The sequence below is a fragment of the Rhodococcus sp. WWJCD1 genome (genome assembly GCF_002258735.1).
GTDB lineage: Bacteria > Actinomycetota > Actinomycetes > Mycobacteriales > Mycobacteriaceae > Rhodococcoides.
This window is the reverse complement of the sequence record NZ_NOXY01000031.1, coordinates 1-57,389: the sequence shown is the minus strand read 5'-3', so window position 1 is coordinate 57,389 and position 57,389 is coordinate 1. Positions and strand designations below refer to the sequence as shown.

The window sequence follows — 57,389 nt, the reverse complement described above, 5'->3', positions numbered from 1 at the left end:
TGCACGTCATTGCGGCCTACGTCGAGGGGGACCGCGACGCCCGCGACATTGCTCCACGACTGCGGGACGTTCTCCGCGAGATGGCAGACTGGCTCGAACTCGAACGAGTGGTGGTGGGGGAGCGCGGCGACCTCGTGGCAGCGTTGCGCTGAATTCTGCCGACGTGCGCGTTCTGCCGAAGTGCACGTCGGCAGGATCGGTGCCACTATTTCCACTGTGACTTCGCGCCGGACCGATACCGCCACCGAACTTCCACCCCAGGTCGTCGTGCTGTTCGGGGCGACAGGAGACCTGGCCAAGCGAAAACTCCTGTCCGGAATGATGCACCTGGCATTGTCGGAGCTCGCACCGAACATCCGCGTCGTCGGCACATCGCTCGAAGAGATGTCGACCGACGAATTCCGCGCTCTCGCTCGCGAATCGATCAACACCCACTCGAGTCGCAAAGTGGGCGACGAGCAATGGAGTCGTTTTGCCTCGCGACTGACCTACGTGTCGCAGAAGGCAGGACCGGCGGCGCTGGGAGAGGCTGTGGCCGAGGCCGAGATCGAACTGGGAGGAAGCGCCAAACGGCTGCACTACCTGTCCGTTCCACCGAGAGCTGCACTCGCAGTGGTCGATACGCTCGCATCGGCAGATCTGGTGAAGCGTTCCCGGATCATCATGGAGAAGCCGTTCGGCACCGACCTCGAGAGCGCGATCGCCTTGAATGCACGGGTGCACGAAACGTTCGACGAGGACCAGATCTTTCGGATCGACCACTTTCTCGGGAAGGAACCGGCGCAGAACATCCTGGCGTTTCGTTTCGCCAACGGGTTGTTCGAGCCGATCTGGAACCGCAACTTCATCGATCACGTGCAGATCGACATACCGGAGAAGCTCGCCCTCGACGGTCGAGCAGGGTTCTACGAGTCCACCGGCGCGTACAAGGACATGGTGGTCACCCATCTCTTCCAGGTCCTGGCCTTCATGGCGATGGAACCGCCGACGGCACTCGAGCCCCGCGCGATCAGTGAAGAGAAGAACAAGGTCTTCCGATCGATGGTGCCGCTGGACCCGAAAAGCGTTGTGAGAGGGCAGTATACGGGATATCGATCGGAGGAAGGCGTAGCGCCCGATTCCGACACGGACACGTTCGTGGCACTCAAATGCGAAATCGACAACTGGCGCTGGGCCGGTGTGCCGTTCTACCTCCGTAGCGGGAAACGTCTCGCCGAAGGCCAACGCATCATCTCGATAGCGTTCCGCGAGCCACCGAAGAGCATGTTCCCTGCCGGGTCCGGGGTCGGCGCTCAAGGCCCGGATCATCTGACCTTCGACCTGGCGGACGCATCCAAGGTTTCGCTGTCGTTCTACGGCAAGCGGCCCGGGCCCGGGATGCGCCTGGACAAACTCAGCATGCAGTTCGCCATTCACGAAACCGAACGCGCCGGCGACGTACTCGAGGCCTACGAGCGGTTGATCCTCGACGCCATGTACGGAGACCACACACTCTTCACCACTGCCGAGGGCATCGAACGACTGTGGCAGGTATCGGAGCCGTTGCTGGCGGATCCACCTCCGGTGCGCCTGTACTCGCCGGGATCGTGGGGCCCCAACGCAATTCATCAACTCATCGCGCCGCACGCCTGGCGGCTCCCGTTCGAGCGGGAGTGGCGCGAGAAGAAGTAGCGCCCCTCAGTTGTTCCAGCCGCGATCCTTGCGCATCTGATCACGCAGAGCGCCCTGAACCGCTTGCGACAACCACGAATTGAGAGATACACCGCTGTTGTTGGCGGCATCCTCGGCGCGTTCCTTGATCTGTTCGACCAGCCGAAGCGTCACTCGTCGTACTTCGCCGGAGACGTCGTCCATCGTCGGGTAGTCCTCGGCTTCGGGTGCGTCGGTTACGCCCATGTCCACAATCGGGATGTCGCGTCGTACATCGGCGTGCGCCCGGGGGCCGTCGAGGCGGACGGTGACGGTGTGACCGTCCAGTTCGTTCGACACCTCGGCCGCGAAATCCGACAGCGCGGTGAGCAACATCAATCTGGCCGAGGCCTCCGCGGTCTTTCCGAGTGCCTCCGCCGTCTGCCGGGTGTGTTCGTCTCCCAGGGCGGCAGCCGCAAGAAGATCGGTGCGTAGCGACTCGGTGTACTTGTCCAATTCCATGACGCCAGTGTGACGTCATTGGTGACGTCAGTCAAGGCGCTACAGTGGCGTCGTTCGATCCGTGATGACGTCACGCGTCGCCGAATGCGGTGGTCCGCACTTAGTGTTGTGCGGTGTCATCAGAAATCGAACGTAGAGCGGTGCCCCGAACGGTCGCGTTGAAAGTGCAACTCGTTGCTCGGACCGAATTCGTCCCCCCGGCCGACATCCCGTGGGACACCGACGCGGACGGCGGACAGGCTCTGGTCGAGTTCGCCGGACGTGCGTGCTACCAAAGTTGGTCCAAACCCAATCCCCGGACCGCCACCAATGCGTCGTACCTGCGCCATCTGCTCGACGTGGGGCACCTCTCGGTGCTCGAGCACGCGAGCGTGAGCTTCTACATCACCGGTATCTCCCGGTCGTGCACACACGAGCTCATTCGCCACCGGCACTTCTCCTACTCGCAGCTCTCGCAGCGTTTCGTTCCCGAGCACGACGCCAATGTCGTTCTGCCGCCCGCGATCGAGGGGGACCCCGAGCTCGAAGCACTGTTCGCGACCGCGACGGAGGCCAGTCGCGCGGCGTACACCGAGCTGCTCGGTGCCCTGGAGGGCAAGTTGGAGTCGGTCACCAATGCCGCGTTGCGCGGCAAGCAGGCGCGGCAGGCAGCGAGATCGGTACTGCCGAACGCGACCGAGACACGCGTGGTGGTGAGCGGAAACTACCGCGCATGGCGTCATTTCGTGTCGATGCGTGCCTCGGAGCATGCGGACGTCGAAATTCGCCGCGTCGCCGTCGAATGTCTGCGTAAGCTCGTGTCAGTGGCTCCGGACGTGTTCGGTGACTTCGAGATCTCGACGTTGCCGGACGGTACGGAAGTGGCCCGCAGCCCGTTCGTGACCGAGGTGTAGCGGCAAGGTTCGGATCGGGTCGGAACCGGGTACACCAGCCTGGGTGTCAGCGGAGAGTCCCGCTGCGCGAGAGTGGGCAAAGCACCGGGTAATCTGCTGCCATGACCTACGGTGACGCCGCTCCTTCCGTTGCGCCTGTGTTCGGTACGGTGCTCACCGCCATGGTGACCCCGTTCACGGCGGACGGTAAGTTGGATATCGACGCAGGCGTTCGGCTGGCACATCACCTCGTCGAGCAGGGCAACGATGGACTGGTTCTGGCCGGCACGACGGGCGAATCGCCCACCACCACCGAGAACGAGAAGCTCGAGCTGTTGCGCGCCGTGATCGCCGCGGTGGGTCATCGAGCTCGCATCATCGCTGGAGCCGGGAGCAACGACACAGCGCACAGTGTGGAATTGGCCCGCGATGCCGCTCGTGCGGGTGCGCACGGTCTCCTCGTCGTCACCCCGTATTACTCGCGGCCTCCTCAGGCCGGGTTGTACGCCCACTTCACCGCGGTCGCGAACGCAACCGACCTGCCCGTGATGCTCTACGACATCCCTCCCCGCTCCGTCGTGCCCATCGAGACCGAGACATTGCGCCGACTCGCCGAGCACCCCCGGATTCTCGCGGTCAAGGACGCCAAGGGAGATCTGAACGCAGGCGCGGAACTGATCGCCTCGACAGGCCTGCAGTTTTATTCCGGCGACGATCCACTGAACCTTCCCTGGCTCTCGGTCGGGGCGACGGGCTTCGTCAGTGTCATCGGCCACCTCGTTCCCGCTCGCCTCCGCGAACTGCACACCGCCTTCATGATGGGTGACATCGCGCGGGCGCAGGCGATCAACGTCAGCCTCATCCCGGTCATTCGCTCGGTCGCACGCCTCGGCGGCGTCAGCGCCTCGAAGGCCGGCCTCCGCCTCATCGGAATCGATGTCGGCGAACCACGACTTCCCCAGGTGCCACCGAGCATCGATCACATCGAATTGCTCGCAGCAGAGCTGCGGGCGGCAGGAGTTCTTGTATGACACGACCTAACCGATCGCGCGGACGCGCAACCCGAAACGCCGGACCGCCGTCCGAGCGGCCGGCCCCCACACAGGGCCGGCCGTCAGGTGCCCGGCAGGGCAAGCCGATGGTGCAGAACTCGGCGCGCACTCAGCGTCCCGACACGCGCCGCGAGTTCGATCCGACGCAACGCCTCGGAACTCCGCCCAAGGCACCGTTCAAGGGCCTGCGTGTGGTTGCGCTGGGTGGCATCGGCGAAATCGGTCGCAACATGACGGTGTTCGAGCACCAGGGCAAGATGCTGATCATCGACTGCGGCGTGCTCTTTCCCGAGGACCAGCAGCCGGGTGTCGACCTGATCCTGCCCGACTTCCGGCACATCGAGAATCGCATGGCCGACGTCGAGGCAGTGGTCCTGACGCACGGTCACGAGGACCACATCGGAGCTGTCCCGTTCCTGCTTCGTCTGCGCCCTGACCTGCCAGTCGTCGGATCCAAGTTCACCCTCGCGCTCGTCGCGGCCAAGTGCCGTGAGCATCGGTTGCGTCCGAACCTAGTCGAGGTGATCGAGGGTCAGCACACGCAGCACGGCCCGTTCGACTGCGAGTACTTCGCGGTGAATCACTCGATCCCCGACGCACTGGCCATTGCCATCAGGACCGATGCCGGTCTGGTGCTGCACACGGGTGACATCAAGCTCGATCAGCTGCCGCTCGACGGTCGCCTGACCGACCTGGCCGGCTTCTCGCGGCTCGGCGACGAGGGCGTCGACCTGTTTCTGGTCGACTCCACCAATGCCGAGGTACCCGGATTCGTCACCCCCGAGCGTGAGATCGGTGGCGTGCTCGACACCGTCATCGGCAAGGCGAAGCAGCGCGTCATCGTCGCGTCGTTCGCCAGTCACGTGCACCGCATCCAGCAGGTCATCGACGTCGCCGAGCGGTACAACCGTCGCGTCGCGTTCGTCGGACGCTCGATGGTGCGCAACATGCAGATCGCCCAGGATCTGGGCTATCTGCGGGTGCCCGACAGCCTCGAGGTCAATGTCGACACTGCCGCAACACTTCCCGACGACCGGTTGGTGCTCATCTCCACCGGCTCGCAGGGCGAGCCGCTGTCGGCGCTGTCCCGGATGGCTCGGGGCGAGCACCGTCAGATCAACGTCAAGGCCAACGATCTCGTGGTGCTGGCGTCCTCGCTCATCCCCGGCAACGAGAACTCTGTGTTCGCTGTGGTCAACGGCCTCGCCAAGCGTGGTGCCACCGTCGTGACGCAGCAGAACGCGAAGGTTCACGTCTCGGGCCACGCCTCGGCGGGTGAGCTGCTGTACCTCTACAACGCGGTACGGCCCACCAATGCCATGCCGGTGCACGGCGAGTGGCGTCATCTGCGCGCCAATGCGGCGCTGGCCAAGGCGACGGGTGTACCCGAGGACCGCGTGGTGCTGGCCGAGGACGGCGTGGTGGTCGACATGGTCGACGGGCTCGCCGAGATCGTCGGGCAGGTTCCGGTCGGTCACGTGTACGTCGACGGCCTCTCGGTCGGTGACGTCGGCGATTCGACGCTGTCGGATCGTCTCGTACTGGGCGAGGGCGGCTTCATCGCGATCAGCGTTGCCGTCGATTCGGCCACCGGCCGTGCTGTGACCGCACCCGAGGTGTCCGGTCGCGGTTTCTCCGACGATCCGGCCGCACTCAAGGAAGCCGGTCAACTCGTCGAGTCGGAGTTGCAGCGTCTGGCGTCCGACGGCGTGTCCGATACGCACCGCATCGCGCAGGCCGTGCGCCGTGTCGTCGGTCGGTGGGTAGCGGACAAGTACCGGCGCAAGCCGATGATCGTTCCGACGATCATCGCGGTCAAGCCGCAAACGCAGTCCTAGGGATCAGACGAGCAGTCGCCATACGCCGATGAGGCCGAGGACGACGATGGCACCGCGTAGGGCCGCCGGCGACAGCCGGCGGCCGTACCGGGCTCCGACGGCACCGCCGATCAGCGATCCGACGGCGATCAGACCGGCGGCCTGCCAACTGATGTCGTCGAATCGAAAGATCGTGAAAGCAACTGCGGCAACGATGTTCACCACGAGCGACAGCAAGTTCTTGGCTGCATTCATCCGCTGCATCGTCTCGGGGAGCAGGGCTCCCATAACGCCGATGAGCAGAATTCCCTGTGCTGCAGTGAAATAGCCGCCGTAGACGCCGACCAGCAGAGTGCCGATGGTGACCAGTGCCATTCGGCCGCGACCGATCTGGTTCGCCGCCTTACCCGCCGCCTCCGACCGCCGTTTGGCCCAGGCTTGGATTTTCGGTTGTGCGACAACGAGAATCAGCGCACCGATGAGCAAAACCGGAACCACAGAGGCGAATACTTTTTCCGGTAGGTGCAGCAGCAGCCATGCTCCACCGAGCGCTCCGACGAAAGACGCGGGCAATTGCCAGCGCAGTCGATGCCACTGTCCGCGCAGTTCTCGGCGATACCCCCACGTGCCCGAGACGCTTCCCGCCACCAATCCGATGGCGTTGGACATCGTGGCGACCACCGGGGGATACCCGAACGCGACCAGAGTCGGAAACGTGATCAACGTTCCGGATCCGACGACGGCATTGATCGCACCGGCACCGAGGCCGGCGAGCAGGATGACGAGAATTTCCGATACCGGCACTGTTGGGAGGTTACCCAGACAAAGGATGGGATCCCGCGGCAGGATGCCGCTGGTTCCGTCTGGCCGTAGCCTGGAGCGCGTGAGCCTTGCCCAGGACGAACGTTCCCAACTTGTTCAGACCCTTCTCGACGTGGGTCCCGACGCGCCGACGCTGTGCGGTGAATGGACTGCGGCCGATCTGGCCGCCCACCTCGTCGTCCGTGAACGACGGCTCGACGCGTCGCCGGGCATCCTCCTGCCCCCGCTCGCCGGATACACGGAGCGGGTTCAGCGTTCCGTCGCGAATCGACCGTTCGCGGCCGTGGTCGAGGACGTTCGCACCGGTCCGCCGATGTGGTCGCCGTTCGCTCTGCTGGATCCGCTGATCAACCTCGGCGAGATGTTCGTCCACCACGAAGATCTGCGCCGTGCCACCGGGAGCTGGACGCGACGAAATCTTCCGGTTGCGGTGGAGAAGCGTCTGTGGCCGCAGGTTCGATTCATCGGACGAGCAGGGCACCGCTCGGCACCGATTCCGGTGCACGCTCGCACTCCGGACGGCCGTGCTGCCACGTTCAAGGGGGGCTCCGGCGCCGGTGTGACGGTGGTGGGGGAGCCGTCCGAACTACTTCTCTACGCGTTCGGTCGAGACCAGCTGGAGGTCGAGTTCGAGGGTTCGGCGGGCGACGTCGCTGCAGTGAAAGCGCTCGATCTGAGCTTCTGACGCACATCCTGTCCGCTGTTACTGGTGTTGCGGATGGTTTCGACGGGGCTGTTGCGACTAGCCTGGGTGCATGGCAGGAAAGACCAGCACCTCCACCGCCAGGGCCGGATCCAGCGGATCCGGATCTTCGCGCGCGTCCGGCACCGCTCGTAAGTCCGGCACCGGTCGCACGGCGCGCACCGTCACGACGCCGAAGAAGCCCACCGCGCCGCGCAACCCGGCGACCACTCGGGCGAGCGCGTCGTCTCGCGGTAAGGGACCTGCGAGAGGAGCATCGTCACGGCGTCCGCCCACCAAGAAGAAGTCACGCGGTGCGCTCGACGCGATCGGCCGCGGAATCGCGTCCACATGGTCGATGGCGGCACGAGGTGTCGGTGCCACGACCAGGACGGTCGGTAAGGCCGCCGACATCGAGCACGGACACCGCCGGGACGGAATCGCTCTGGGGCTGATCGCCGTCAGCGTCGTTGTTGCCGCGAGCGTGTGGTTCAGTGCCGGGGGACCCGTCGGTGAATGGATCGAGGTGGGTATCCGCGCCGTCATCGGTGAGGCCGGTTATGTTGCGCCCGTTCTCGGTATCGGCATCGCGGTCGTTCTGATGCGGTCCGAACCCCGTCCAGAGGTGCGGCCTCGGCTGGTTCTCGGCTCGATTCTTCTCGGCCTCCCGATCCTCGGCCTGTGGCACATGGCCGCCGGCTCGCCGACCGACGCCTCAGGCCGGTCCGAGGGTGCGGGCTTCGTCGGGTATGTGGCGGGCGGTCCGATCGCCGATGGCCTCACCGTCTGGTTGGCCGTGCCCCTGCTTCTGCTTGCCGGCCTGTTCGGAGTGCTGCTGCTCACCGGTACCACCGTGCGCGACGTACCGGACCGCATGCGTGCGCTGTTCGGCACCGACAGTCGTGGCGACGAATACGAGGACTACGACCCGGCCGACTTCGGGTCCGAATTCGGAGACGAGGGCTATGGCGACTACGACTCCAACTTCGATGCCGACGGCTATCCGGTCCACGGCGGCGCAGACCCGTACGACAACTATCCGACCGAGGAGTACATCCCGGTCGCGAAGCCGCCGCGCGCCCGTAAGACCCCGACCCCGGAGGCCGCCACCGAGGTGATCACGCCTGCAGCTGCCGCAGTGCCGGTACCCGACGCGCCTCCCGCGCCTGCCCGACCGAAGCCCAAGCCGATCGTCAAGGCGGCCGAACCGAAGCAGGCAGCCGAGGACGACAAGATCGTCGTCGATCGCGTCGTCGATGGGGATTACACGCTGCCGTCGTTGTCGCTGCTCATCGACGGCGACCCGCCCAAGACGCGGAGCCAGGCCAACGACGCCATGATCGAGGCCATCTCGGAGGTGCTCGAGCAGTTCAAGATCGACGCCGCGGTCACCGGATTCACGCGGGGCCCGACGGTTACCCGCTACGAAGTCGAACTCGGACCGGGTGTGAAGGTCGAGAAGATCACCGCGCTCGCCCGCAACATCGCGTACGCGGTCGCGACCGACAACGTACGTCTGCTCGCACCGATCCCCGGCAAATCCGCGGTCGGTATCGAGGTACCGAACTCGGACCGTGAGATGGTGCGACTGGCCGACGTGTTGACCGCGCCGTCGACGCGTAAGGATCACCATCCGCTGGTGATCGGCCTCGGCAAGGACATCGAAGGCGATTTCGTCAGTGCCAACCTCGCGAAGATGCCTCACTTGCTGGTGGCCGGATCCACCGGTTCCGGTAAGTCGAGCTTCGTGAACTCGATGCTGGTGTCATTGCTCGCGCGGGCGACGCCGGACGAGGTTCGGATGATCCTGATCGACCCGAAGATGGTGGAGCTGACGCCGTACGAGGGCATTCCGCACCTCATCACCCCGATCATCACGCAGCCCAAGAAAGCTGCCGCAGCGCTGGCCTGGCTCGTCGAGGAGATGGAGCAGCGCTACCAGGACATGCAGATCAACAAGGTCCGCCACATCGACGACTTCAACAAGAAGGTCCGTTCGGGCGAGATCACCGCACCCCTGGGCAGTGAACGCGTCTACCGGCCCTACCCGTACATCCTCGCGATCGTCGACGAGCTCGCCGACCTGATGATGACCGCCCCGCGCGACGTCGAGGAAGCGATCGTGCGGATCACGCAGAAGGCCCGCGCCGCCGGTATCCACCTGGTGCTCGCCACCCAGCGACCCTCGGTCGACGTCGTGACCGGTCTGATCAAGACGAACGTCCCGTCGCGTCTTGCCTTCGCGACATCGTCGTTGACGGACTCCCGAGTCATCCTGGACCAACCGGGTGCCGAGAAGCTGATCGGTATGGGCGACGCACTGTTCCTGCCGATGGGTGCTGGCAAACCGACACGTCTGCAGGGTGCGTTCATCACCGACGAGGAAATCGCGGCGGTCGTCGACTTCGCCAAGAACCAGGCCGAGCCGGAGTACAACGACACCGTCACCGCAGCGAAGGTCTCGGACAAGAAGGATGTCGACCCCGATATCGGCGACGACCTCGACGTGCTGTTGCAGGCGGTCGAACTCGTCGTGACCAGCCAGTTCGGTTCGACGTCGATGCTGCAGCGCAAACTACGCGTCGGCTTCGCCAAGGCCGGGCGCTTGATGGACCTGATGGAGAACCGCGGAGTGGTGGGACCGAGCGAGGGATCGAAGGCTCGCGAAGTGCTCGTCAAACCGGACGAGCTCGACGGTCTGCTGTGGTCGATCAAGGGTGGCGACCCGGACGAGCAGCCGGCTTCGGACGAGTTCTGACGGTTCCGAGGGGCTCCCGAGCCGGGTGAATGGACCACTGCAGCCGTCTGGGCCGTGCAGTGGTCCATTCACGTGGGCCGAGTGAGCAGGGCGATCAGGACGTGAAAGTGCCCATGACCGGAGTCCATTCGTCGAACGTTGCCGACTCGATCAGGTTCTCGATCGCGAACGGATCCTGCGCGAAGAGTGTTTCGACGGTCGCGGCGTCCGGCCCTTCGACCAGCAACAGTGCCCCGCTGCCGTCGGCGTAGGGGCCACTCGAGACCAGCGTCTTCTGTTCGAGCAGTTCGGCCAGCCAAGCACGGTGGGCTGCGCGATGGGTGTCGCGGCCGTCCGTGGTGGTGGGGGAGTAGGTGTAGCTGACGGCGATGAGGGGCATTGCGCTCTCTTCCGGATTCGGGGGTTGTCCGGAGAATTCTGTCAGAGGGACAGCAGCATTCGAGTGTTGCCCAGAGTGTTCGGCTTGACGTAGCTCAGGTCCAGGAATTCCGCCACGCCGGTGTCGTACGACCGGCACATCTCCGCGTAGACCTCGGCGGTGACGGGGGTTCCGTCGATTTCGGCGAATCCGTGCCGAGAGAAGAAGTCCACCTCGAACGTCAACACGAACACTTTCTGCAACGCCAGATCACGTGCGACCTCGACGAGTTTGGCGACGATGAGATGGCCGGCACCGTGTCCTTTCGCAGCGGGATCGACTGCCACTGTTCGTACCTCGCCGAGATCGGCCCAGAGCACATGCAGTGCCCCGCACCCGATGACCTCGCCGTCACGTTCGGCGACCCAGAATTCCTGTACGGCTTCGTAGAGCGTGACGAGGTTCTTCTCGAGCAGAATCCGGCCGGCGTAGATATCGATCAGGCGCTTGATCTCGGGAATGTCCGAGGTCCTGGCACGACGCACGGTGAGGGTGCCGACGTGTGCGGAGTGGCGGTCCATGGTCTCGGAATGTGCGTCGGATTCGGGATTTGCGGTGTCGCGACTCGCCCGATTCGGCCCAGAAGTCATGGGGTGAACAGTAGTCAGTACCGCAACCGATAAACTTTTCGTGTGTCGTTCAGTGAGCTGTGTCCCCGTCTCGGCGGGTGGACGCTGCGCGAGGGTGGACCTACCGCCGGATTCGACACTGTCGGCTCGCGAGTTCGACGATGACCGAGCCCGTTGCGCCTGATCAGGGCGTCCCGTCGAGTAGTGGTGGGGCAAACGGTCGTGCCCCGGTCAGCGGTGTCTCCCGCGCCGTGAGTGGTGCGCGCAGCACGGATTTGCCACATGGCAACGCAGCCCCCGGTGGGACCGACGAGGTGCCGTTGCTCAACATCGCCAACATCTTGACGGTTCTTCGAATCGCGCTGGTGCCGGTGTTCCTCGCGGCGTTGTTCGTCGGTGACGGCCACGACACCACCTGGCGCCTGACAGCCACCGCGGTCTTCGCTGTTGCCGCCATCACCGATCGGATCGACGGCCAGGTGGCACGCAAGTACGGTCTGGTCACCGATTTCGGAAAGATGGCAGACCCCATCGCAGACAAGGCTCTGATCGGTGCCGCGCTCGTCGGTCTGTCGATGTTGGGCGATCTGTCCTGGTGGGTGACCGTGATCATCGGGGTGCGGGAAATCGGCATCACTGCGGTGCGCTTCGCAGTCATCCGGCACGGCGTGATCCCCGCCGGTCGCGGCGGAAAGGTCAAAACTCTGGTGCAGACATTCGCCATCGGGGTGTACCTGTGCCCGCTGCCGAGTGCGGTCGATCCGGTCGCGATGGTGCTGATGGCTCTCGCGGTTCTGCTGACCGTCTACACCGGTATCGATTACGTGGTGCAGGCCGTTCGGCTGCGCCGAGGAGTGTCCGCCTCGTGAACGCGTCGGCGGGTTACAGTCTTGGCAAACGTGTCGGAGGTGCTTCGGCGCGTGTTGGAGTGAACGGGCATATAGGGTCGGGAACCAATCGGACCGACTGGGACGTTGAACATCATGACGGCTCCGGACCAACGAGATATGAACGTTGTCGTCTCGACGGCTCGGCCGTCGGCACGGACACCAACGAGGAGGAGCGAGATGGCGCTGCTACTGCGTGAAGCACTCGGCGACAGTCTGCGGCGTACTCGCGTCGCACAGAGCCGAACCCTGCGTGAAGTCTCGAATACTGCACGCGTGAGCCTGGGGTATCTCTCTGAGGTGGAACGTGGCCGTAAGGAGGCGTCGAGCGAACTGCTCGCCGCGATCTGCGATGCCCTCGCCGTCCCGCTCTCGGATGTCATGAGCGATGTCAGCGTGACACTGTCCGACGCGTCCATCGCGGCCGCTCGACTCGACGAGGCGGCCGTCGCCACTCGCATCGACGGCGATACCCGTGTCGTGATTCCCGCACCTGCTGCCAGAGCTCTCGCTGCCGCCTAAGATCGGAAAAGTACTCCGTTTCCACTCCTGACCCAGACCAGACACCCGACTTTTTCAGCACGGACAGGTTCGTTCCGGTCACTGCGAGAGCAGCCGACCCGTACGCGGCCACCGCGGCGCAACAGATGGAGGCAGGACCACCCCATGGCTAATCCTTTCGTCAAGGCCTGGAAATACATGATGGCGCTCTTCAATTCCAAGATCGACGAGAAGGCCGACCCCAAGGTTCAGATTCAGCAGGCGATCGAAGATGCGCAGCGGCAGCATCAGGCTCTGTCCCAGCAAGCTGCGTCCGTCATCGGTAATCAGCGTCAGCTCGAGATGAAGCTCAGCCGGCAGCTGGACGAGGTCGAGAAGCTCAACGCGAACGCTCGGCAGGCAGTCACGCTGGCAGATCAGGCCGCCACAGCGGGCGATATCGAGAAGGCCACGCAGTACACCAATGCTGCCGAGGCGTTCGCCGCTCAGCTGGTGACCGCCGAGCAGAGTGTCGAGGACCTCAAGGTTCTGCACGATCAGTCATTGCAGGCTGCTACTCAGGCCAAGAAGGCCGTCGAGCAGAACGCAATGGCACTGCAGTCCAAGGTCGCCGAACGCACCAAGCTGCTCAGCCAGCTCGAGCAGGCGAAGATGCAGGAGAAGGTCAGCGAATCGCTGCGCTCGATGGACAGCACGCTGTCCGCTCCCGGTAACACTCCGAGCCTGGACGCTGTTCGCGACAAGATCGAGCGCCGCTACGCCGATGCTCTCGGTTCGGCCGAGTTGGCTCAGAACACTGTCTCGGGTCGCATGCTCGAGGTCCAGCAGGCTTCGGTGCAGATGGCGGGCCACAGCCGGCTCGAGCAAATTCGCGCGTCCATGGCCGGCGACTCGCTGCCGTCCGGCGATTCTGCTGCTGCCAAGCCGTCGATCGCCAAGTCCCCGAACGCAACGCCCGAGCCTCCGGCCCAGGCGTGATCGTCCGGACGAACACGCCTGTCGACTGACACCACTCTCGGCATGGGTAGGAAAGAACACGAATCGGGCCGGTCGCGTAAGCGGCCGGCCGTTTCGCTCGATCGGGACTCCATCACCGCGGCGGTAGCGGAGTCGGGCGCGGTGGTGCGGTCTCTGGCGGAGTCGGCGCGCAGTGTCGGTACGTCCGTGTTCGATGCTGCCGGACGTCGAAAAGACCCTCGGGCCAAGCATCTGAAGAAGATTCGTCGAGCCAGACGACGAGGAATCCGGTTCGGAGCCGCCTCCAGCACGACGGCAGCGGGAACTGCAGGACTGGCTGTGCTGTCTGCACCGGAGTGGTCGCTGTTCGTCGGCGGCGGAGGTGCCGCGCTCATGGCCGTTCCGGCTGTGTTCGCGGTCACCCGGCTCCGCCGGCTGCGATCCCAGCCCGTACCCGTAGGGATACCGGCCAGGCGCACGCTGCCTCAGCGCGGATCTGCCGCATACGAACCGATGGAGCGGCTGGCGGGAGCCGAGAAGAGTCTGTTCGAGCTGTTGGGGATTCTGGCGAGATCCGAGACGATCGGGACCGACGAGGTGGAAGAGACGATCGGTGTGGCCTCGGACGCTGCCCAGGGCCTCGAGGGTGTTGCCGTCGACATCGCCGCTCTGGAACGAGCAGGGGCAGCCAGCTTCGCCACACGTGAACATCTGCGTAACGGAATAGATTCGGCTGCAGCCGACCTCGCGGCCGGCGTCGATCAGTACGAACAACTGGTCGCGGCCGCTGCACGCATGACCGGGCCGGCTGCATTCACATCGACGACGGTTGTGGGCGTCCACCGCCGCGAGCTCGAGTCGGCCACCGACCGATTGCAAGGATGGGCCGAGGCACTCACCGAGATCGATCGGATTCGGGCGCGGCACCGCTGACACAATTCAGGGTTCACCCCGATGTGCTCGGAGCGCACCGATGTCAAGATCGACGTACGCGACACGACACGGTGCGCGTCGATACGGTTGGAGTTCCACATGTTCTGGAAAGTACTCGGATTCATCGTCCTGATCTGGATCGCACTCGCGCTACTCGGCACCATCATCAAGGGTGTGTTCTGGCTGGTTGTGGCCGGTGCGATCGTCTTGGGACTGGTGTGGCTGTACAAAGCGATCTCCTCGAACGACGACCATCCTTCGCTCAAGTTCTGACTCGTCCGTCCCTCACCCTCCCGACGAGCGATTCCGGGCCACGAACACCCGTAGAGCACCCGGTACGGTCTGCACTGTGACCGGAAGATCGCCGACGCGTTCACCGTCCGCGTATGCGACGATTCCCTCGCACCTGAGGGTGACCCGCTCCGACGTGTAGGTGTCGACCTCGGGGAGATCGATGTGCGTTCCCCGGTAGAGGGTAGGCGACATCCTGAGAAGTCGAGTTCGGCTGACTCCCCGCACGACGGTGATGTCGAGCAGTCCGTCGTCCACTCGAGCCGCGGGGCATATCTCCATCCCGCCGCCGTAACAGCTGCCGTTTCCGACGGCGACCAGCGTGGCGTCGACTCGAAGTTCGGCATCGTCCAATTCCATGACGTACGAGAGCTTTTCGAGCGTGGCCAACTGCAGAATCATGGCCGCGTTGTAGCGCAGAGGACCGCCGAACCATCGAAGCCGACCGGCTCTCTCGGTGACCAGGGAATCGAAACCACTGGACAAGACTGTTGCAAACCACCGGTCACCCACTCGACCCAAATCGATCGTTCGCGTGAGATCGTCGGCGACGACGTCGGCTGCCCGGACTGCATCGCCCCGAGGTATCCCCAGAACGCGGGCCAGATCGTTTCCGGTCCCCGCAGGTATCAGACCCATCGGGGTGTCGGTGCCGGCGAGTACCTGTATCACGAGATTGATAAGCCCGTCGCCGCCGACCGCGACCACGGCGTCCGTTCCGCTGTCGACGGCTCTGTTCAACAATGCCAACGCGTCTCCCGGGGTGCGGCCTTCGATGGCCGTGACGTGAATTTCGCGTTCGCGGAGTCGTGCCACGGCACGCCGACCGGTATGCGCTGCGCGCCCACCACCGGCCGTCGGATTGGTCAGCACTGTCACCGATCGGGTCATGGTCGTCCGGATTCGTCGGTCACGTCGATCAGCTTGCCAGGGTTGACGATTGCCGTGTCGGTGACCGGCGCTATTCCCCGTCGACTGTCTTCGGCGTAGATTGCCGATTCATGCTCTCGCCGAATCGAGGACCGAATGCGACCGAAGCCGTGAGGTACAGTAACGAAATTACTTGATCCGGCCCGTGGTACAGATCTTCGGCCCATAGTGTGAAGGGAGGCACGTGACCGAGCGACCGGTGTCGAGTCCTGCCTCGTCTCAGTTCACGCATCCGTGCGAGACGGATGCGCCCGAGAAGTCGATCGAAGACTCCGTCCTCGATGCGGCCCGATCGTGCATCCTCGAGCATGGAGTCAGGCGCACCACCCTGGCCGAGATCGCCCGACGAGCCGAGGTCAGCAGACCTACTGTCTACCGGAGATGGACGGATACCCGGGCAGTGGTGTCCAGCCTGCTCACCCGCGAGATCAGCGCACTCATTCCGAGCTTCGACGCGACCGCGTCCGGTCGAGAGCAGATCGTGACCGCTGTGGGCGAGGCTGCCGATCGGATCCGAATCCACCCGCTGTTCGTGAAAATTCTGCGTTCCGATTCCGATGTGCTCGCTACCTACATCCTGCATCGTCTCGGTACCAGTCAGTCGTTGATCATCGATACTCTGACGTCGTTGGTGGTTGTGGGACAACGTGATTCATCGATTCGTCCCGGGGACCCCACAGCGTTGGCCACGATGTTGCTGCTGATGGTGCAGTCGGCTGTTCAGTCCGCCGAGATGGTGTCCGAGCGCATCCCCGGTGCCGAGGTGATGCACCAGATGGCGTACGCGGTCGATGCCTATCTGCGTCCCCGGAGCGCGTGACGGGATTTCGCTGACCTGCGGTGACCTCGACACGCGTCGAGCTCGTGGAGTCGGGTGTGGCACGCTGGTCCGGTGCGAGTTGCAGTGGTGGCCGGGCCCGATCCGGGGCATGCGTTTCCGGCCATTGCCCTGTCTCTGTTGTTTCGTCGGGCCGGTGACGAACCGGTCCTGTTCACCGGAAGTCGTTGGGTGCCCGACGCCCGTGCGCTCGGGCTGCGGGCATTCCCGTTGGGCGGACTGGCACCGCGACCGGAGGACGACGATCTGGACGCCGGACAGCGTATCCACTCTCGCGCGGCGTTCGTCTCCACCGAATTGTTGCCCGACCTCGAGCGGGAGAACGTCGACCTCGTGGTGTCCGACATCCTGACCGCAGGAGGCGGCATGGCTGCCGAACGGCTCGGTACACCCTGGGTCGAGCTCTCGCCCCATCCTCTGTATTCACCCTCGAAAGGGTTGCCGCCCATCGGAAGTGGTCTGGCTCCCGGCACCGGTCTTCGTGGCAGGCTGCGCGATACCGTGATGCGTGCTCTGACGGCACGCTCGATTGCGCAGGGGCGGACTCAACGCTCCCTTGCCAGGACGAGTATCGGGCTCCCGCCCCGGGATCCGGGCCCGAGTGCTCGTCTGATTGCCACCATTCCCGCGTTGGAGGTGGAGCGTCCCGACTGGCCCGGGGACGCGCACGTGATCGGTCCGTTGCTGTGGGAGCCGACCGACGATCTGCTCGAGCTGCCGGACGGCGAATCCCCTTTGGTGATGGTCGCCCCGTCGACGGCGTTCACCGGTGCCGAGGGAATGCTCGAGATGGCGCTGAAAGGGTTGGACGGCACCGGGGTTCGGGTCGTGGCGTCGGTTCTCGACGGGGTCCCCGATGTACTGCCGAACTGGGCGAATGCGGGCCTCGGTCGGCAGGACGAGCTTCTGCGTCACGCCGATGTGGTGGTGTGCGGTGGTGGTCATGGCATGTTGGCCAAAGCTCTCATTCACGGAGTTCCGGTGGTGACCGTGCCCGGTGGCGGTGATCAGTGGGAACTGGCGAATCGGGCCGCGCGGCAGGGGAGCGCCGTGATCGTGCGACCCCCTACGGCAACGTCCATCGCCGGCGCGGTGGCCGACGTTCTCGCCGATCCGCGATTTGCCAGGGCTGCCGCCGTGGCGGCGGCAGGCGCGAAGTCCGTCGAAGATCCGGTGACGGTATGCCACGAGGTCCTCGCTCGGAACGCGCGAGGGACGGGACGTTAGGGTTGACGATGTGCGTCTGACCGAATTTCGTGAACTGCTCACCGAGGAGTTCGGCTCCGTTCGAGGCAATTCCCTGTTGACCGATCATGTGCTGTCCGGGATCGGACGAACCGGGGCTCAGGCCATCGAGGAGGGCGTCGACCCGAGGGAAGTGTGGCGCTCGATCTGCTACGAGTTCGACGTTCCCAGAGAACGCTGGTAGCGCTCCGCGGATCGGATCGAGTTTGCTCGGCGTGTCGAACGTCGTGGTAGTTGACTCGAACACGTGTTCCCCTATGCTGGTGTCAACGGTTGCTGAGCGGTCCAGAGAAACTTCTTGTCGGTACCCCGTTCTAGCGTTACCGACGACAAAGCTGATCGACACGACACAGCTGAACGACACGACACAGGGAGCTCACGATGGCTGCATACGATCGCGACAAAGCGCTCGATCTCGCACTCGCGCAGATCGACAAGAACTTCGGCAAGGGTTCGGTGATGCGCCTCGGTGACGAGGTCCGCCAGCCCATTGCCGTCATCCCCACAGGATCGATCGCGCTCGATGTGGCACTCGGCATCGGAGGGTTGCCGCGTGGTCGTGTCATCGAGGTCTACGGCCCGGAGTCCTCGGGTAAGACCACCGTTGCCTTGCACGCGGTGGCCAGTGCTCAGCGGGCCGGCGGAATCGCTGCCTTCATCGACGCGGAGCACGCACTGGATCCGGACTACGCGAAGAAGCTCGGTGTCGACACCGATGCTCTGCTGGTCTCGCAGCCCGATACCGGCGAGCAAGCCCTCGAAATCGCCGACATGCTGATCCGTTCGGGCGCACTCGATATCCTCGTGATCGACTCGGTGGCCGCACTCGTGCCGCGCGCCGAGATCGAAGGCGAGATGGGCGACAGTCACGTGGGTCTTCAGGCTCGCCTGATGAGCCAGGCGCTGCGCAAGATCACCGGCGCGATGAGCAATTCCGGCACCACCGTCATCTTCATCAACCAGTTGCGCGAGAAGATCGGCGTCATGTTCGGCTCTCCCGAAACCACCACCGGTGGTAAGGCATTGAAGTTCTACGCCTCGGTTCGACTCGACATCCGCCGCATCGAGACCCTGAAGGACGGAACCGACGCCATCGGTAACCGCACTCGGGTCAAGGTCGTCAAGAACAAGGTCGCGCCGCCGTTCAAGCAGGCCGAGTTCGACATCATCTACGGCAAGGGCATCAGCCGCGAGGGCTCGTTGATCGACATGGGCGTCGAGCACGGCTTCATTCGTAAGTCGGGTTCGTGGTTCACCTACGAGGGCGATCAGCTCGGCCAGGGCAAGGAGAACGCCCGCAAGTTCATGCTCGAGAACCCCGACGTGCGGGACGAGATCGAGAAGAAGATCATGGAGAAGCTGCAGATCGGCGCGGACGTCACCGCAGAGGAGCCCGCAGTCGCTCCGGTCGACTTCTAACCTGTTGTCGCTGTGCAGCAGCGAGACGAGGGTGGCGGCACCGAGGCGCAGGCGAAGGATGTCTGCCTTCGGTTGCTGACCGACCGAGCGCGTAGCAGGCACGAACTCGAAGCGAATCTTGCGAAGAAGGGCTTCACTGCCGAGATCACGGCCGCAGTTCTCGACCGACTCGAGAAGGCAAAGCTTGTCGACGACGAGTCCTTCGCGCAGCAATGGGTCCAATCCCGGCACAAATATTCGGGCAAGGGCAAACGCGCGCTGAGCATGGAGCTCCGAACCAAGGGCGTCAGCAACGAGCTCGCTGTGAGCGCATTGGATCTGATCGACGCCGACGACGAGCGCCAGCGTGCAGGTGAACTGGTACGCAAGCGATTCCGCACCCTGAGGCTGCCCGATTCGAGTGGTCCGGATGCCCGTGTGGAGCGTGACAAGGTAGTCCGCAAGCTGGTCGGTATGCTCGCTCGCCGCGGATACTCGCAAGGAATGGCATTTGCGGTGGTCAAAGAAGAACTCGACCGCGCAGGTGCAGACACCGAAGACTTCGACGGCCCCGACTCGATGTGATCGTCCACCTCGAGACGGTGCCGTCGAGAAACAGTAAGGCCCGCAACACCATCGGTGTTGCGGGCCTTACTTGTCCAGGATTACCGAATGTTTCAGTCGATCCGAGGTCAGGCTGCCTGACCGCCGTCGAGAGCAGGAACGACGGCAGTCGCCCCCGCCTTGCGCTTACGAGAACGCAGACGACGTTCGACCACGGTGGCCAGCTTCGTCAGCGCCGAGTTGATGATGATCATGATGACAGCCACGATCACCAACGACGGCAGATAATTGCTGTAGAACGCGCCCACCTGCTGTCCCGAACGGACGACCTCGACGTACCCGATGACGTAACCGAGCGCCGAGTCCTTCAGTGCCACCACCATCTGCGAAATGATCGCCGGAAGCATGGCAGTGACGGCCTGGGGGAGCAGAACCAGCAACATGACCTGGCTCTTGCGCATGCCCAAAGCCGACGCGGCTTCGCGTTGACCCTTCGGTAGCGAATTGACACCGGCGCGCACGATTTCGGCAATGACCGAACCGTTGTACAGAGTCAGGCCTGTGACCACGGCAGCCAAGGCAAGATACTTGACCTTGAAGACCTCGTAGTCGGCGTACACCGCGTACAGGAAGATCATCAGGATCAGTACGGGAACTGCGCGGAAGACCTCGACGAATGCGCCACTGATCACCCGTACCACCCGGTGATCGGAGAGCCTGCCGATACCTAGGGCCGCACCGAGGACGAGCGCGAACACGATCGACAGCGCTGCCGCCACCAGAGTGCCCTGAATGCCGGGTATGAGATACGTGGTCCACGTGGTCGATTCGAGGAACGGATCCCACTTCTCGGCGGTCAGCTGACCTTTGGAGTCGAGTGCCCGGTAGATCAGGAACGCGAGGCCCAACGAGACGATCGCGACGACGACAGTCAGAATTCGGTAGCGCAGTACCGCTTTCGGACCCGGAACGTCGTACAGAACTGCTACTGCATCACTCATCATGACACCGCCAATCGCTTGCTGATGTAGCCGAACAGCAACCCGGTCGGGAGCGTCAGGATCATGAAGCCGAGGGCGAAGATGCCGCCGACGACGAAGATCGCGGCTTCGTTCTCGATCATGTTCTTCATCAGGAACGACGCCTCCGCGACGCCGATGACCGAGGCGATGGTCGTGTTCTTCGTCAGTGCGATCACGACACTGCCGAGAGGTCCGACCACGGCTCGGAATGCCTGTGGGAGAACGACGATGGAGATGTTCTGGGTGAACGTCATTCCCAGTGATCGGCCCGCTTCTGCCTGACCGACCGGGACAGTGTTGATTCCCGAGCGTAGAGACTCGGCCACGAACGACGCGGTGTAGACACTCAGACCGAGGATCGCCAAGCGAAAGTTGTTGTCGTCGAGGAATGTCGACGACGACTCCGACGCGAGGGAGACACCCATGGTCTGGTAGAGGCCGAACGAGGTGAACAGAATGATCAGGGTCAACGGGGTGTTACGAAAAATGGTGACGTACGTCGCGGCTATGCCACGTGCGATCGGGATGGGAGACACCCGCATCGCGGCAATGATCGTTCCGATGACCAGCGCGCCGACGAGGGATGCCAACGTCAGGTAGATGGTCGAGAGGAACGCGTCGATCAGTTGATCGCCGTACTTGCTCAATAGGTTCACGGTGCTTGTTGATCCTCACGGCTCGGCGAGATCGAACCGTCGTGTTCCGCGTGCACACGCACGCGGAACACGACGACAGGGTCGATCAGTAGCGGTCGACGGTGGGCGGGGTCGGCAGCGGGTAGCCCGATGCGCCCACGGTGTCGTTGAACGCCTGCTCCCAGGCACCGCTGGAGACCATCTCTTCGATGGCGTCGTTGATCTTGTTGCGTCCGTCGGTGTCGTCCTTGTTCAGGCCGATGCCGTAGTTCTCCGTGGTGAACGGCTCGCCGACCACCTTGAACTGTCCGGGGGACTGTGCTGCATAGCCGGCGAGGATGATGTCGTCGGTGGTCACGGCGTCGACCGTGCCGTTGCGCAGGGCTTCCACACACGCGGAGTACGTGTCGAACGGCTGCAGCTGCACGCCGGGGTACTCGTCGGCGATGTTCTGGGCCGGGGTGGATCCGGTGACCGAGCAGAGCCGCTTACCGTCGTTGAGCGAATCGGCACCGGTGATGTCGGTGTTGTCTTCGCGGACGAGCAACGACTGACCCGCCACGAAGTACGGCCCGGCGAAGCCGACCTTCTCCTTGCGGGTGTCGGTGATCGAGTAGGTGGCGACGATGTAGTCGACCTCGCCGTTTTCGATCAGGGTCTCGCGCTGTGCCGAGGGAGACTCCTTGAATTCGATGTTCGCCTCGTCGACGCCGAGCTTGCCTGCGACGTACTTGGCGACCTCGACGTCGAATCCGCTGAAGGTGCCGTCCGGATTGCGCAGACCGAGGCCGGGCTGATCGAACTTGATGCCGACGATGAGGTTGCCGGATTCGGCGCTGCTCGAGATGGTGCGGGCTTCTTCGCCGCCGCCGCAGGCGGTGGCGACGATGGAGAGAGCGGCGATGGCGACACCGAAGCGAAGCGGTCGGGTGATTCTCACAGTGAATGTCCTTAAGGATCGGTTCGGGTATGCGGGGTGAACGGTGAAGCGGGTCAGTGACCGAGGATCTTGCCGAGGAAGTCCTTGGCGCGTTCGGACTTGGGGGACTTGAAGAAGGTTTCGGGATCGGTGTCCTCGACGACGGCTCCGTCGGCCATGAAGATGACGCGGTCGCCTGCCTTGCGGGCGAAGCCCATCTCGTGGGTCACGACGAGCATCGTCATGCCCTCCTTGGCGAGCGAGGTCATGACGTCGAGTACCTCGTTGACCATTTCGGGGTCGAGGGCCGAGGTGGGCTCGTCGAACAGCATCACCTTGGGGTTCATGGCGAGCGATCGAGCGATGGCGACACGCTGCTGCTGACCACCGGAGAGCTGAGCGGGGTACTTGTCGGCCTGGTTGGCGATCCCCACGCGTTCGAGCAGAGCCAACGCGCTCTTCTCTGCCTCGTCCTTCTTCTGCTTGCGCACCTTCATGGGCGCGAGCATGACGTTCTGCAGGATTGTCTTGTGTGCGAACAGGTTGAACGACTGGAACACCATGCCCACGTCGGCACGCAGTGCCGCAAGAGCCTTTCCTTCGGCGGGGAGTAGATCTCCGTCGACCTCGATGGCACCGGAATCGATCGGCTCCAACCGGTTGATCGTTCGGCACAGAGTCGACTTACCCGATCCTGAAGGACCCACGACGATGACGACCTGACCGGCCGGCACTTCCAGGTTGATGTCCTTGAGGACGTGCAGATCACCGAAATGTTTGTCGACGGATTTGAGCGAGATCATCGAAGGTGCGCCCGGCGGGGGTGTCGATGCCGGCGCGTCGGTGGCGTGCGTCATAAGTCGAAACCCTATGCGTAGTTTCCTCGCCGACCGGCGTTTTCGCCTGCCATCTTCGATTATGTAATGGAAACTTTACTGTCGGCCCGCATCGGCCCTGCACAGTCTGTGGTGGAGCCTGCGACCCCGGCGGGCCAGTCGGTGCGATGGACGTACCCTGGAGGGGTGCAGACGAGTGTTTTTCCGACCGTGGACGTGGCCGATCGCGGGAGTACCGATCCCGTGCCGGTGATCGACCCGTCGGCGGCAGTTCCCCGCAGCTACGAGGTGCGTACGCACGGTTGTCAGATGAACGTTCACGATTCCGAGCGGCTGTCGGGTCTGTTGGAGGAGGCCGGCTACGTTCCTGCGGACGCCGGCACCGATGCCGACCTCGTCGTCTTCAACACGTGCGCGGTGCGGGAGAACGCCGACAACAAGCTCTACGGCAACCTCGGCATGTTGCGGCCGGCGAAAACGCGAAACCCCAACATGCAGATCGCTGTCGGTGGCTGCCTTGCTCAGAAGGATCGCAACACGGTGGTCGACAAGGCTCCGTGGGTCGACGTCGTGTTCGGCACCCACAACATCGGGTCGCTGCCGGTGTTGCTCGAGCGCGCCCGGCACAACGAGCAGGCCCAGGTCGAGATTCTCGAGTCCCTGGAAGCTTTTCCGTCCACCCTGCCTGCGAAGCGGGAGTCGACGTACGCGGGCTGGGTGTCGATCTCCGTGGGCTGCAACAACACCTGCACCTTCTGCATCGTCCCGGCGCTGCGCGGCAAGGAGATCGACCGCCGACCGGGCGACATCCTCGCCGAGGTGCAGGCTTTGGTGGACCAGGGCGTGCTCGAAGTGACGCTGCTCGGTCAGAACGTCAATGCCTACGGTGCCTCGTTCGCCGATCCGGACATGCCTCGAGATCGCGGCGCGTTCGCGTCTCTGCTGACCGCCTGCGGCTCGATCGAGGGGCTCGAGCGGGTGCGCTTCACGTCTCCGCATCCGGCCGAATTCACCGATGACGTCATCGAGGCGATGGCGGCCACTCCGAACATCTGCCCCACTCTGCACATGCCGCTGCAGTCCGGATCGGATCGAATCCTCAAGGCGATGCGCAGGTCCTATCGGCAGACGAAGTTCATGGGCATCATCGACAAAGTGCGCGCGGCCATGCCGCACGCAGCCATCACCACCGACATCATCGTCGGCTTCCCGGGCGAGACCGAAGAGGATTTCGAGCAAACCCTCGACGTGGTGCGCCGCGCGAAGTTCGCGAACGCCTACACCTTCCAGTACTCCAAGCGTCCAGGTACACCCGCCGCCGACATGCCCGATCAGATCCCCAAAGAAGTTGTGCAGGAACGGTATCTGCGGTTGATCGCGTTGCAGGAAGAGATGGTTCTCGCCGCCAACCAGGCGCTGATCGGTACCGAGGTCGAACTGCTCGTCGCGACCGGTGAGGGGCGAAAGAATGCCGCCACGCATCGGATGAGCGGTCGAGCACGAGACGGTCGACTCGTGCACTTCGCCGTCGACGCCGACAGAGCGAGCGATATTCGCCCGGGCGACGTCGTCACCACCACCCTCACCGCGGCCGCTCCGTACCACCTCATCGCCGATGCGGGAGTGCTCACGCACCGCCGCACGGCAGCAGGCGACGCGCACGAACGCGGCGTCATGCCGAAGACGGCACCGATCGGCGTCGGCCTCGGACTTCCCTCGATCGGCGCACCGGCGCCGCTTCCGGTTCAGACAGGATGCAACGTATGACCGAGACAGACGGACCCGACCGCGTCGTACCTTCACGATCCGCAGAGGAACTCGGACGAACCGAGAGAGCGGTGATGACCGAGTTGGACCCCGGCGCGCGTGCCATGGTCGTGGCCGGGCTGGTGCTGGTCCTACTGGTCACATTCGCGTTGCCGCACACCGGATCTGCCAGCGGATTCGATGTGCTCTCCGGTAGCGATGCGGCAGTCGCCGAATCGATTGCACTGCCGTCGCGGATCTTCGTCGTGCTGGTGCTGACGTTCGGTGTGGTCATGTCCGTACTGGCGCTCGTCACCCGAATGTGGGCGTTGGCCTGGGCGGCGCTTGCCGGCTGCGCGGTGTCGTCGGTGTTCGGGATGCTCTCGATCTGGTCGAGGCAGACCGTGCCGGACAACCTGCAGGGCGCCGGGCCGGGGATCGGTCTGATCATCGCGTGGATCGCCGTGATGGCGTTGACATTCCACTGGCTCAAAGCAGTGTGGAACAAGACGAACTCGCAACTCGCAGCTCAGGAACAGCGACGCATCGCGGCCGCGTCGGGCGAACAGAAGCTGCGACTGTGGGACGGCCACTCGGCCCCGTAGGTCCGATCGGCCGTCCCCAGTCAGGAGTGCCGTTGACGAATCACAGCTCGTCTACGGCACTCTCGGCCGCGTCGGCCCATTCACGCCACTGCTGCGCCTGAGCCAGTGCGCGCTCGGCGTCCTTGGTCTTTCCTGCTGCCGTCGCCTTTGCCGCCTGATCCTCGAACTGGGCCACCCGTTCGCGGAACTGAGCAGCGCGGGCGACCGCCTCGGGGTCGGAACGACGCCACTGCGACTCCACGGCGTCGTGCACGGACTTCTCGATCGCGCGCAGTTTGCCTTCGAGTTCCTGCATCTTCTCGCGCGGAACCTTGCCGATGGCATCCCACTTGTCCTGCAGGTCACGCAGTGCGGATCGAGCCGCATCGAGATCCTTGCTCGGATCGATGTGAGTCTTGGCCAAAAGAGCTTCCTTGGCCTCGGCGTTGGCTTCGAACTCGGCATCCCGTTCGGAAGCCGCCGCGTTCCGTGCCGCGAAGAACACGTCCTGGGCAGCCTTGAAGTTCTTCCACAGGGCGTCGTCGGCGTCGCGAGGAGCCCGCCCCGACGCCTTCCACTCCACCAGAAGATCGCGGAACGCGGCCGCAGTGGGACCCCAGTCCGTCGACGAGGACAACGCAGTGGCGCGCTCGACCAACTCTTCCTTGCGGACTTTCGCGGCCCCTCGTTCGCGATCGAGATCGGCGAAGTGCGCGCCGCGGCGGCGGTTGAAGTTCTCCCGGGCCTTGGAGTAGCGCTTCCACAGAGCATCGTCGACCTTGCGGTCCACCCCGCGAATCGTCTTCCACTCGTCGAGAATCTCGCGTAGCCGATCTCCGGCCTGCTTCCACTGCGTCGATTCGCTGCCGATCTGCTCGGCCTCGGTTGCGAGAGCCTCCTTGCGAGCAGTGTGCTCGGCTCGTTCGAGTTCTTTCTCGTGCTTGGCCACGGCCGCTGCGGCGTCGGAGTGCTCGACGACGGCGTCGAGTCGTCGGGCGAGCAGGTCGAGATCGCCGATGACCGCAGCGGTCGGCAGACTCTCCAGCAACGAGGAGGCGGCGGCCTTGGTCTTCTTGGCATCGCCGGTGCCCGAGGTCAATCGAGCCTCGAGCAGACCGACCTCCGTGGCCAGGTCGTCGTAGCGACGACCGAAATGTGCGAGGCCCTCGGCTGCGTCGCCGGCCTGCCATGACCCGATCTGCCGCTCGCCGTCGGCGGTGGTCACCCACGCGGTGCCGTCGTCGTCAACTCTGCCGAACTTGCTGGGATCGCTTGCCGGGGCAACCGTGGGGACCACAGTGGCGACGTGCGAGGACGCCGGGTGGGGTTTGGCTCCGGCCGAACCGCCGGGACGAGGAGAACCGGCACCTGGGCCGCCTGGCTTGGGGCCACCACCGGGCTTCGGCCCCCCGCCTGGCTTGGGGCCGCTGCCGGGCTTCGGTGCACTGCTTTGCTCGGTTACACGGCCTGGCTCGGATCCGCCGGGGGTCGAGGTGCCGGGCTGGGCGGCACCGGGGGTCGGGGCAGGTGCACCCGAGGATGTGGCCTCGGTGGGCGTGCCGGCGTTCGGGTCGGTCATTGTTCCTCATCTCTGCCGCGCGTCACGGCTGCCTTCACTCGCGATCTGGACACCATTGAACTAGGTGACGACCGATCGGACCATTGAAACAGCTCAGACGACTCGAGGTGGACTCGTCCGGCCAAGTCGCGCCACCGACTACCGTGGTGTTCGTGTTTCGTGCCGCGGCCCTGGTGCCCTCTCCACCGTTGCTCGTCCCCGAACTGATGGGCTCCAGTGCTGCCGAGACGGCCGATCTTCGCGCCGCCGCGGCCGACGCGGTGACGCAGCTGACGTCGAAGGTCGACCGGTGGATGGCGATCGGTGTCGATCAGAGCGAAGAGACGTACGACGCGACCACAGTCGGTACTTTTCGCGGCTTCGGCGTCGACATCGTGGTGCGACTGTCCGATCGACCGTCGTCGACTCTGCCGGACCCTGAACTGCCGTTGTCCGTCCTGATCGCCGGTTGGTTGCGCGGAACGAGCGATCCGGACTCTGCGGTCGAGGTCCGGACGGTCCCCGCCGACGCGAGTGCCCGATGGTGCGCGACACACGGCGCGGAGCTGCGGCGCGAACTCGACGCGTCGTCCGAGAGCTGGGGCATTCTGGTGCTGGCAGACGGCGCGAACACGCTGACTGCCAAGGCACCGGGTTCGTTCGACGAGCGAGCCGAAGCGATTCAGCAGCGGATCGACGATGCCCTCGCCGCGGCCGATGTCGATGCACTGGCGAACCTCGATGCGGAACTGTGCGCGGCGGTCGGCGTGAGCGGACGGGCGGCATGGCAGGTGCTGGCGGCCACCGTCGGCTCGGACACCATCACGGCTACCGAGCTCTACCGTGGGGCCCCCTTCGGGGTCGGGTACTACGTCGGAACGTGGTCCCGTGCCTGACGAACCCGGCTCGTACGATCCGGCCACGACCCCGATCGCGGTGATCGGGCCGACGGCCACGGGCAAGTCCGATCTGGCACTCGATCTGGCAGAGAAGCTCGGCGGCGAGATCGTCAACATCGACGCGATGCAGCAGTACCGGGGGATGGACATAGGGACCGCAAAGCTGTCGGTGGCAGAGCGTCGCGGCATACCGCACCACCAGTTGGATGTGCTCGAGGTCACCGATATCGCGACCGTTGCGCGCTACCAGGGTGCTGCCGTCGCGGACGTCGACGACATCCGATCCAGAGGCCGGCGACCGATCATCGTCGGCGGATCGATGATGTACGTGCAATCACTGCTCGACGAGTGGGCCTTTCCGGCCACGGATCCGGTCGTCCGCGCGAAATGGGAAGACGTGCTCGAACGCGACGGGGTCGACGAGATCCATCGCGCGTTGACGGCGGCCGATCCCGAGGCCGCCACGTCGATTCTGCCCACCGACGGTCGTCGTATGGTCCGCGCGCTGGAGGTGGTGGAGCTGACCGGGAAACCGTTCGCGGCATCGGCCCCGAAGATCGGTGAACCGCGCTGGGGCACAATCATATTGGGAGTCGATCGCGACACCGCTGAACTGGACGAGCGAATCGATGCCCGCACCCGGCTGATGTTCGACACCGGACTGCTCGACGAGGTGGAAGGCCTGCTCGGGCTCGGATTGCGTGAAGGGGTCACGGCGTCGCGGGCAATCGGGTACGCGCAGGCTCTCGACGTATTGGCGGGGGTGTACGACATCGAGCACGCCCGCGAGCGCACGTTCATCGGCACCAGGCGATACGTGCGACGGCAGCGTTCCTGGTTCCGCCGAGACGACCGGGTGTGCTGGCTCGACGGCGCGTCGTCCACGTTGACCTCGGACGCCCTGGGTGTCATCGACCCCCCGTAGACTCGAGACCATGGAATTCGCCAAAGGCCACGGAACTCAGAACGACTTCGTCGTACTGCCGGATCCGTCAGCCGAGCTCGAACTCACCAGATCGGCAGTCGCGGTGTTGTGCGATCGACGCCAGGGCATCGGTGCGGACGGCATCCTGCGCGTCGCCCGAGCCGGTGTACTCCGAGATGCAGGCGTACTCGATCGACTTCCGTCCGGTGTCGAGCCCGACGACTGGTTCATGGACTATCGCAACGGCGACGGCACGATAGCCGAGATGTGCGGCAACGGTGTTCGCGTGTTCGCCCACTACCTGCGCGTGCACGACCTCGAACATCGCGATCAGTTCGTGGTGGGTTCGCGGGCCGGTGCCCGCGCGGTGACGGTGCACTCGTTCGACGACACCGACGCCGATGTCACCGTCGCGATGGGTGATGTGACGTTGATGGGCTCGAGCTCGGTGGCCATTGCGGGTGGCTCGTACGAGGGCGTCGGGATAGACGTCGGCAACCCGCATCTGGCCTGCGTCGACGGCACGCTGACCCGTGCGGCTCTGGGCGCGCTCGACCTGTCCGCACCGCCGACCCTGGACCCCGAGTTCTTTCCCCGCGGGGCGAACGTGGAGCTGCTGACCAGGCTGGACGACGGCGGTGTCGAGATGCGGGTGTTCGAGCGTGGCGTCGGCGAGACGCGGTCGTGTGGCACCGGCACTGTGGCCGCAGCCGCGGCCGCGCTGTCGTACGAGGGTCTCGAGACCGGTGAGGTGAGCGTCGGCGTACTCGGTGGTCGGGTCAGCGTGCACATCGATCACGTCGGTGCCACACTCCGCGGGCCCTCGGTCCTGCTTGCCCGCGGCGAGATCGACGACCGATGGTTCGCGGCCCAGAACTGACGTCTCCTCGGGCACCATGCGTGGGCGGAGTCGAAACCCGCGTGCATACGCTGGGATTTTCGTGGATCATGGGGGATGTATGACGAACTCACATGAAACATCACCTGCGGGCGAACCGGTCGAGAATGCCGACGGTTCACCCGACACCGCATCTGCATGGACCCGCGAGGAGTCCGACGCGTGGTCGAGGCGGTTGGCCCGATCTCCGCTCAACGACGAGGACCCGTCGTCGGGTGACATGCAGCTCGAAGAACGCACCGCGCTACGACGAGTGGCCGGCCTGTCCACCGAGCTCACCGACGTCACCGAGGTCGAGTACCGACAGCTGCGCCTCGAACGCGTGGTGCTGGTCGGAGTGTGGACCACCGGTACGGCTGCGCAGGCGGAGTCCAGCATGACCGAACTTGCGGCGCTGGCCGAGACGGCAGGCTCGGAGGTACTCGAAGCGTTGATGCAACGGCGCGACAAGCCCGATGCTGCGACGTACATCGGTTCCGGTAAGGCAAAAGAGGTCCGCGACATCGTGCTCGCGACCGGAGCCGACACGGTGATCTGCGACGGCGAGCTGACTCCCGCCCAGCTCAACGCGCTGGAGAAGGTCGTCAAGGTCAAGGTCATCGACCGCACCGCGCTGATCCTCGACATCTTCGCGCAGCATGCGACGTCGCGAGAAGGCAAGGCGCAGGTCGCTTTCGCTCAGATGGAGTACATGTTGCCCAGGCTTCGCGGCTGGGGCGAGTCGATGTCGCGTCAGGCCGGTGGCCGTGCGGGCAGCAACGGCGGTGTCGGTCTGCGTGGACCGGGTGAAACGAAGATCGAGACCGACCGTCGACGCATCCGTGAGCGAATGGCCAAGCTGCGCCGCGAGATCAAGGGCATGAAGCAGGCCCGCGACACCAAACGGGAACAGCGATTGAGCGGCACGGTGCCGTCCATCGCGATCGTCGGCTACACCAACGCGGGCAAGTCGAGTCTGCTGAACGCGTTGACCGGTTCCGGTGTGCTGGTTCAGAATGCGCTGTTCGCCACCCTCGATCCCACGACGCGTAAGTCGACTCTCGAGGATGGCCGCGCAATCGTGCTGACCGATACCGTCGGCTTCGTCCGGCATCTCCCGACTCAATTGGTCGAGGCTTTCCGCTCGACGCTGGAGGAGGTCACCGATGCCGATCTGCTGCTGCACGTCGTCGACGGGTCCGATCCGCTCCCACTCGATCAGATCAAGGCCGTCCGTGAAGTGATCACCGACGTGGTTCGCGAGCAGGACGCGAAGATGCCGCCGGAATTGTTGGTGGTCAACAAGATCGACGCTGCCGACCCGGTGCAGCTCACGCAGTTGCGCGGGCTGCTCGACGGCGCACGGTTCGTTTCGGCGAAGACCGGTGAGGGCATCGACGCACTGCGCGATCACCTCGGCGACATCCTGTCCGAGCCCGACGTGCTGGTGGACGTCCTCGTGCCGTACACCCGCGGCGATCTGGTCGCGCGGATCCACACCGATGGTCGAATCGTGCAGTCCACGCACGAGGAGGACGGCACTCGCGTCGAAGCTCGGGTGCCGCAGTCGCTGGCCGCTGCGCTCGTCGAGTTCACGGCGATCGTCCCCAGCGCCTGACGTCGATGGGGCCGCGGCTGGTGGTGCGGGGCGTTGCCGCGTCTGTGGTCGCCACCGCCACCGCGTTCTCCGGAACGGCGTTCGCCGCGCCGATCGATGCGGAAACATACTGTCTGCCAACTGATCCCGGTCTCGCGGAATTGTCCGGGATGACGTCGATCGACGGTGTCCTGTACGCGATCGGAGACAGTGGGGCCGACGATCGGGTCGCGGTGCTCGACGCGACCTGTGCTGTGGATCGGTGGATCGACGTACCCGTCGACCCGTACGACGTCGAGGACCTGACCGCGTACGACGGTTCGCTGTGGTTGGCCGACATCGGCGACAACCAGATGCGGCGCGACACAGTGGCATTGACGCGAATGGACCCGGTGACGGGCGCGGGCGAACTGCACCGGCTCACCTACCCCGACGGCGCGCACGACGCCGAGACGGTGTTGATCGAACCCGGCGGTCGACCGGTGATCGTCACCAAGGAACTCTCGGGCGTCAGCGGAGTGTACGTACCGACCGGAAACGAATCCGTCACGGAACTGAGCAGTCCGGGGCCGACGGCCCTCCGCAAGGTAGGCGACATGGCGTTCTCCGCTACCGGGACTGTCGGTGGTCCGCCGTTCGTGGTCGGATCGATTCTGGCGACCGGGGGAGCGGTGAGCGCCGACGGCACCGTCGGCGCGGTGCGCACGTACACCGATTCGTACCTGTTTCGTTCGTCCGGCGGCGACATCGCGTCGGCGTTGGTCGACCCGGACGCGCCGCGTGCGGTGGTGGCGTTACCCGATCAACCGCAGGGTGAGGCACTGGCGTTCCTGGCCGATGGAAGCCTGCTCCTGGCATCGGAGGCCGGGTTCGGTCCCACCGACGGAATTCTTCCACCCATTCTTCGACTTCCGGATGCGCAGTCCATGGAGCTTTCTGCCCCCGAACCCGCAGCGCCGGACTCGGTATCGCCGACACCGAGCGCAGATCAGCCCTCGGAGACGCCGACAGCGACGGACTCGGAATGGGAATTCCGAGCGGCCGTCGCTGCCGGTGTGGTGCTGATCGCCGGAGCGGTGGGATTCACCGTCCGGCGATCGATGCGTTCTCGTTAGGCGTCGCAGGAGTGGAGCCTGCGGAACGACCTATGCATCCAAATCTGCTTCGACGAGTGCGACCACCTTGTCCAGTGCTGCCTGGTCGTCACTGGTGACGGTGACTTCGGTGCCCTTGGTGGCTCCGAGCGTCATGATCATCAGGGCCGAACCTGCGTCCACCGGCTCCGAGTCGGCCACTGCGAGGGTGACGTCCACGCCGGCTTCGGCGACGGCGTCGGCGATCAGTGCTGCGGGACGAGCGTGCAGACCGATCGAAGATCCGACGGCGACTGTGGTGCTGGGCATGTGCTGCTCCTTCGTAGTGGGGTCGTTGCGATCGTAGCGAGTGTCAGACGGTGGCGAGTGCCGGATCGAGTTCGGCCTCGGTCGGGGCGTTCTTGCCCTTGACGAACTGCTTGGCCGAGACGACCAGGAACGCCGAGACGATGGTTCCGACGGCCAGAGACACGATGAACCACAGGATGTTTCCGATGGCGAAGAACACGAAGATTCCGCCGTGGGGCGCGCTGAGGGTGACGTTGAAGGCCATGATCATGGCACCGGTGACTGCGCCACCGGCCATCATCGAGGGGATGACGCGGAACGGGTCGGCCGCAGCGAACGGGATTGCGCCCTCGGAGATGAATGCTGCTCCGAGGAACCAGGCAGCCTTGCCGTTCTCACGCTCCGCCTCGGTGAACAGACGCGAGCGAACGGTCGAGGCCAGTGCCATGGCAAGCGGCGGCACCATTCCTGCGGCCATGACTGCAGCCATGATGCGCAGTGATGCGGTGTCCGTGACCGACAGGCCTGCCGTCGCGAATGCGTAGGCAGCCTTGTTGACCGGTCCGCCGAGGTCGAAGCACATCATCAGGCCGAGGATGATGCCGAGGATGATGACCGAGGAACCGCTGAGTCCGTTGAGCCAGTCGGTCAGTCCGCTGGTGATCGCGGCGAGGGGCTTGCCGAGCAGCAGGAACATGATCGCGCCGACGATGAGGGTGGCGAACAGCGGAATGATGACGACCGGCATGAGGCCGCGCAGAACGGCGGGGATCTTCCACTTGCTGATCCACAGTGCGACGAAGCCGGCGATCAGACCACCGACGAGACCGCCGATGAAGCCTGCACCCACCAGAACGGCGACCGCTCCTGCGGTGAATCCTGGTGCCAGACCTGGTCTGTCTGCAATGGCGTAGGAAATGTAGCCGGCCAGCGCGGGAACCAGGAAGCTGAACGAGAGTGCGCCGATCTGGAAGAGTACGGCACCGAGATACGTCGTCAGTCCGCCGTCGGGAAGTGCGGTGATCGAGTTGTTGACGACGATATCTTCGGCCACGCCGGAGATCTCGTAGCCACCGAGCAGGAAGCCGAGAGCGATCAGCAGACCACCGGCAGCGACGAACGGGATCATGTAGCTGACGCCGGTCAGCAGGATCTGGCGAATGCGGGTGCCCCAGCCGAGCTCGCCGGCAGACTCGTTGGAGCCGGCCGCGACTGCGGTGCCGCCGACGCGAGCTGCGTCCGGGTTCAGTGCGGCGCGAAGTGCTTCGGTGAGCATGACGTCGGGTTCGTTGATGGCGCGCTTGACGCCCGAGGAGATCACGGGCTTGCCTGCGAAACGTTCGCGGCCCTTGACGCCCACATCGGTGGCGAAGATGACTGCTTCGGCTCCGGCGATGATCGAAGGATCCAGCGGCGTGCTGCCGCTCGAGCCCTGGGTCTCCACGTGAACGGTGACTCCGGCGCGCTCGCCTGCGGCGACGAGCGAGTCGGCAGCCATGTAGGTGTGCGCGATTCCGGTGGGGCAGGCGGTGACCGCGACGATGTGCTTCGGGGCCGTTGACGCTTCGGCCGGGGTGGCGGCCGCGCTGTGCTTGGCGGTGTCGACCGGAGCTGCGGCAGCAGTGGCTGCGGCAGGCTTGGCAGCCGGGTTGATGACACCGTCGACGAGCGTGACGATCTCGGTCGCCGAGGACGCGTTGCGCAGTGAGGTGACGAACTCCGGCTTCACCAGTGCTCGGGCCAGGCTGGAGAGCAGCTTCATGTGGGCCGAACCGGCACCGGCCGGAGCGGCGATCAGGAAGACGAGGTCTGCGGGGCCGTCGGGGGCTCCGAAATCGACCTTCGGGTTCAGGCGTGCGAAGCCGAGCGAGGCCGAGGTGACTGCCTCGGAGCGGCAGTGCGGAATGGCGATGCCGCCGGGCAGACCGGTTGCCGACTGCGCTTCGCGGGCCAGTGCGGCGTCACGCAGAGCGTCGGTGTCGGTTGCGCGACCTGCGGATGCCAGAACACCGGCGAGGCGTTCGATGACGGCATCCTTGGATTCGCCGAGATCGGCGTCGAGGAGGATCAGATCCTCGGCGATGATCTGCTGATCTTCGGTGGGGCTGGACATTGGAGACTCCTAGAGACGGTTCGAAGAAGGAGAGAGCGTGGACGGGGTGACGGACGTGGGGAGGTCGAGCGCGCGAACCGTCACCGAAGTCGGGTGGGTCTGCTCGGGCAGTGGAAGCGTGGTGCCTGGTAGTGCGGTGGCTGCTGTTCCGTAGGCGACGGCGCGGCGTAGTTTGTCTGCGGCGGAGCAGTTCTCGGCATCGGCGAGGATGTAGCCGGCGAGTGAGGAATCGCCCGCGCCGACCGTGCTGACTGCGGTGATCGGGGGCGGGCTGGCGTACCAGGAACCGTCCTCGGTGACCAGTACGGCCCCGGCGCTGCCGAGCGTAGCCAGTACCGCGCCGACCCCTCGGCCGAGAAGGATGGTGCTGGCCGCGATGGCGGCAGTGGGATCACCCTGTGCCGCTGCGCTTTCCAGCTCCTCCGAATCGTACCCGGTCAGTTGGGCAAGTTCCTCGGAATTGGGTTTCATCAGGTCCGGAGCCGATGCCGGGAACGCTGCCGCGAGAGCGAGGAGCGGCTCGTCGGAGGTGTCGACGGCGACCTTCGCCGAGGTGGCGCGCAACGCGGTGACGAGCTCGGCATACCAATCCACCGGTAAGCCGGGAGGAAGGGAACCCGACAGAACAACCCATTCGGCACCGACTGCGAGAGAGAGCACTCGTTCCCGCAGCTCGGCGCGGGTCTGCTCCGACACCGTTGCGCCCGGCTCGTTGATCTTGGTGGTGGTACCACCGATCTCGCTGACCGTGATGTTGGTTCGGGCAAGCCCCGACGTCGGAACTGCCGAGTAGCGCACTCCTTTCGCGGCCATCGCGTCGAGCAGCGGGTCGCCGACGTTGGCCGGGAGCACTGCCAACGCCTCGACTCCGGATCCGCCGAGAACGCGAGCGACGTTGACGCCCTTGCCGCCCGGGTCAGTGGCCGACGTCGACGCCCGGTGCACGCCGCCGCGGACGAGCGGTGCGTCGAGTGTGACCGTACGGTCCATGCTCGGGTTGGCCGTGAGTGTGACCATCATGCGATCACCACCTCGATTCCTTTGTCGCTGAGATTCTTACGGTCGTTGGTAGAGATGTCGCTGTCGGTGACGATGACGTCGATGGACTCCACTCGGGCGAAACTCACCAGGTGCTCGCGGCCGATCTTCGACGAATCAGCGAGTACGACAACATGATTCGCTGCATCGACCATCGCGCGCTTGACTGCTGCCTCGTCGCTGTCCGGGGTGGACAGCCCGTGCCCGACACTGATGGCGTTGGTGCCGATGAACGCGACGTCCACCCGGAGCCATTCGAGAGCGCGCAGTGCTTCGTCGCCGACGGCCGCCTGAGTGGTTCCGCGGACACGCCCGCCGAGCAATCGAAGATTGATGTTCGGCATGGTCGCAGCCCGAGCGGCGATCGGTACCGAGTTGGTCACCAATATCAGCTCGCGATCGTGTGGAAGCAGGCCTGCAAGCCGGCCCGTCGTGGTGCCGGCGTCGAACACGGCGCTGCCGCCCACCGGCGGCAGGAAGGACAACGCCGCGGCTGCGATTGCATCCTTCTGATCTGCGCGAGTGAATTCGCGCTCGGATACGCCGGGCTCGAGTGTGGTCAGAGCGGATGCGGGTACTGCTCCACCGTGGACGCGGCGCACGACTCCCATTCGGTCGAGAGTGGCGAGGTCGCGCCGCACGGTTTCGGTGGTGACGCCGTACGTGGCAGAAAGATCGTTGACGGAGACGCGTCCGTGGGTACTGATCAGTTCGGCAATCGCGTGCTGTCGTTCTTCGGCGTACACCTGCGTCTCCTTCCCGGTTGATGTTGCTTTATGTTGTTTTACGCCCGTGTGTGTTGACATGTCAAGGCTTTGGAGTAATCTCGGTCACAACACAGGAAAGCAATTGAGTACGCCACAGCTCGCCGATCAGTACGAAGACCATTTGTTCACGCAGGATCCGAGGAGGACCACATGACGGGATCGGTTAGCACCGCGTCGACCGGACACGCAGACACGACAGTCGATGCTGCCGGGACCGGAGCAGCGCAGACGACACTGCGCGGCACGCCCGTCGTGCCCGGTGTCGGATACGGTCCCGTCATTCGCCCCGGTGCTCGTCCGTCCATTCCCGCCGATACCGGCGAGGTGGCAGAGGCCGATCGGGAGTCCGAGAAGGCTGTGTTCGATGCTGCCGCGAACGCCGTCGCCACTCGATTGCGCGGTCGCGCCGAGCTGGCGACGGGAGCTGCGTCGGAGGTTCTGTCGGCCAATGCCGCGATGGCAACCGACCGCGGATGGCTCGGTGCGGCGCGCTCCTCGATCGCCAAGGGCAGTTCTGCCGTCGCCGCAACCGCTGCGGCCACCGAGAAGTTCGCTGCCATGTTCACCCAGCTCGGCGGCCTGATGGCCGAGCGCGTGACAGACCTGCGCGACATCCGCGACCGCGTGATCGCCGAGATCCTGGGTGTTCCTGAGCCCGGTGTTCCCGTGCCGGCCGAACCGTCGATTCTGTTCGCCGACGACCTGGCGCCGGCCGACACCGCGGGCCTCGACCCCACCCTCATCGTCGGACTTGCGACCTCGCTCGGAGGTCCGACCAGCCACACCGCGATCATCGCCCGCCAGCTCGGCATCCCGTGCATCGTCGCCGTTGCAGGCCTCGACGACATCGCGGCAGGTACGAATGCAGCTGTCGACGGAACGAGCGGCCGCATCGACCTCGAACCCGACGCCGACTCGGCCCGCGCTGCGGTGGTCTCCGCCCGCGACGAGCTCGACCGAGTGTCCCAGTGGGTCGGCCCAGGCAGGACTGCCGACGGTCACGCGGTCGACATCCTCGCCAATGTGCAGGACGGGGCGGGTGCCCGGGCAGCGCGATCGAGCGCAGCAGACGGAGTCGGTCTGTTCCGCACCGAACTGTGCTTCCTGGACCGCGATTCCGAACCCACTGTCGACGAGCAGGCCGAGATATACGCCCAGGTGCTCGACGCATTCGCAGGCAAGAAGGTCGTTGTGCGCACCCTCGACGCCGGTTCGGACAAGCCGCTGAGGTTCGCCACCCATCCCGACGAGGCCAATCCGGCACTGGGCATTCGTGGCATTCGCATCGCCGAGGCCGATCGCGGCATTCTGTATCGACAGCTCGACGGGATCGCTGCCGCCGCGAAGGCGACCGACTCGTCCCCGTGGGTGATGGCTCCGATGATCGCGACCGCGCAGGAAGCGAAGGACTTCGCCGCCGACGTCCGTGAACGCGGACTCACCCCCGGCGTCATGATCGAGGTGCCTGCTGCTGCCCTGCTCGCAGAACACATCCTCGAGCACGTGGACTTCCTGTCCATCGGCACCAACGACCTGGCCCAATACACGATGGCCGCGGATCGGATGTCTGCTCAGCTCGCCGGTTTGACCGACCCGTGGCAGCCCGCGGTATTGGCCCTGGTGGCGCACACCGCTGCCGCAGGAGCCAAGGCCGGAAAGCCGGTCGGCGTCTGCGGCGAGGCCGCTGCGGATCCGCTGTTGGCCTGTGTGTTGGTCGGACTCGGCATCACTTCTCTGTCTGCTGCGTCGGCCGCCGTCGCACATGTGGGTTCCAAGTTGGCTACGGTCACGCTCGATCAGTGCAAGGCCGCTGCCGAGGCTGCCCTGAAGACCGACAGCACTGCCGCCGCCCGTGAGGCAGTGAGCGCGATCCTCGGCTGACCCCATAGTCTTTTCCCATCATGAGAAATCTGGGTTGGACGCTGCACGGAAACGGAAAAACCGTCGAGTCCGGGGCGGTGGTGGCACCGGACGAACGGTTGTCGTGGCCGCGCACCATCGGTATCGGGATGCAGCACGTCGTCGCCATGTTCGGTGCCACGCTGCTCGTTCCGACGATCACCGGCTTCCCGGTCTCGACGACACTGCTGTTCTCGGGCGTCGGAACGGTGCTGTTCCTGCTCATCACCAGAGGGCGGGTGCCCAGCTATCTGGGGTCGTCCTTCGCATTCCTGGCTCCGCTCGGTGCCACCCAGGCCAACGGCCCGGCCGCGCAACTCGGTGCCGTCCTGTGTGTCGGGGTCGTGCTTGCGGCGATCGGTGTCGTCGTCAAGATCGCCGGTCGGCGTGTGCTCGATGCAGCGATGCCGCCGGTGGTGACCGGCGCGGTGGTCGTGTTGATCGGGCTCAATCTGGCCCCGGCAGCAACAACGTCGTTCGAGGCGCAGCCGCTGATCGCTGCAGTGACGCTGGTTGCCATTCTGCTGGCCACGGCCGTAGGACCGGGACTGCTGGGCCGGCTCGGAATTCTGCTCGGTGTCGTCGTGGGCTGGGTCTTCGCCGCCGTCACCGGCGGTATAGCGCAACCACGCCTCGACGCTCTGAGCGCGGCGAGCTGGATCGGTCTGCCTGAGTTTCGTGGACCGTCGTTCGAGCTGTCGGTGATCCTGGTAGCGCTGCCGGTGGTGATCGTCCTGGTGGCCGAGAACGTCGGACACGTCAAAGCGGTCGCGGCGATGACCGGCAAGAACCTCGACGACGTGGCCGGTGACGCTCTGATCGCCGACGGGTTGGCGACCACCCTGGCCGGAGCCGCAGGTGGCTCGGGCACCACCACGTACGCAGAGAACATCGGGGTCATGGCCGCCACTCGCGTCTATTCGACAGCCGCGTACTGGGTCGCGGCCTTCACGGCGATAGTGCTGGCGTTCTCGCCCAAGTTCGGTGCCCTGATCTTCACCGTCCCCGACGGCGTAATCGGGGGAGCGACCCTGGTTCTGTACGGACTGATCGGGCTGCTGGGCGTTCGGATCTGGACCGACGCCAAGGTGGACTTCGCCGATCCGGTCAACCTGATCGTTGTCGCGGCGGCGCTCGTCGCGGGCATCGGCGACCTCACGCTGTCGGTGGGCTCGGTCGAACTCGGCGGTATCGCGTGGGGTTCTCTGGGCATCCTGCTGGGCTATCCGATCGTCTCGGCGCTCGCGAAAAGTACCGCCGACCGGCGGACCTAGCAGGGGCGGTCACGGATCGCGCACGTTTTGGTCATCGACCTTCGCTGCACCCCGAACGTACTGTTGGAACGTGACGTCAGTCGTACCGACGACCGCGAATGACACCGTTCACAGGTCGCCGTCGGTATGCACCGAACAAGGAGATCTGCGTGGAACGCACACTTTTCGAGCCCGAGCACGAGCTGTTCCGGGAGTCTTACCGGAAGTTTCTCGAACAGCACGTAGCCCCCAATCACGCGAAGTGGGAAGAGCAGAACATCGTCGACCGCGGCGTCTGGGTCGAGGCCGGTAAGCAGGGCTTCCTCGGAACGGCTGCACCGGAGGAGTTCGGCGGCGGCGGCGTCAAGGACTTTCGGTACAACGCCATCGTCACCGAGGAAACCACTCGCGGCGGCTACAGCGGCATCGGCTTCACCCTGCACAACGACGTCGTCGCGCCGTACCTGATCGAGCTGGCCAACGACGAGCAGAAGCAGCGTTGGCTCCCTGGATTCTGCTCGGGTGAGCTGATCACCGCGATCGCCATGACCGAGCCGGGTACCGGAAGCGACCTGCAGGGCATCAAGACCAAGGCCGTTCGCGACGGCGACGACTGGGTGCTGAACGGATCGAAGACGTTCATCACCAACGGAATCAACGCCGATCTGATCATCGTCGTGGCGTGCACCGACCCCGAGAAGGGTGCTCAGGGCTTCAGCCTGCTGGTCGTAGAGCGCGACATGCCCGGTTTCGAGCGCGGCCGCAATCTCGACAAGATCGGGATGAAGGCCCAGGACACAGCCGAACTCAGCTTCACCGACGTTCGCGTGCCCGCGGCCAACCTGCTCGGTGAAGAAGGCATGGGCTTCATCTACCTCATGCAGAATCTTCCCCAGGAACGGCTCTCGATCGCTGTCGTCGCCGCTGCGGCCATGGAATCGGCGCTGGACATGACAATTCAGTACTGCCGCGATCGCAAGGCGTTCGGCAAGTCGATCGGAAAGTTCCAGAACACCCGCTTCGTGTTGGCGGAGTTGGCAACCGAGACCACCGCCACCCGCATCATGGTGGACAAGTTCATCGAACTGCTCAACGCGGGCACCCTGACCGTCCAGGAAGCCGCCATGGCCAAATGGTGGACCACCGAAAATCAGGTCAAGCTGATCGACCGGTGCCTGCAGTTGCACGGCGGCTACGGCTACATGAAGGAATACCCGATCGCCAAGGCCTACATGGACTCTCGTGTCCAGACGATCTACGGCGGCACCACCGAGATCATGAAAGAGATCATCGGCCGCGGATTGAACCTCTGATCCGCTGATCCGACGAACGCGAAGGGCCGCAGCACAATGTGCTGCGGCCCTTCGCGTGTCACTGCAGAGACGTCGCCCTACAGCTTGCGCATCACGGTGACGACCTTGCCGAGGATGGCAGCGTTGTTACCCGGAATCGGCTCGAACAGCGGGTTGTGCGGCAGCAGCCACACCTCGCCCTTCGACCGCTTGAACGTCTTGACGGTGGCCTCGCCGTCGATCATCGCGGCCACGATGTCTCCGTTGTCGGCCACGGACTGCTGACGGACCACGACCCAGTCACCGTCGCAGATCGCTGCATCGATCATCGACTCGCCGACGACCTTGAGTAGGAACAGCGAACCCTGACCGACCAATTCGCGGGGGAGTGGAAAGACATCCTCGACGGCCTCTTCGGCCAGGATCGGTCCACCGGCTGCGATTCGTCCCAGAACCGGCACGAACGTGGGAGTCGGCAAGCGGTCCTGTTCCTCGGACGAACCGTCGACCGCAGCAGCAGCTTGATCGGCCTGCACCTCGTCGAGGCCGCGAACGTCGACCGCGCGCGGGCGATTGGCGTCACGCCGTAGGAATCCCTTCCGCTCCAGAGTGCGCAACTGATGGGCAACGGACGACGTCGACGTCAGGCCGACGGCGTCACCGATCTCACGAATGCTGGGCGGGTAGCCGCGCTCGGTCACCGAAGCTCGAATGACCTCGAGTACCTTTCGCTGTCGCTCCGTCAGGCCGGCGCTGATGTCGGTGCCGACTTCCATGGCCTTGGGCGTCGGTTCCGCGGCAGGCTTCCCAGCCGCGGCCTTCGCGGGCGCGGAAGCGGTCGTCTTGGAACCCGTCGTCTTGGAACCCGTGGTCGACCTCGTCGAGGTCTGGTCCTTCATGCTGTCGGCCTCCTGCTGATGTCCTGGATCCGGTCTGCGTGGTTCGGTCTGCGCGGACTGGAGTTGATGGTGTCGACTCGTGTGGCGTGTGGTTTCTGACACGAATCTAGCGTGTATCAGCTGTTGAATCAAACATCTGTTCGACTCGTGTCGCGTTTTCTGCAGACTTTGTCGGAGCCTCGTGATAGAACTTCGAACAAGCGTCCATCGAACGCCTGATCGAACAATCGATCCAACGAGCGAAGACGAGGTTCCGATGACCATCACCACCGATCGCCCCACCACCGCAGGTGTCCGTACCCGGTCCACTGTCGTCGAGCGTCGTCGCCGTGCTCGTCCCGCGCTGCGGAGTTCAATCGCGACGCGCGGTGCGCGAACGACTCCATGCCTGCCGGTTCTGGAGCCGACCTGGACCGACGTCACCGACCGGGATGCCGCCGATCGCGAATTCGACGAGACCTCGGCGCACTTCGCCGGCCAGCCGGTCCGGATGCGATCGCTCGTGCTGTGGGTGCTTGCCGTCGTCGTCGTTGCCGGTGGCCTGATCGGAATCGCGAACCTACGAGCTGCGTCGGCCGACGCAGGGGTGCAGCCGGCGGGTGTGGTCGAGGTTCACGACGGGGCTGTAGTCGAGTACGCGCCCGCTAGATGACCACCGGCCCCATCGCACCCGCCGATGACTGAGTATCCTCGACTGACTGCCCCGACACGTATGTTCGACGTCGGCGCATCGGCTACGACGGAGGCTCCTTCATGCATTGCCCGTTCTGCAGGCATCCCGACTCACGCGTGGTCGATTCGCGTGAAATGGACGAGGGGCAGGCAATTCGGCGTCGTCGCTCATGCCCGGAATGCGGTCGGCGATTCACGACCGTCGAGGCTGCAGTGCTCGCTGTCGTGAAGCGCAGCGGTGTCACCGAACCGTTCAGCCGTGAGAAGGTCGTCAAGGGGGTGCGCAGGGCGTGCCAGGGCAGAGATGTCGACAACGACGCGTTGAATCTCTTGGCTCAACAAGTGGAAGACGCCATCCGCGCCGCCGGTTCCGCCGAAATTCCCAGCAACGAGGTGGGGTTGGCCATTCTCGGTCCGCTGCGCGACCTCGATGAGGTCGCATATCTGCGGTTCGCGTCCGTGTATCGCTCGTTCAGTTCGGCCGAGGATTTCGAGAAGGAAATACATGAGCTGCGCAAGCACCGAGAGTCTGCCGACATCGACTGACGGTTCCGCACGTCAGCGCGCTTGATCGGAGATCGCCTTCTCGATGCGCTTCTCCGAGACCGGATATGCAGTCCGAATTCCTTGCGCGAACAGCCCTACCCGCAATTCTTCGATCATCCAGAACAGCTCCTGCACACCTGCGCTGTTCTTCCGGTTTTCCGGAAGCGAATCGAGCAGCCGTCCGTACGACGCGTAGACGCGGTCGAGTACGTCCATCGCAGCCGCATCACGGCCTGCGCTGCTCGGAAGCGTGGCCAACCTCTTGGTCGCTGCAGCGAGATATCGCGGCAGATCTGCCAGTCTGCGAGAACCGAATTCGGTGACGAAGCCCCGAAAGACCAATCCTTCGAGCTGTTCGCGTACATCCTCGGCGGGCTCACCCGATGCCGTCTGCAATTGGCCCGATACTGCAAGCGCTGCAGTCAATACGGGGCGTACGAGGGCCAGTACCGCCGCGGTGCGCTGTGGAACCTCGGCATTGACCGATGCTCGAAGTTTCTCGAAAGCCTCCGGATCTCGAACAGGTCCACCGTGCGCGTCCATTGCTTCCTCGACCGCGAGAACTCGGCATTCCTCGAGGAGCGCGTCGACACCGCCGTACGGATTCTGGCCGAGGGCAAGGCGTTCGGCAGTCGGGAGACCGGCCAGCAGCGCTTTGGTGCCTTTCGGTGCCGTCGACAACAGTAACGTCCGTGTTCCGGAGCGCATCGCTGCTCGCTGTTGGGCGGGGGTGCTCAGGACTCGAACTGCAACGCCCGGTCCTTCGGGCACCAACGCCGGGTACCCGGTGACCTTCTGTCCGCCGACATCACGGGTAACGGTCGACTCCAGTCGGCCCAGAGTGCCCGAGGTCCACGCGAGAGTCGTTGCGCGCTCTGCGTCGCCGACTGCACTCGCAACCTGACGACCGACTTCGCCGGACAATTTGGTGCGCAGAACGGTCAGATCTTTGTTGCTGCCCAATACTTTTCCGCTCGGGTCGACGGCCGCGAAGGTCATCCTCAGGTGGTCGGGCAGCGCCGCGGTGTCGAAGTCCTTCGCGGTGATGTGGCACTGTGCAGCCCGCGACAGCTCGCGCGCCAATGCCGTCACCAGAGTCTCCGCACGAGGTTTCATGACCGCCAACGCCGCGGCGGCGAAATCGGGGGCAGGAACAACGTTGCGGCGCAGAGCTTTCGGGAGCGACTTGATCAGTGCCGTCACCAACTCCGCGCGCATCCCCGGAACCAGCCAATCGAACCCCACCGGCTGAACTTGAGCGAGCAGCGCTATCGGAATTCGTGCGGTGACTCCGTCGGCGGCCGTACCCGGCTCGAACTGGTAGGTCAGCGGAAACTGGATCTCACCCTGTCGCCACGCGTCGGGATACGCGCCGGTGAGCACCGAGGCCGCGTCGGAGTTGACGACTGTGTCCGTCGTGAAGTCCAGCAGGGACGGGTCCTGTCGACGGGCTTTCTTCCACCACGTGTCGAAGTGTCGCGCCGATACCGCTTCCGGGGCGATGCGCGCATCGTAGAAGTCGAACAGTGCGTCGTCGTCGACGACGATGTCGCGCCGCCGAGCACGGTGTTCGAGTTCACCGACGTCGTCCAGTAAAGCCCGGTTCTTGTGGAAGAACGCATGCTGGGTCTTCCATTCGCCCTCCACCAGTGCGTGTCTGATGAACAACTCCCGTGACGCCTCGGCGTCGATGCGGTGGTAGTTCACCGGTCGCTGCGTGACCAGAGGAATGCCGTACAGCGTCACCCGCTCGTACGCCATCGCGGATTCGCGTTTGATGGACCAGTGCGGTTCCGAGTACGTCCGCTTGACCAGGTGCGGTGCGAGCCGCTCGGCCCATTCGGGTTCGATGCGAGCGGCCATCCGGCCCCACAGGCGTCCGGTCTCCACCAGTTCGGCGGCCATGACCCATCGTGGGGGCTTCTTGAAGAGCCCGGACCCGGGGAAGATCGCGAAGTGCGCTCCGCGTGCGCCCAGGAACTCGCGCTTGTCACCCTCCCTGAGTCCGACGTGGGAGAGCAGCCCCGACAGCAGTGATTGGTGCAGAGCGGTTTCGGTGGAGTCGGCATCGGGCACTGTCCAACCGAGTCCGCGAGTGATCTGACGGAGTTGGCCGTGTAGATCCTGCCACTCGCGAATCCGCAGGTAGTGCAGAAATTCGGTGCGGCACATGCGCCGGAACTGGTTGGACGACAGCTCGTTCCGTTGTTCGCGCAGGTACGTCCACAGTTTGACGTAAGCCAGGAAGTCGGAGTTCTCGACTGCGAAGCGGGCGTGTTTTTCGTCCGCAGCCTGCTGATGCTCGGCGGGCCGTTCCCTGACGTCCTGAATCGACAGGGCCGACACCACCACCAGTGCGTCCCGCAGCGACCCGTTGCCGTTGGCCTCGACCAACATTCGCGCCATTCGTGGATCGACCGGCAGAGCCGACAGTTCCCGGCCGACGGGAGTGAGTTCCGCCGTGCCGTCCTTGGTGGCCGGCTTCAGCGCCCCCAATTCTTCGAGCAGGCCGATCCCGTCCCGAATGCTGCGCGGGTCCGGTGGCTCGACGAACGGGAAGGCGTCGATCTTTCCGAGCCCGAGGGCGGTCATCTGCAAAATGACCGACGCCAGGTTGGTGCGCAGGATCTCCGGCTCGGTGAACTGCGGCCGCGACTCGAAGTCCTCTTCCGAGTACAACCGGATGCAGATACCGTCGGCGACGCGGCCGCAGCGGCCGGCTCGCTGCCGCGCCGATGCCTGGGAGATCCGTTCGATGGGTAGTCGTTGCACCTTGGTGCGCAACGAGTATCGAGATATACGAGCCGTGCCGGGATCGACGACGTAGCGAATGCCGGGAACTGTCAACGACGTCTCCGCAACGTTCGTCGAGAGCACCACGCGTCGGCCCGAGTGCGGTGAGAACACCCGATGCTGTTCGGCCGCAGACAATCTCGCGTACAGAGGCACGATCTCGGTGTTACGCAGATTGCGGTCGTTCAAAGCGTCCGCGGTGTCGCGGATCTCGCGTTCACCGGACAGGAACACCAGAATGTCGCCGTCGCCCTCGGCCATCAGCTCGTCGACGGCCTGGCAAGTGGCATCGACAGGATCGAGGTCGATCGTGGTGTCACCCGCGTCGACGGTCAGTGGCCGGTAGCGCATTTCGACCGGGAACGTGCGGCCGGACACCTCGATGATCGGAGCGGGTACGCCGCCGCGGGCGAAGTGTTGGGCAAATCGTTCCGGATCGATCGTGGCCGAGGTGATGATGATCTTCAGATCGGGTCGCCGGGGGAGTAACTGCGCGAGGTAACCCAGGATGAAGTCGATGTTGAGGCTGCGCTCGTGGGCCTCGTCGATGATGAGGGTGTCGTACTGGCGAAGCAGTCTGTCTCGCTGGATCTCGGCCAGGAGAATACCGTCGGTCATCAGCTTGACGAGGGTCGAATCCGACGACTGATCGGTGAATCTCACCTTGTAACCGATGGATTCGCCCAGTGGCTCACCGACTTCCTCGGCGATGCGCTCGGCCACCGTACGTGCCGCGAGCCGGCGCGGTTGGGTGTGACCGATCGACCCGCGAATTCCGCGACCGAGTGCGAGACAGATCTTCGGAATTTGGGTGGTCTTACCCGAGCCGGTTTCACCGGCGACGATCACGACCTGATGCTCGGCGATGGCGGCGGAGATGTCGTCCTTACGGAGACTGACCGGAAGCGACTCGGGGAACTCGAGGGTGGGGACCGCTGCTCTGCGATGGGCGACCACGGCTTCGGCGCGAGCGACATCGCGATCGAGGACTGCGAACGCGTCGTCGGTGCGGGCCTTGTCCAGCCGCCGCCGCAGTCGGTTCTCGTCGCGGATGGTGACGTTCGCCAGACGTGTGGCGAGAGATTTTCGCTGACCGGACGGATTCGAGGTAGACATACTCACACCAGGATATCCGTATCTACGCAACCTTCGTGAATGCCGGCCGCGACTGTGCCAGGATCGCCGAATGGGCATCTCGCACGATGTGACCGCGGAACCACGCACGCCGGTACCGATCAGGACGCTGCGGGTGTTGTTCGCGGCCCTCACCGCCGCGGCGCTCGTCTCGATCGTCGTGAACGGGCTCGGCTCTTCGACGTTCTCGTTGGTCAATTACTTCAGCTACTTCACCGTGATCAGCAACGTCCTGACGGTGCTCGTACTCATGGTGGGCGGCGTGATCGATCCACGGTCTCCGGGTTGGCAGCTCTTTCGCGGAGCAGTGACGCTGTACATGGTGATCACCGGCATCATCTACGCGGTCCTTCTCGCGAACATCGATGTCGGCGTCGCGGATCCGTGGACCAACAACGTGGTGCATCGCATCATGCCCGTGGTCCTTCTGCTCGACTGGATTCTCGCTCCACCGCGGCGGCAGATCTCCGAGTCGCGCAGTCTGACGCGGTTGCTGTTCCCGCTGATCTACGGGGTCTACACCTTGGTCCGTGGACCCGTCGTCGACTGGTACCCCTATCCGTTCCTCGATCCGCGGGCACAGGGATACCTCGCGCTCGCGGTCGGGCTGGTCGTGCTGACCGTCGCTTTCGCGCTGATGGCGCTGGCAGTCAATGCTCTCGGACGGCTCGCAGGACGGTGGAGGTACGGATCGGACTCGATCGAAGCGGACTCCACTACTGTGTAGCGCATGTCTTCCGACCTGGATCCAGCCGCCACCACACACTCCTCTGCGCTGTGGCACGGCTTCGCCGACATGGGCAACGTCACCGCCAACGGGCCGTTCGTCGTGTCGCGAGGCGAGGGCGCGTACATCTTCGACAACAAGGGAACGAAGTATCTCGACGCGACCGCCGGTCTGTGGTTCACCAACGTCGGTCACGGCCGACGCGAGATCGCCGACGCTGTCGCCACCCAGCTGAGCTCGATTGCCCACTACTCGAACTTCGGCGACTTCGTTCCCGAGACCACGCTGGCCCTGGCCGATCGTCTCGCCGCCATCGCACCGGTTCCGGGCAGCAAGATCTTCTTCACCTCGGGTGGATCGGACTCCATCGACACCGCCGCCAAGCTCGCACGCCGCTACTGGGTGGAAATGGGACAGCCGTCCAAGAAGCTGATCGTCGGTCGGCAGAAGGCCTACCACGGCATGCACGTCGCAGGCACCTCGTTGGCCGGCATCCCGGTCAACAAGGAGAACTACGGCGAACTCATGGCCGACGCCAGAACGGTCTCCTGGGATGACGCGAAGTCATTGCTTGCGCTGATCGAGGAGGTCGGCGCGGAAAATGTGGCTGCCTTCTTCTGCGAGCCGGTGATCGGAGCAGGCGGAATCTACCTGCCGCCGGAGGGCTACCTGCGCGAGGTTCGGCAGATCTGCCGCGACAACGACGTCCTGTTCGTGGCCGACGAAGTGGTCACCGGCTTCGGCCGCATCGGCGGTAGCTGGTTCGCGTCGACGCGCTTCGAGCTCGAACCCGATCTGATGACGACCGCCAAGGGGCTGACGTCGGGATACGTGCCCATGGGTGCCGTGTTCATCGCCCCGAAGATCGCCGAACCGTTTTTCGCGGGCGGAGTCTGGTGGCGACACGGCTACACCTACGGCGGCCACGCAGGCGCGGCTGCCGCAGCGATGGCCAACCTCGACATCATCGAGCGCGAAGAACTGTTGACGCACTCCAAGCGCATCGAAGCCGCATTGCACACGCACCTCGCGCCGCTCGCCGAGCACGATCGGGTCTCGGAAATCCGCAGCGGCATCGGCGCGGTTGCCGCAGTTCAGCTCGCCGACCCGGCCGAGGCGCTACCGTTCGTCAAAACACTGCGTGCGCATGGGGTTTCGGGCCGCGCCGCCGGTCAGGGTGCGATGCAGATATCGCCTGCCTTCGTCATGACGGACGCCGAGATCGAAGAGCTGGCCTCGCGAATCCTCAGCGCCCTCGGCTGAACCGGAGCTTGTTGCGCAGTTGCTGCCCCCGCGAGAGCGGGGGAGCAGCTGCCGGTTCCGGTTCACCCGAGAGAGCCGCGAACCGCTGGTGTAGCTGATCGCGTACTTCGTTCGGCGCGTAGGCGCGCCGCTTGCGCTCGGACCGCACCACCAGCGCCCCAGTGGCCGCGACACCGGCCATCCCGGCGAGGCCGAGAGCTTTCCACACGTTCATTCGGCAACCGTACCGTCACGACGTGCGGTTGCCGATCCGCCAAGACCTAGGGTGAGAAGCATGAACCCGTCTCGAATCAGCCTCGATACCGCCGTCGATGCCACCAGGACGGGCGACATCTGGATCTTCCGCGGAGAGTCGACGGCCGATCGTGCAATTCAGGCGCTGACCAACAGCCCGGTCAATCACGTCGGAATGGCCGTCGTGATCGACGACCTGCCGCCGCTGATGTGGCACGCAGAACTGGGAAAGTCGTTGCAGGACATGTGGACCGGTAACTTTCAGCGCGGTGTGCAGCTCCACGATCTGCGCGCGGCCGTCACCCAGTGGGCCACGAAGTACCAACAGCGTTGCTGGCTGCGGCAATTGGACGAGACCGTCACGAAGGACCAGGAAGACGCACTGCTGCGCACGATAGCGCGCATGGACGGAACTGCGTTTCCCACCACGGCCGCGCTCGCCGGTCGGTGGTTCCGGGGGCGGGTGCCGACGCTGCGGCGACAACACGAGCAGGACGGACCCACCCTCGAAACCGCCTATTGCGCGGAGGTGGTCGCCACGACCTACGACTCGATGGGATTGCTCACCGGCAACAAGAAGGCAAATTGGTTCGACCCCGGAAAGTTCTGGAGCGGCGACCGACTCCCACTGGCTGCGGGCGTCCGGCTGGGCGAGGAAATCGAAGTGGACGTACCGCTCACACCGTGATCGACGCGTCGGTCACGGTGCGTCCGCCCAGTTCCACCCAGCCGTCGTCGTCGACCGTGGTGCGCAACCGCGAGCCTGCTCCTTGCACGATGAAGAGACCGCGGCCGAGTTCCCCGGTGAGCCGGACGGCGGCGGCACCTGTCGCTTCGTCCTCGGCGATACCCATCATGGGGGCGAACATGCGCGATCGCAGCGCCCCGTCCTTCTCGTCGGTCCAGGCCCAGACATAGTGGTGCCCACTGTCGTAGGCGCTCGGATCGTCGGCGGCCACCTCGGCGGCATCGTGAACCTGATGGAACGTGAAGTTCGGAGCCCAGTCGGCGCGGGCGCGAACCCAGGTGTCGTCGCCGTCGTAGCGGATGCTCAACGGCGCAGCGGGAACGGCGAGGGTGGTCACCGGATGACCTTGCTCGCGGAGCCACCAGGACAGTCCCACAGTGGGGTGTCCGGCGAAGGGTAGCTCGACCGCCGGGGTGTAGATGGTTGCCGACGCGGTACCCGGTTCGGTGAGTTCGACGAACACCGTCTCACTGAAGCCGAGATCGGCGGCGAACCGCTGCCGGTCGCTCTCCGCAACGGCGTCGGCGGCGACGATCCCGAGCGGGTTGCCGAACCTGCCGTCGGCATCGGTGAACACACGGACGACGGACACGTCGGTAGCCATGCTTGGACGGTATCAGCCTGCAGAGATCACGATCTCGTCGAACACGATCTCGCCGGCGGCATCGGATTCCGGCACGTCGACGACCGCGTCGAGAGACCAACCGTGGTCCCCGTCCGGATCCTCGAGTACCTGACGCACCGTGGTGGATTCTGCACCGACATTCAGGCTGAACAGTGCAGGACCACGGGCCGAGGGGCCGGTTCCGATCTCGCCGTACTCGGCGAAGAACGGATCCAGCTCTGCCTCCCAATCCGGACCGTCGTCCAGTTCGTCGAGCGCATTCCACTGGCGCCGCGCCGCCAGATCGACTCGACGGAAAATTGCGTTGCGGGCCAGCACCCGAAATGCCCTGGAATTGGCCGAGATCGGACGCGGCGCGTCGGATCCGTATGCCTCGACGAGGGCTTCGGGCTCGGCACCGGGGTCGGTCAGGTTCTCCCACTCGTCGAGCAGGCTCGAATCCACCTGTCGGACGAGTTCGCCCAGCCATTCGGTGATGTCCTGGACCTCCTCCGTTCGAGATTCTGGCGGAACCGTCTGGCGCAGTGTGCGATAGGCGTCGGCGAGATAGCGCAGCACCAGTCCCTCCGATCGCATCAGACCGTAGTGACTGATCAGCTCGGCGAAGGTCATCGCTCGCTCGACCATGTCGCGTACGACGGACTTGGGCGAGAGTCCGATCTCGGAGAGCCAGGGGTGGGTGCCGCGGTAGATCTCGAACGCCGGAACCAGCAGTTCTGCAAGTGGTTTCGGCCAGGTGACCTCCTCGAGCAACTCCATTCTCTCGTCGTATTCGATGCCGTCGGCCTTCATCTGCGAGACCGCCTCACCGCGCGCAGCATGCTGCTGAGCCATCAGGATCTGGCGAGGATCGTCGAGCGTCGATTCGATGATCGACACCACATCCAGTGCGTGGGTCGGTGACTCGACGTCGAGAAGCTCGAAGGATGCGACCGCGAAGGTGGACAGCGGCTGGTTGAGTGCGAAATCCGGTTGTAGGTCCACGGTCAGTCGCGCGTGCCGACCGTCGGCGTCCGGCTCCTCGAGTTGCTCGACGATGCCCGCGTCGACCAACCCCCGATACAGCGAGAGCGCACGCAGAATGTGTTTGCGTTGAGCGGGCCGGGTCTCGTGGTTGTCTTCGAGCAGGTGGCGCATGGCGTAGAAGCAATTGCCCGGCCGTGCAATGACATTGAGCAGCATTGCGTTGCTCACCGAGAACCGGGAGGTGAGCGGCTCGGGGCTCGCTGCGATGATCCGCTCGAACGTCGGCTCGCCCCACGAGACGAAACCGTCGGGTGCCTTCTTGCGCTGCACTCGCTTGAGCTTCTTGGGATCGTCGCCTGCCTTGGCCACCAGCCGCGCATTCTCGATGTCGTGCTCCGGGGCCTCGACGACGACCGTACCGAGCGTGTCGTATCCCGCCCGGCCCGCGCGGCCTGCGATCTGATGGAACTCGCGGGCCCGTAGCTTGCGGGTCCTGATGCCGTCGTACTTGGTGAGTCCGGTGAACAGCACTGTCCGAATGGGAACGTTGATACCCACGCCCAGTGTGTCGGTCCCACAGATCACCTTCAGCAGGCCGTCCTGCGCGAGCTTCTCGACCAAGCGCCGATACTTGGGCAGCATGCCGGCGTGGTGCACGCCGATGCCGTGTCGGACCAGCCTCGAGAGAGTCTTGCCGAATCCGGTGGTGAACCGGAAGTTGCCGATGGCCTCTGCGATCTCGGCTTTCTCCTGTTTGGACGCGACGTTGACGCTCGTCAATGCCTGAGCGCGTTCGAGAGCCGAAGCCTGAGTGAAATGCACGACGTACACCGGCGCGAGGTGCGTCTGCACCAGTTCTTCGATGGTCTCGCTGATCGGAGTCGTGACGTAGGAGAACATCAACGGAACCGGCCGCTCGGTGCCGGAGACGACCGTTGTGGTTCGCCCGGTGCGCCTGGTCAGATCGTCTCGGAAGAACGACACGTCGCCCAACGTCGCCGACATCAACAGGAACTGAGCGTGCGGCAGCTCGATCAACGGAACCTGCCAGGCCCACCCTCGATCCGGTTCGGAGTAATAGTGGAACTCGTCCATGATCACCTGGCCGATGTCCGAGCCGGCACCCTGGCGCAAGGCCAGGTTCGCCACGATCTCGGCCGTGGCGCAGATGATCGGGGCTCCGGAATTGACGGACGCGTCGCCGGTCATCATGCCGACGTTCTGGGCACCGAAGATCTCGCACAGGGCGAAGAACTTCTCACTGACCAGTGCCTTGATCGGCGCGGTGTAGAAGCTACGAATGCCTGCGGCCATCGCGGCGTAGTGGGCCCCGATGGCCACCATCGACTTGCCCGAACCGGTGGGGGTCGCGAGGATGACGTTGGAGCCGGAGACCAGCTCGATGAGGGCTTCCTCTTGCGCGGGATAGAGGGTCAGACCTCGATCGGCGGTCCAGCTGGTGAAGGTGTCGAACAGGACGTCCGGGTCGACGCCGTCGGAATTCTCGGCGGAGACATCGGGAATCAGTTCGGTGAGGAGCACCTCTACAGGCTATGTGGGATCTGCCGTCCGTCCCGCATCGACACCGAGCGTCCGCGGCCGAGGCGACGCGTCAGGTCGCGCTGCGCTCGTCCGAACCCATGGCACCGAGAACGGCCATCCGAGTGCTGGCGCTTCCGGTGATCATGTCCTCACCGACGCCGGTGATGAGCAGATTCCGCCACCGCACCTCGTCGAAGGTCAGCGACGGGGTCGAGTCGATGAAGTCTTCCACCACCTGCAGGAAGCGCATGGGGTCGTCACGGAACGGGAAATGTCCGGAGTTCTCGAACACTTCCAGAGTCGAGCCCGGCATGGCCGAGTGGGCGAGGCGCGCGTGACTCACCGGAATGACGGAATCCTGATCACCCCAGACGAGCAGGACGGGCAGGTTCTCGGTGAGATAACAGCGGTCCAGCATCGTGACCACCTGACCTCGCCAGTCCACCACAGCGCGCAGGGTCCGCAGATACGCCTCGTATGTGGTCGGTGCAGGCAGCTCGCTCAACACCCGAATCAGATCCGGGGTGTCGTGCAGCAGTGAACCGGGTCGTAGCGGTGAGCTGTGCAGCTTGCTGAGTACCCCGCCGGCCAGCTTGACCGCGGGTATCGCGCCCGGTAGACGGAGTAGCTTGACGGCCTCGCTCAAAAAGGGCATCGACGCGAGACGAAGAATGGGGTGCACGTCCTTGGTGACGCCGCCGGAGGACACCAGCGCCAGCCTGTCGACCATGTTGGGAAACTGGTAGGCGAACTGCATCGCAACGCCACCACCGAGTGAATGACCGATGACGGTGACGTGCTCGATGCCGAGAACCGAGAGCAGGTCGCGCATGCCGTTCGCGTACGCGGCGACGGAGTAATCCGCGCGGGGCTTGTCCGAACGTCCGTGTCCCAGAAGATCCGGCGCAATCACGGTGTAGTTCTTCGCGAGGTGCGGAATCACCTCGTTCCACGTCTCGGAGTTGTCGCCGATCCCATGGATCAGCAACACCACCGGGCCCTCACCGGCCATCCGAAACGCCCGCCGGTATCCGTGAATGGTCCGGAAGATCAGCCGTGGTTCTTCGTCGGGAACCGGCCGGAGCTTGCGACTGCGCGGAGTGGTAGCCATCTGCGCCTCCTGACATTCCCTGGTGCGCCGCACGCGCGATGCAGTACGGCGTCGCCGTGTACGAGTGTGTTGACGGTACATACCGGAGTACGTGTCGCTACGACTCTCGCACGAGATGACGTTCGGGGCAGAACATCGAGCGTATTTGCGGTTACAGGTATGTTTCGACCCGCTCCCGCTGTCCGATTCGACGGTTGCTACGACTCCACGCTGTGACTACTCACACTGTCGTCGGGGGCGTATCACTGCCGGTCGGTGTCGTCGCCCTCGTCGAGGCCGGCCTGTTCGGCCAGGAAGCGCTCGAATTCTGCACCGAGCTCGTCTCCGCTCGGCAGCGGCTCGTCACCGGCCAGCAGCGTCGACTGCTGCTCCTGTGCGGCGACGTACGTGTCGTACTGACGCTCGAGTGCCTGCACCACCGACTGCACCTCGTCGTTTCCGGTGATGTGCTCGTTCACCTGCTCGCGAACTCGCGCCGCAGCCTCGCCGAGTGCTGCGAGCGGAAGATCGAGCTCAGCGGCCTCGCTGACGTTCTCGAGCAGGGTCTCGGCTGCGCCTGGGTAGTCCGTCTGGGCGAGGTAATGCGGGACGTGCACCGAGAAGCCCATCGACTCGTGGCCGTGCTGAGCCATCCGAAGCTCGAGCAGCGACGACGCACTTCCGGGCACCTGTAGGTCGCCCGCCCAGCTGTTGCCTTCCTTGACCAGCTCCCGATCACTGGCATGTGCCGTGACCCCGAGTGGGCGTGTGTGCGGAATTGCCATCGGGATGGAGCCGAGACCGATGGTGCGCCGCACACCGAGCTGCTCGGCGAGGAGGCGAACGGCGGTGGTGAACTTCTCCCACCGCAGATCCGGCTCCAGTCCGGCCAGAAGCAGGAAGGGCGTACCTGCCCGGTCTTTGACTGCGTAGAGGTTCAGCTCGGGAGCGTCGTAGTCCGAGAAGTGGTCGGACTTGAACGTCATCGTCGGACGACGGGACCGGTAGTCGATCAACTCGTCGACGTCGAACGACGCCACCAGTTCGGATTCGAGGCTCTCGCGCAGATGGGTCGTCGCCAACTTCACGGCGTGACCGGCGTCGGAGAATCCCTCCAGGCCGTGCACGAGGACGGGTCCGACGCCGTCGTCGGAGAAGATTTGCGGTGCCGGAAATTCCAGCTCGTACATCTTCGACTGTTCGGTCATGGCCGGGCCCCTTTCGGATCGACTCGTCGGTACCTCGATGCGAGATCCGGGTCAGAATACGCCGACCCTCCGTATGCACCGTGTACACGCCGACGTCGAACGTGGCGAATCACTGATGGAAAGAACAACCGGACGGCCGTCGTTCATTCCCCAGTGGTCGTCGGGGTTCCGAGTGAGGCCCGTCAGCGGTCGAAGTTGGCCAGCGCTCGGATCTTGTTGGTGACATCGAGCGCGGCAACCTTGTACGCCTCGGACAGCGTCGGGTAGTTGAACACGGCGTCGACGAGATAATCGACGGTACCGCCGCATCCCATGACTGCCTGTCCGATGTGCACCAGATCCGTCGCACCGGACCCGAAGATGTGCACACCGAGAATCGACCGGTCTTCGGTGGAGACGAGCAACTTCAGCATTCCGTACGAGTCGCCGGCAATCTGGCCGCGGGCCAGTTCGCGATACCTCGACACTCCCACCTCGTAGGGAATCGACCCCTTCGTCAGATCGACCTCCGTTGCACCGACATAGGACACTTCCGGGATCGAGTAGATGCCGATGGGCTGAAGGTCGGTCAGTTTGGCGCTCGACTCACCGAACGCGTGATACGCCGCCAGCCTGCCCTGGTCCATCGACGTCGCGGCCAGCGCCGGGAACCCGATGACATCGCCGACCGCATAGATGTGATCGACCTTGGTCTGGAAATGCTCGTCGACGAAGATGCGGCCGCGCGCGTCCGCCTCGAGTCCAGCGTTCTCGAGTTCGAGCGCCGTGGTCAATCCCTGGCGCCCGGCCGAGTACATCACCGTCTCCGCCGGAATGCGCTTGCCGCTCGCGAGCGTGGTGACGGTACCGTTCGGGCCGACGTCGACCGCGGTGACCGCTTCGCCGAATCTGAACGTCACGGCGAGGTCGCGGAGATGGAACTGCAACGACTCGATGATCTCGCGATCACAGAAGTCGAGCATCGAATCGCGCTTCTCGACGACCGTGACCTTGGTGCCGAGGGCTGCGAACATCGAGGCGTACTCGATCCCGATCACGCCTGCTCCGACGACCACCATCGAAGCCGGGATGAACTCGAGATTGAGTATTCCGTCGGAGTCGAGTACCCGGTAGTCGTCGAACGCGACGTCCACGGGACGCGCAGGCGCGGTTCCGGTGGCGATCACCACGTTGGCGGCTGTCACGGTGATGCGCTCGCCTCGCGACTCGTCCTCGATCGCGATGGTGTGCGCATCGACGAACCTGCCGATACCGGTGATCAGTTCGATCCGGTTGCGCAGCAGCTGCGAGCGCACCGTCTCGATCTCCCTGCCGATGACGTGCTGGGTGCGAGCGAGGAGATCGGCCGGAGTGATGTCGGCCTTCACCCGGTAGCTCGCCCCGTACAGCTCACGTTGGTTCATGCCCGTGAGGTACAGGACGGCCTCGCGCAGCGTCTTGGACGGGATGGTTCCGGTATTGACGCAGACCCCGCCGAGCATGTGTCCCTTCTCCACGATCGCCACTCGCTTGCCGAGCTTCGCAGCCGCGATGGCCGCCTTCTGGCCGCCGGGGCCGGAGCCGATGACCACCAGGTCGTACTCCATGGGTTCAGACATTTCTCATAGGTACCGGGCGCACGCAAAGACTGCGTGCCCACCCGGTCACAACCTTGTGAACTCCACGGTTCGGGGCGTCGAACCCATGCAGATGTCGCCACGTGACGATGCGTTGTGCGAGGCTGAACAGAGCACGAAACACCCGATTTTCAGTGGAGGAACACATGCCGCAGCAGGTCCGCGCCGTCGTCGCCAAGAGCAAGGGCGCACCCGTCTCCATCGAGACGATCACCATCCCCGATCCCGGCCCCAACGAGGTCGTCGTGAAAATCCAGGCCTGCGGGGTCTGCCACACCGACCTGCATTACCGCGAAGGC

Annotated in this window: 55 protein-coding genes (1 of these 55 running past the window's edge); 33 read left to right on the top strand and 22 right to left on the bottom strand. The window is 64.6% G+C overall.

Annotated elements, in window-relative coordinates; genetic code table 11:
• Positions 1-152: the end of a winged helix-turn-helix domain-containing protein gene (locus CH286_RS23280; protein ID WP_094610509.1), read on the top strand. Its footprint begins 1,057 nt before the window's first position; the window shows 152 of its 1,209 coding nt (coding positions 1,058-1,209); the start codon falls outside the window, past its left edge; it ends in the stop codon at positions 150-152.
• A gap of 64 nt (positions 153-216) precedes the next feature.
• Positions 217-1,671, top strand: a complete 1,455-nt coding sequence (gene zwf, locus CH286_RS23275) for a glucose-6-phosphate dehydrogenase (RefSeq protein ID WP_094610508.1) — start codon at positions 217-219, stop codon at positions 1,669-1,671.
• 6 nt (positions 1,672-1,677) lie between these two features.
• Here zwf and CH286_RS23270 read toward each other — a convergent pair whose 3' ends face one another.
• Positions 1,678-2,151 (bottom strand): hypothetical protein, encoded by a 474-nt coding sequence (locus CH286_RS23270; protein ID WP_032403261.1) that lies wholly within the window; start codon positions 2,149-2,151, stop codon positions 1,678-1,680.
• Between the two features lie 140 nt (positions 2,152-2,291).
• Between CH286_RS23270 and thyX the strand changes: the two genes are divergently transcribed.
• The 3 genes from thyX to CH286_RS23255 all read left to right on the top strand — a co-directional run bounded on the left by thyX (position 2,292) and on the right by CH286_RS23255 (position 5,913).
• Positions 2,292-3,044 (top strand): FAD-dependent thymidylate synthase, encoded by a 753-nt coding sequence (gene thyX, locus CH286_RS23265; RefSeq protein ID WP_032377139.1) that lies wholly within the window; start codon positions 2,292-2,294, stop codon positions 3,042-3,044.
• Between the two features lie 101 nt (positions 3,045-3,145).
• Positions 3,146-4,054 (top strand): 4-hydroxy-tetrahydrodipicolinate synthase, encoded by a 909-nt coding sequence (dapA, locus tag CH286_RS23260; protein WP_032377140.1) that lies wholly within the window; start codon positions 3,146-3,148, stop codon positions 4,052-4,054.
• Between the two features lie 107 nt (positions 4,055-4,161).
• A complete protein-coding gene (locus tag CH286_RS23255) occupies positions 4,162-5,913 on the top strand; it encodes a ribonuclease J (protein ID WP_094610507.1) in 1,752 nt (583 codons plus the stop codon).
• Between the two features lie 3 nt (positions 5,914-5,916).
• On the opposite strand, the gene CH286_RS23250 is transcribed toward CH286_RS23255, so the two are convergent.
• Complete coding sequence (locus CH286_RS23250; RefSeq protein WP_094610506.1) at positions 5,917-6,696, bottom strand: sulfite exporter TauE/SafE family protein; 780 nt, start codon at positions 6,694-6,696, stop codon at positions 5,917-5,919.
• Positions 6,697-6,775: 79 nt separating this feature from the next.
• Between CH286_RS23250 and CH286_RS23245 the strand changes: the two genes are divergently transcribed.
• Both CH286_RS23245 and CH286_RS23235 read left to right on the top strand, forming a co-directional pair.
• Positions 6,776-7,399, top strand: coding sequence for a TIGR03085 family metal-binding protein (locus CH286_RS23245; RefSeq protein WP_165430212.1), 624 nt, complete (start codon positions 6,776-6,778; stop codon positions 7,397-7,399).
• Positions 7,400-7,469: 70 nt separating this feature from the next.
• Positions 7,470-10,154, top strand: a complete 2,685-nt coding sequence (locus tag CH286_RS23235) for a DNA translocase FtsK (protein ID WP_176458327.1) — start codon at positions 7,470-7,472, stop codon at positions 10,152-10,154.
• Positions 10,155-10,248: 94 nt separating this feature from the next.
• On the opposite strand, the gene CH286_RS23230 is transcribed toward CH286_RS23235, so the two are convergent.
• Entirely contained in the window at positions 10,249-10,533 is a 285-nt protein-coding gene (locus CH286_RS23230; RefSeq protein ID WP_032377145.1) for a YciI family protein, read from the bottom strand.
• Positions 10,534-10,574: 41 nt separating this feature from the next.
• Positions 10,575-11,093, bottom strand: coding sequence for an amino-acid N-acetyltransferase (locus CH286_RS23225; RefSeq protein WP_037151652.1), 519 nt, complete (start codon positions 11,091-11,093; stop codon positions 10,575-10,577).
• A 209-nt stretch (positions 11,094-11,302) separates the two neighbouring features.
• On the opposite strand from CH286_RS23225, the gene pgsA reads away from it, so the two are divergent.
• The 5 genes from pgsA (at position 11,303) to CH286_RS27925 (ending at position 14,692) form a co-directional block, all read left to right on the top strand.
• Positions 11,303-12,010: a CDP-diacylglycerol--glycerol-3-phosphate 3-phosphatidyltransferase gene (pgsA, locus tag CH286_RS23220; protein WP_094610503.1), complete on the top strand. Its 708-nt coding sequence runs from the start codon at positions 11,303-11,305 to the stop codon at positions 12,008-12,010.
• Positions 12,011-12,208: 198 nt separating this feature from the next.
• Positions 12,209-12,550, top strand: coding sequence for a helix-turn-helix domain-containing protein (locus CH286_RS23215; protein WP_094610502.1), 342 nt, complete (start codon positions 12,209-12,211; stop codon positions 12,548-12,550).
• 144 nt (positions 12,551-12,694) lie between these two features.
• The gene (locus CH286_RS23210; protein ID WP_032377147.1) at positions 12,695-13,507 is read left to right on the top strand and encodes a PspA/IM30 family protein; all 813 of its coding nucleotides are present in this window, start codon (positions 12,695-12,697) and stop codon (positions 13,505-13,507) included.
• 42 nt (positions 13,508-13,549) lie between these two features.
• A complete protein-coding gene (gene pspM / locus CH286_RS23205) occupies positions 13,550-14,419 on the top strand; it encodes a phage shock envelope stress response protein PspM (protein WP_255182750.1) in 870 nt (289 codons plus the stop codon).
• Between the two features lie 99 nt (positions 14,420-14,518).
• On the top strand, positions 14,519-14,692 hold the full coding sequence (locus CH286_RS27925; RefSeq protein ID WP_032403626.1) for a hypothetical protein: 174 nt from the start codon (positions 14,519-14,521) through the stop codon (positions 14,690-14,692).
• 12 nt (positions 14,693-14,704) lie between these two features.
• On the opposite strand, the gene CH286_RS23195 is transcribed toward CH286_RS27925, so the two are convergent.
• A complete protein-coding gene (locus tag CH286_RS23195) occupies positions 14,705-15,601 on the bottom strand; it encodes a diacylglycerol kinase (protein ID WP_094610501.1) in 897 nt (298 codons plus the stop codon).
• Positions 15,602-15,839: 238 nt separating this feature from the next.
• On the opposite strand from CH286_RS23195, the gene CH286_RS23190 reads away from it, so the two are divergent.
• The 5 genes from CH286_RS23190 (at position 15,840) to CH286_RS23170 (ending at position 19,706) form a co-directional block, all read left to right on the top strand.
• Positions 15,840-16,460, top strand: a complete 621-nt coding sequence (locus CH286_RS23190; protein ID WP_094610627.1) for a TetR/AcrR family transcriptional regulator — start codon at positions 15,840-15,842, stop codon at positions 16,458-16,460.
• 72 nt (positions 16,461-16,532) lie between these two features.
• On the top strand, positions 16,533-17,705 hold the full coding sequence (locus CH286_RS23185) for a glycosyltransferase (protein WP_176458326.1): 1,173 nt from the start codon (positions 16,533-16,535) through the stop codon (positions 17,703-17,705).
• Positions 17,706-17,715: 10 nt separating this feature from the next.
• Positions 17,716-17,907 carry a DUF3046 domain-containing protein gene (locus CH286_RS23180; RefSeq protein ID WP_032377150.1) on the top strand — a complete coding sequence of 64 codons (192 nt, stop codon included), beginning with the start codon at positions 17,716-17,718 and terminating at the stop codon, positions 17,905-17,907.
• 197 nt (positions 17,908-18,104) lie between these two features.
• On the top strand, positions 18,105-19,142 hold the full coding sequence (recA, locus tag CH286_RS23175) for a recombinase RecA (RefSeq protein ID WP_032377151.1): 1,038 nt from the start codon (positions 18,105-18,107) through the stop codon (positions 19,140-19,142).
• A gap of 12 nt (positions 19,143-19,154) precedes the next feature.
• Positions 19,155-19,706 carry a regulatory protein RecX gene (locus tag CH286_RS23170; RefSeq protein ID WP_032403270.1) on the top strand — a complete coding sequence of 184 codons (552 nt, stop codon included), beginning with the start codon at positions 19,155-19,157 and terminating at the stop codon, positions 19,704-19,706.
• A gap of 107 nt (positions 19,707-19,813) precedes the next feature.
• Here CH286_RS23170 and CH286_RS23165 read toward each other — a convergent pair whose 3' ends face one another.
• The 4 genes from CH286_RS23165 to CH286_RS23150 all read right to left on the bottom strand — a co-directional run bounded on the left by CH286_RS23165 (position 19,814) and on the right by CH286_RS23150 (position 23,064).
• Positions 19,814-20,686 carry an amino acid ABC transporter permease gene (locus CH286_RS23165; protein ID WP_094610500.1) on the bottom strand — a complete coding sequence of 291 codons (873 nt, stop codon included), beginning with the start codon at positions 20,684-20,686 and terminating at the stop codon, positions 19,814-19,816.
• Entirely contained in the window at positions 20,686-21,363 is a 678-nt protein-coding gene (locus CH286_RS23160; RefSeq protein WP_032377154.1) for an amino acid ABC transporter permease, read from the bottom strand. The genes CH286_RS23165 and CH286_RS23160 overlap by 1 nt, the downstream gene beginning before the upstream one ends.
• An 85-nt stretch (positions 21,364-21,448) precedes the next feature.
• Positions 21,449-22,282: a glutamate ABC transporter substrate-binding protein gene (locus tag CH286_RS23155; RefSeq protein ID WP_037173936.1), complete on the bottom strand. Its 834-nt coding sequence runs from the start codon at positions 22,280-22,282 to the stop codon at positions 21,449-21,451.
• Between the two features lie 53 nt (positions 22,283-22,335).
• Positions 22,336-23,064 carry an amino acid ABC transporter ATP-binding protein gene (locus CH286_RS23150; protein ID WP_170944851.1) on the bottom strand — a complete coding sequence of 243 codons (729 nt, stop codon included), beginning with the start codon at positions 23,062-23,064 and terminating at the stop codon, positions 22,336-22,338.
• Positions 23,065-23,346: 282 nt separating this feature from the next.
• On the opposite strand from CH286_RS23150, the gene miaB reads away from it, so the two are divergent.
• Positions 23,347-24,864 (top strand): tRNA (N6-isopentenyl adenosine(37)-C2)-methylthiotransferase MiaB, encoded by a 1,518-nt coding sequence (gene miaB / locus CH286_RS23145; RefSeq protein WP_441347141.1) that lies wholly within the window; start codon positions 23,347-23,349, stop codon positions 24,862-24,864.
• Complete coding sequence (locus CH286_RS23140) at positions 24,861-25,448, top strand: Rv2732c family membrane protein (RefSeq protein WP_032378420.1); 588 nt, start codon at positions 24,861-24,863, stop codon at positions 25,446-25,448. Before miaB ends, CH286_RS23140 begins: the two co-directional genes overlap by 4 nt.
• 40 nt (positions 25,449-25,488) lie before the next feature.
• On the opposite strand, the gene CH286_RS23135 is transcribed toward CH286_RS23140, so the two are convergent.
• On the bottom strand, positions 25,489-27,006 hold the full coding sequence (locus CH286_RS23135; protein WP_037151577.1) for a DUF349 domain-containing protein: 1,518 nt from the start codon (positions 27,004-27,006) through the stop codon (positions 25,489-25,491).
• A 152-nt stretch (positions 27,007-27,158) separates the two neighbouring features.
• Here CH286_RS23135 and CH286_RS23130 point away from each other — a divergent pair, with 152 nt between their 5' ends.
• The 5 genes from CH286_RS23130 to CH286_RS23110 all read left to right on the top strand — a co-directional run bounded on the left by CH286_RS23130 (position 27,159) and on the right by CH286_RS23110 (position 32,398).
• On the top strand, positions 27,159-27,881 hold the full coding sequence (locus CH286_RS23130) for a hypothetical protein (RefSeq protein ID WP_176458325.1): 723 nt from the start codon (positions 27,159-27,161) through the stop codon (positions 27,879-27,881).
• Positions 27,874-28,809 carry a tRNA (adenosine(37)-N6)-dimethylallyltransferase MiaA gene (gene miaA / locus CH286_RS23125; RefSeq protein ID WP_094610498.1) on the top strand — a complete coding sequence of 312 codons (936 nt, stop codon included), beginning with the start codon at positions 27,874-27,876 and terminating at the stop codon, positions 28,807-28,809. Before CH286_RS23130 ends, miaA begins: the two co-directional genes overlap by 8 nt.
• A gap of 10 nt (positions 28,810-28,819) precedes the next feature.
• Positions 28,820-29,689: a diaminopimelate epimerase gene (dapF, locus tag CH286_RS23120; protein WP_032377708.1), complete on the top strand. Its 870-nt coding sequence runs from the start codon at positions 28,820-28,822 to the stop codon at positions 29,687-29,689.
• Positions 29,690-29,768: 79 nt separating this feature from the next.
• Positions 29,769-31,304, top strand: coding sequence for a GTPase HflX (hflX, locus tag CH286_RS23115; protein WP_032377709.1), 1,536 nt, complete (start codon positions 29,769-29,771; stop codon positions 31,302-31,304).
• 5 nt (positions 31,305-31,309) lie between these two features.
• Positions 31,310-32,398 (top strand): hypothetical protein, encoded by a 1,089-nt coding sequence (locus CH286_RS23110; RefSeq protein WP_094610497.1) that lies wholly within the window; start codon positions 31,310-31,312, stop codon positions 32,396-32,398.
• Positions 32,399-32,428: 30 nt separating this feature from the next.
• Here the strand turns inward: CH286_RS23110 and CH286_RS23105 are convergent, their stop codons facing one another.
• Genes CH286_RS23105 through CH286_RS23090 form a run of 4 tightly spaced genes read right to left on the bottom strand, consistent with a single transcriptional unit; the run spans position 32,429 to position 36,562 of the window.
• Positions 32,429-32,686, bottom strand: coding sequence for an HPr family phosphocarrier protein (locus tag CH286_RS23105; RefSeq protein WP_032377711.1), 258 nt, complete (start codon positions 32,684-32,686; stop codon positions 32,429-32,431).
• A 43-nt stretch (positions 32,687-32,729) separates the two neighbouring features.
• Positions 32,730-34,778 (bottom strand): PTS fructose transporter subunit IIABC, encoded by a 2,049-nt coding sequence (locus tag CH286_RS23100; RefSeq protein ID WP_032403277.1) that lies wholly within the window; start codon positions 34,776-34,778, stop codon positions 32,730-32,732.
• 9 nt (positions 34,779-34,787) lie between these two features.
• On the bottom strand, positions 34,788-35,798 hold the full coding sequence (locus tag CH286_RS23095; protein WP_032403278.1) for a 1-phosphofructokinase family hexose kinase: 1,011 nt from the start codon (positions 35,796-35,798) through the stop codon (positions 34,788-34,790).
• Positions 35,795-36,562, bottom strand: a complete 768-nt coding sequence (locus tag CH286_RS23090; protein ID WP_032403279.1) for a DeoR/GlpR family DNA-binding transcription regulator — start codon at positions 36,560-36,562, stop codon at positions 35,795-35,797. The genes CH286_RS23095 and CH286_RS23090 overlap by 4 nt, the downstream gene beginning before the upstream one ends.
• 171 nt (positions 36,563-36,733) lie before the next feature.
• On the opposite strand from CH286_RS23090, the gene ptsP reads away from it, so the two are divergent.
• The 3 genes from ptsP (at position 36,734) to CH286_RS23075 (ending at position 41,048) form a co-directional block, all read left to right on the top strand.
• A complete protein-coding gene (ptsP, locus tag CH286_RS23085) occupies positions 36,734-38,464 on the top strand; it encodes a phosphoenolpyruvate--protein phosphotransferase (RefSeq protein ID WP_052058489.1) in 1,731 nt (576 codons plus the stop codon).
• 20 nt (positions 38,465-38,484) lie between these two features.
• Entirely contained in the window at positions 38,485-39,756 is a 1,272-nt protein-coding gene (locus tag CH286_RS23080) for a uracil-xanthine permease family protein (protein WP_170944829.1), read from the top strand.
• Between the two features lie 149 nt (positions 39,757-39,905).
• On the top strand, positions 39,906-41,048 hold the full coding sequence (locus CH286_RS23075) for an acyl-CoA dehydrogenase family protein (RefSeq protein ID WP_032378423.1): 1,143 nt from the start codon (positions 39,906-39,908) through the stop codon (positions 41,046-41,048).
• 77 nt (positions 41,049-41,125) lie between these two features.
• Here CH286_RS23075 and lexA read toward each other — a convergent pair whose 3' ends face one another.
• On the bottom strand, positions 41,126-41,803 hold the full coding sequence (lexA, locus tag CH286_RS23070) for a transcriptional repressor LexA (RefSeq protein WP_032377716.1): 678 nt from the start codon (positions 41,801-41,803) through the stop codon (positions 41,126-41,128).
• A gap of 379 nt (positions 41,804-42,182) precedes the next feature.
• Here lexA and CH286_RS23065 point away from each other — a divergent pair, with 379 nt between their 5' ends.
• Positions 42,183-42,578 (top strand): hypothetical protein, encoded by a 396-nt coding sequence (locus tag CH286_RS23065; protein ID WP_037151586.1) that lies wholly within the window; start codon positions 42,183-42,185, stop codon positions 42,576-42,578.
• Positions 42,579-42,679: 101 nt separating this feature from the next.
• Positions 42,680-43,144 carry a transcriptional regulator NrdR gene (nrdR, locus tag CH286_RS23060; RefSeq protein WP_008716872.1) on the top strand — a complete coding sequence of 155 codons (465 nt, stop codon included), beginning with the start codon at positions 42,680-42,682 and terminating at the stop codon, positions 43,142-43,144.
• A gap of 12 nt (positions 43,145-43,156) precedes the next feature.
• Here nrdR and hrpA read toward each other — a convergent pair whose 3' ends face one another.
• Positions 43,157-47,053, bottom strand: coding sequence for an ATP-dependent RNA helicase HrpA (hrpA, locus tag CH286_RS23055; protein WP_094610496.1), 3,897 nt, complete (start codon positions 47,051-47,053; stop codon positions 43,157-43,159).
• Between the two features lie 70 nt (positions 47,054-47,123).
• Between hrpA and CH286_RS23050 the strand changes: the two genes are divergently transcribed.
• Positions 47,124-47,798 (top strand): Pr6Pr family membrane protein, encoded by a 675-nt coding sequence (locus tag CH286_RS23050; RefSeq protein WP_094610495.1) that lies wholly within the window; start codon positions 47,124-47,126, stop codon positions 47,796-47,798.
• 3 nt (positions 47,799-47,801) lie between these two features.
• Positions 47,802-49,061: an aminotransferase family protein gene (locus tag CH286_RS23045; RefSeq protein ID WP_032377719.1), complete on the top strand. Its 1,260-nt coding sequence runs from the start codon at positions 47,802-47,804 to the stop codon at positions 49,059-49,061.
• Here the strand turns inward: CH286_RS23045 and CH286_RS23040 are convergent.
• The gene (locus tag CH286_RS23040) at positions 49,045-49,275 is read right to left on the bottom strand and encodes a hypothetical protein (RefSeq protein WP_032377720.1); all 231 of its coding nucleotides are present in this window, start codon (positions 49,273-49,275) and stop codon (positions 49,045-49,047) included. The two genes, CH286_RS23045 and CH286_RS23040, sit on opposite strands and share 17 nt — an antisense overlap.
• Before the next feature lie 60 nt (positions 49,276-49,335).
• Here CH286_RS23040 and CH286_RS23035 point away from each other — a divergent pair, with 60 nt between their 5' ends.
• On the top strand, positions 49,336-49,983 hold the full coding sequence (locus CH286_RS23035) for a hypothetical protein (protein WP_094610494.1): 648 nt from the start codon (positions 49,336-49,338) through the stop codon (positions 49,981-49,983).
• Here CH286_RS23035 and CH286_RS23030 read toward each other — a convergent pair.
• From CH286_RS23030 to sthA, 5 genes are all read right to left on the bottom strand, one after another.
• The gene (locus CH286_RS23030; protein ID WP_094610493.1) at positions 49,973-50,647 is read right to left on the bottom strand and encodes a PhzF family phenazine biosynthesis protein; all 675 of its coding nucleotides are present in this window, start codon (positions 50,645-50,647) and stop codon (positions 49,973-49,975) included. The genes CH286_RS23035 and CH286_RS23030 overlap by 11 nt on opposite strands.
• A 12-nt stretch (positions 50,648-50,659) precedes the next feature.
• Entirely contained in the window at positions 50,660-53,176 is a 2,517-nt protein-coding gene (locus CH286_RS23025; protein ID WP_094610492.1) for a DEAD/DEAH box helicase, read from the bottom strand.
• A 70-nt stretch (positions 53,177-53,246) separates the two neighbouring features.
• Complete coding sequence (locus tag CH286_RS23020) at positions 53,247-54,287, bottom strand: alpha/beta fold hydrolase (RefSeq protein WP_032377724.1); 1,041 nt, start codon at positions 54,285-54,287, stop codon at positions 53,247-53,249.
• Between the two features lie 242 nt (positions 54,288-54,529).
• Positions 54,530-55,474, bottom strand: a complete 945-nt coding sequence (locus CH286_RS23015) for a proteasome assembly chaperone family protein (RefSeq protein ID WP_094610491.1) — start codon at positions 55,472-55,474, stop codon at positions 54,530-54,532.
• A gap of 182 nt (positions 55,475-55,656) precedes the next feature.
• A complete protein-coding gene (gene sthA, locus CH286_RS23010; protein WP_032403285.1) occupies positions 55,657-57,072 on the bottom strand; it encodes a Si-specific NAD(P)(+) transhydrogenase in 1,416 nt (471 codons plus the stop codon).
• A gap of 164 nt (positions 57,073-57,236) precedes the next feature.
• Between sthA and CH286_RS23005 the strand changes: the two genes are divergently transcribed.
• A partial coding sequence (locus tag CH286_RS23005; protein ID WP_176458206.1) for an alcohol dehydrogenase catalytic domain-containing protein occupies positions 57,237-57,389 on the top strand: 153 nt, incomplete at its 3' end.

What these genes read in the sequence shown, in the direction of transcription:
- CH286_RS23040 (WP_032377720.1), bottom strand. Translation starts at nt 49,275, where the DNA reads ATGAACGTGTGGAAAGCTCTCGGCCTCGCCGGGATGGCCGGTGTCGCG.
- CH286_RS23105 (WP_032377711.1), bottom strand. Translation starts at nt 32,686, where the DNA reads ATGCCCAGCACCACAGTCGCCGTCGGATCTTCGATCGGTCTGCACGCT.
- CH286_RS23165 (WP_094610500.1), bottom strand. Translation starts at nt 20,686, where the DNA reads ATGAGTGATGCAGTAGCAGTTCTGTACGACGTTCCGGGTCCGAAAGCG.
- nrdR (WP_008716872.1), top strand. Translation starts at nt 42,680, where the DNA reads ATGCATTGCCCGTTCTGCAGGCATCCCGACTCACGCGTGGTCGATTCG.
- CH286_RS23140 (WP_032378420.1), top strand. Translation starts at nt 24,861, where the DNA reads ATGACCGAGACAGACGGACCCGACCGCGTCGTACCTTCACGATCCGCA.
- dapF (WP_032377708.1), top strand. Translation starts at nt 28,820, where the DNA reads ATGGAATTCGCCAAAGGCCACGGAACTCAGAACGACTTCGTCGTACTG.
- recA (WP_032377151.1), top strand. Translation starts at nt 18,105, where the DNA reads ATGGCTGCATACGATCGCGACAAAGCGCTCGATCTCGCACTCGCGCAG.
- CH286_RS23035 (WP_094610494.1), top strand. Translation starts at nt 49,336, where the DNA reads ATGAACCCGTCTCGAATCAGCCTCGATACCGCCGTCGATGCCACCAGG.
- pgsA (WP_094610503.1), top strand. Translation starts at nt 11,303, where the DNA reads ATGACCGAGCCCGTTGCGCCTGATCAGGGCGTCCCGTCGAGTAGTGGT.
- CH286_RS23230 (WP_032377145.1), bottom strand. Translation starts at nt 10,533, where the DNA reads ATGCCCCTCATCGCCGTCAGCTACACCTACTCCCCCACCACCACGGAC.
- ptsP (WP_052058489.1), top strand. Translation starts at nt 36,734, where the DNA reads ATGACGGGATCGGTTAGCACCGCGTCGACCGGACACGCAGACACGACA.
- CH286_RS23045 (WP_032377719.1), top strand. Translation starts at nt 47,802, where the DNA reads ATGTCTTCCGACCTGGATCCAGCCGCCACCACACACTCCTCTGCGCTG.
- sthA (WP_032403285.1), bottom strand. Translation starts at nt 57,072, where the DNA reads ATGTCTGAACCCATGGAGTACGACCTGGTGGTCATCGGCTCCGGCCCC.
- dapA (WP_032377140.1), top strand. Translation starts at nt 3,146, where the DNA reads ATGACCTACGGTGACGCCGCTCCTTCCGTTGCGCCTGTGTTCGGTACG.
- CH286_RS23110 (WP_094610497.1), top strand. Translation starts at nt 31,310, where the DNA reads ATGGGGCCGCGGCTGGTGGTGCGGGGCGTTGCCGCGTCTGTGGTCGCC.
- CH286_RS23030 (WP_094610493.1), bottom strand. Translation starts at nt 50,647, where the DNA reads ATGGCTACCGACGTGTCCGTCGTCCGTGTGTTCACCGATGCCGACGGC.
- hflX (WP_032377709.1), top strand. Translation starts at nt 29,769, where the DNA reads ATGACGAACTCACATGAAACATCACCTGCGGGCGAACCGGTCGAGAAT.
- CH286_RS23100 (WP_032403277.1), bottom strand. Translation starts at nt 34,778, where the DNA reads ATGTCCAGCCCCACCGAAGATCAGCAGATCATCGCCGAGGATCTGATC.
- lexA (WP_032377716.1), bottom strand. Translation starts at nt 41,803, where the DNA reads ATGGAAGTCGGCACCGACATCAGCGCCGGCCTGACGGAGCGACAGCGA.
- pspM (WP_255182750.1), top strand. Translation starts at nt 13,550, where the DNA reads ATGGGTAGGAAAGAACACGAATCGGGCCGGTCGCGTAAGCGGCCGGCC.
- hrpA (WP_094610496.1), bottom strand. Translation starts at nt 47,053, where the DNA reads ATGTCTACCTCGAATCCGTCCGGTCAGCGAAAATCTCTCGCCACACGT.
- CH286_RS23270 (WP_032403261.1), bottom strand. Translation starts at nt 2,151, where the DNA reads ATGGAATTGGACAAGTACACCGAGTCGCTACGCACCGATCTTCTTGCG.
- CH286_RS23150 (WP_170944851.1), bottom strand. Translation starts at nt 23,064, where the DNA reads ATGATCTCGCTCAAATCCGTCGACAAACATTTCGGTGATCTGCACGTC.
- CH286_RS23135 (WP_037151577.1), bottom strand. Translation starts at nt 27,006, where the DNA reads ATGACCGACCCGAACGCCGGCACGCCCACCGAGGCCACATCCTCGGGT.
- CH286_RS23235 (WP_176458327.1), top strand. Translation starts at nt 7,470, where the DNA reads ATGGCAGGAAAGACCAGCACCTCCACCGCCAGGGCCGGATCCAGCGGA.
- CH286_RS23050 (WP_094610495.1), top strand. Translation starts at nt 47,124, where the DNA reads ATGGGCATCTCGCACGATGTGACCGCGGAACCACGCACGCCGGTACCG.
- CH286_RS23210 (WP_032377147.1), top strand. Translation starts at nt 12,695, where the DNA reads ATGGCTAATCCTTTCGTCAAGGCCTGGAAATACATGATGGCGCTCTTC.
- CH286_RS23255 (WP_094610507.1), top strand. Translation starts at nt 4,162, where the DNA reads ATGGTGCAGAACTCGGCGCGCACTCAGCGTCCCGACACGCGCCGCGAG.
- CH286_RS23080 (WP_170944829.1), top strand. Translation starts at nt 38,485, where the DNA reads ATGAGAAATCTGGGTTGGACGCTGCACGGAAACGGAAAAACCGTCGAG.
- CH286_RS23195 (WP_094610501.1), bottom strand. Translation starts at nt 15,601, where the DNA reads ATGACCCGATCGGTGACAGTGCTGACCAATCCGACGGCCGGTGGTGGG.
- CH286_RS23225 (WP_037151652.1), bottom strand. Translation starts at nt 11,093, where the DNA reads ATGGACCGCCACTCCGCACACGTCGGCACCCTCACCGTGCGTCGTGCC.
- CH286_RS27925 (WP_032403626.1), top strand. Translation starts at nt 14,519, where the DNA reads ATGTTCTGGAAAGTACTCGGATTCATCGTCCTGATCTGGATCGCACTC.
- CH286_RS23015 (WP_094610491.1), bottom strand. Translation starts at nt 55,474, where the DNA reads ATGACCGAACAGTCGAAGATGTACGAGCTGGAATTTCCGGCACCGCAA.
- CH286_RS23215 (WP_094610502.1), top strand. Translation starts at nt 12,209, where the DNA reads ATGGCGCTGCTACTGCGTGAAGCACTCGGCGACAGTCTGCGGCGTACT.
- CH286_RS23020 (WP_032377724.1), bottom strand. Translation starts at nt 54,287, where the DNA reads ATGGCTACCACTCCGCGCAGTCGCAAGCTCCGGCCGGTTCCCGACGAA.
- CH286_RS23095 (WP_032403278.1), bottom strand. Translation starts at nt 35,798, where the DNA reads ATGATGGTCACACTCACGGCCAACCCGAGCATGGACCGTACGGTCACA.
- CH286_RS23065 (WP_037151586.1), top strand. Translation starts at nt 42,183, where the DNA reads ATGACCATCACCACCGATCGCCCCACCACCGCAGGTGTCCGTACCCGG.